The organism is Roseovarius sp. MBR-51 (assembly GCF_053628575.1).
Map to the genome: position 1 here is coordinate 57672 of NZ_JBRJGQ010000014.1, position 56077 is coordinate 113748.

The following is a 56077-nucleotide window of genomic DNA, read 5'->3' on the forward strand; positions in this document are numbered from 1 at the left end:
GCAGAGTGATCCGCAAAGGCGGGTTTATAAGGCAAAAAGGGGGGAAAGTGGCGCGGTTGACGGGGCTCGAACCCGCGACCCCCGGCGTGACAGGCCGGTACTCTAACCAACTGAGCTACAACCGCGCGTGGGAGGCTGCATAAGCGCCCCCCGCGCGCCCGTCAATCCCAAAATCGTCAATCCAGAGCTTGGCCAGAGCTTGGCCAGAGCTTGGCCAGAGCTTGGTCAGGTCGGCTCTCTCAGACCCAATCCCCCAAACCAATCCCCCCCAAACACAAAGGCCCCCGCGATAGCGGGGGCCTTTGATGTCTGCGGTGGCGCGGTTGACGGGGCTCGAACCCGCGACCCCCGGCGTGACAGGCCGGTACTCTAACCAACTGAGCTACAACCGCCCGCAGCACGCTTGGGGTCAGCCCCAAACGTTCCGCGCTTCTATGACGGGTCCGCCCCCCCGTCAAGCGCTGGCATGAGGAAATTTCAACTTTCCTGATGCCCGTTACGCCCGCCAAAACGTGATGCGAAACTCACCCGAAAGGTTTGATTTTCGCGGCCAGCCTTGCCACAGTCGCAGCACCCCTCGCGGAGAGATGTCCATGCGGCCCGTTCTGCTCTCGATCCTGTGCCTTCTGCTCGCCACCCCCGCCGGGGCCGCGCCCACGGGCACGTTTCGCCATGCCCATAACGTGGGCTTCGGCGCACAATCGAGCCTCGATCCCGCCTCCAAGGGCCGGGTGCTCCAGATCATCGAGAAAATCCAGAGCCGCCTCGTGCGCCCCGGTCGCGGCGGCAAGCCCGCGCCGGACCTCGCCACCTCCTGGACCCCTAACGCCGATGGCACGCTCTGGACCTTTCAGATCCGCGATGGTGTGCTCTTTCACGACGGTAGCCCGCTCGATGCGGGCGACGTGGTCTATTCGATCAAGCGCGTCATCGACCCCGATTACGGCAGCCCGGCCCGCGCGGCGGTCAAGATGATCACCCGCATCACCGCCACCGGACCGCTCAGCGTCGAAATGCAGCTCGACTCGCCCTTTGCCGACCTGCCGCTGCAATTGATGGACCCCCGCCTGCGCATCATCCCCCAAGACTCGGGCGACACCATCGACCAGAGCGGCATCGGCACCGGACCCTTCAAGGTCGAGAAATTCGACCCCGATGGCATCACCGTGCTCATCGCCAATGAGGACTATTGGGAAGGGCCGCCAAGGCTGGAACGGATCGAGGTCATCGGCGTGCCCGATGCGCAGGCCCGGCTTCAGGCCTTTCTCAGCGGGCAATTGGACATGGAACGCGGCATCGTCCCGCTCTTGCGTCGGGCGCTGGACAAATCGCTGCATTATCAATTACTGGAAATTCCCACCGGCAACTGGATGGGACTGGCCTTTCGTACCGATGTGCCGCCGTTTGACGATCCCCGCGTGCGTCAGGCGCTGCGCCTCACCGTGGACCGCGACGAGATGCTGCAACTGGCCCTCGATGGTGGCGGGGTGATTTCCTGCGACACGCCCGTGGCCCCCAATGACCAATACCGCGCCGAGATGGAGTGTCCCGCTGATCCAGAGCGCGCCCGCGCCCTTTTGACCGAGGCGGGATACCCGGATGGGCTCGACATTGATGTGCATGTCTCAGTGCTCGATCCCAGTTGGCCGGTGATCGGCGTTACCTTTCAGGAACAGGCGGCGCGGGCGGGGATCCGCGTCAACCTGATCAACGCCGCCGCCGATGGTTACTGGTCGAATGTCTGGATGAAAAAGGACGCCTTCAGCACCTCTTGGGGCGAGCGCCCCGCCGATCAGGCCCTGAATGAGGCATTTCACTCCTCTGCCAAATGGAACGAGACCCATTACACCAGCCCCGATTTCGACCGGCTGATCGAAACCGCCCGGGCCGAGCTTGATTTCGAGCGTCGGCGCGCGCTCTATATCGAGGCACAGGAATATCTGGCGATGAATTCGGGCACGCTCATTCCCTTTCACGTCACGCAACTGGTGGTGCTCTCCAACCGCGTGACCCATTTCGATCCGGTGCCCAACGATGCGCTGCGGTGGCACCTGGTGACGGTGGTGGACTGAGGGGGGATTTTCGCGGTCATCCGCAGCACTCACCTCCACGCGGAATCAAGGCGCGTAGCGCCGCCTGAGTCTCCCCTCAATACGTCCCCGCCACATATTTCGCGATGGCCCCACCGCGCGAATTCACATCGAGCTTCTGGTAAATCGCCTTAAGGTAATACTTGACCGTATTCTCCGAGAGCCCCAGCCGCGCCGAAATCTGGAAATTCGTCAGCCCATCCACCAAGAGCCCCAATATCTCATGCTCGCGCCGGGTCAGGGAATCGCCCTGCTCGCCCATCAACCGCTTGAGAATCTCCACTGGCAGGATGCTATGCCCCTCGACCAGATGGCCCAAAACGCGCGGCAGGCTGGTCAAAACCTGCCCCATCATGCAGACCGAATGCGCGCCCGCCTTCACCGCCGTGCGGATGAATGCGAACTCGGCCTCTTCGGCCACCACCACCACCATCACACGCGGATGATCGCGCCGCAGCATCTCCAGCACCCGGCCTAAATCAGCATCCGCGAGCCGCACCCCCAGAACAAGGATCACCCGCCCCGGCCGCTCGCCCAGCGCCTTGCGCAGGCTTGCAAGGTCCGTGGCGAACGGGCCCAGACGCACCTCCGCAATCTGCGCCACCAATGATCCCAACCCCTGACAGACAATCGCCTGCCGGTCGGCCACGATCACCTCGGGCACGTCCAATTTTGCGTCCTCCAAGGTCGCCTCTTCCATATCGCGCACGGGCTCCTCCTCCTGCCCCTTTATACAAGACCAAGGAACGTCCTGAAATCAAACGATTTTTTAGGATGCAACGGCATACCGCCAATCCACCACCGGGTAGGCTGCCCCTACCCACCGGGGCAATCAGCCCCTCGCATAGCCGCGCTTTTCCATGCGCGCGGGCATTACGCCATGTCCGCGCCCCCCGCATAAAGGGCCAAGCCTGAAGGAGGACAGACATGAACGGCAACCCGCATCTTTTTATTCCCGGACCCACCAATGTGCCTGACGAGGTGCGCCGCGCGATGAACATCCCGATGGAGGATATGCGCGCGCCAGACTTTGGCGATTTCATCCTGCCCCTCCTGTCGGACCTGAAAAAAGCGTTCCGCCTGACCCATGGCCGCGTCTTTGTCTATCCGACCTCCGGCACCGGCGCATGGGAGGCCGCGATTTCCAATACGCTCAACACCGGCGACCGCGTGCTCATGTCGCGTTTCGGTCAGTTTTCAATGCTTTGGGTCGATATGGCCGAGCGTTTGGGCCTCGACGTGGACCTCTGCGAGGTGGACTGGGGCAAGGGCGTGCCGGTTGAGGACTACGCCGCGAAACTCGCCGCCGACAAGGCGCACAAGATTAGGGCCGTCTTTGCCACCCATAACGAGACCGCGACCGGCGTCACCTCCAACATCGCCGCCATTCGTGCGGCCCTTGACGCGGCAAACCACCCCGCGCTCCTCTTCGTGGATGGTGTCAGCTCCATCGGCTCGATTGAATTCGAGATGGAGGATTGGGGCGTCGACCTCGCCGTCGCAGGCTCGCAAAAGGGCTTCATGCTGCCCGCCGGTCTGGGCCTCTTGGGCGTCAGCGACAAGGCGCTCGCCGCCCATGAGCGTGCCAAAATGCCGCGCTGCTACTTCAGCTTTGCCGACATGATCAAGCTGAATGACACCGGCTATTTCCCCTATACCCCGGCCACGCAACTCCTTCGTGGCCTCCGCTGCTCGCTCGACATGCTGCTCGCGGCTGGGATGGAGAGTGTGTGGGACCGTCACCACCGCCTCGCCACCGGCGTGCGCGCCGCGATTGCCGAATGGCAGGGCTGCCGCCTCGTGGCCCATGGCCCGGAATGGCACTCCGACACCGTGTCGGCCATCTACACGCCCGAGGGCGTCGATGCCCGCGACGTCATCGCCACCGCCTATCACAAATACCAGACCTCGCTCGGCTCGGGCCTCGCCAAACTCGCAGGCCGCGCCTTCCGCATCGGTCACTTGGGCTCGCTCAACCCGGTGATGCTCTGCGGTGCGATTTCCGCCGCCGAAATGGCGCTCTGCGATGCCGGGGCTGCGATTGAACCGGGCTGCGGTATCGCTGCCGCACAGGAACATTTCCGTGCCTCCACCCCCACCCGGCAGGTGCGCGTCGCATCCGCCCGCGCCGCCTGATCGGGGACTTACATGAGCTACACGCTTCACCCGCTGAAAAAGCAACGCCTGCAACGCTCGGAACTCGCCGTGCCCGGCTCCAGCCCGTCGATGATCGACAAGGCGGCGGATTCGGACGTCGATTACATCTTCTTTGACCTTGAGGATGCCGTCGCCCCCCCCGACAAAGTGCAGGCCCGCGCCAATATCATTCAGGCGCTCAATGACATCGACTGGAAAGCCAAGGGCAAGACCATCTCCATCCGCATCAACGGGCTCGATACCCATTACATGTATCGCGACGTGGTCGAGATTGTGGAACAGGCAGGTCAGCATCTTGACACCATCCTTGTCCCCAAGGTGGGCGTGCCCGCCGATCTCTACACCGTCGAAACCATGGTCAGCCAGATCGAGACGGCAATGGGCTTTACCCACCGCATCGGCCTTGAGGCGCTGATTGAAACCGCCCTTGGCATGGCCAACGTCGAGGCGATCGCCGCGGCCCCCGGACGGCTCGAAGCGCTGCATTTCGGCGTCGCGGATTACGCCGCTTCAAACCGCGCCCGCACCGTGGTGATCGGCGGCCTCAACCCCGATTACCCCGGCGACCAATGGCACTTCGCGCTCAGCCGCATGACCGTCGCCTGCCGCGCCTATGGCCTGCGCGCCATCGACGGCCCGTTCGGCGATTTCTCCGACCCCGACGGCTACACGCTCTCAGCAAAACGCGCCGCCACCTTGGGGATCGAGGGCAAATGGGCCATCCACCCCAGCCAGATCGCGCTCGCCAATGATGTCTTCTCGCCCCCCGAGTCCGAAGTCACCCGCGCCCGCCGCATCATCGAAGAACTGCGCAAGGCCGAAGCCCAAGGCAAAGGCGCCGCCAGCCTCGACGGCAAGATGATCGACGCGGCATCCGAGCGTATGGCCAACAACGTCATTAGCGTCGCCGACGCCATCGCCGCCAAAGGCTAAGAGGCCAACCCAATAAGGCCAACCAACACAGGGAGGACTACAAAAATGGATATCCACGAATTCCAGGCCAAGGAACTCTTGAAACGCTTTGGCGTGCAGGTGCCGCGCGGCGGCATCGCCTATAGCCCCGAACAGGCGGTCTACCGCGCCTCCGAGCTTTCCGGCGACCGTTGGGTGGTCAAGGCCCAGATCCACTCCGGCGCACGCGGCAAGGCAGGCGGCGTGCGCATCTGCAAGAACGAGACCGAGATTTCCGAGGCCGCGCAATGGATGCTGGGCCGTATGCTCGTGACCCATCAAACCGGACCCCAAGGCAAACTCGTGAGCCGCCTCTATATCGAAGAGGCCACCAGCATCGCGCAGGAAATCTATCTGGCCTTCGTGATGGACCGCAAGGAAGAGCGCGTCGTCGTCGTGGCCTCCGGTCAGGGCGGCATGGAGATCGAGGAAATTTCCGCGCAGGAACCCGAATCGATCATTCGCTCCGTGGTCGATCCGGCGGTGGGGATGCAGGCGTTTCAGGCGCGCGAAATCGCCTTTTCCTTGGGTCTTGACGCCGCCCTCATCCCGCAGGCGGTCAAGACCATCATCGGCTGTTACAAAATGATGGAGGAAACCGACGCCAATATGGTGGAAATCAACCCGCTCGTCGTCACCACCTCGGGCGAAATCATGGCGCTAGATGCCAAGGTCAGCTTTGACGATAACGCCCTCTTCCGCCGTCCCGAAATCTCGGAACTCCGCGACAAGAGCCAAGAAGACTCCCGCGAAACCTTCGCCTCTGACCGTGGCCTCAATTATATCGGTCTCACCGGTGAAATCGGGTGTATCGTCAACGGCGCGGGCCTCGCCATGGCCACGCTCGACATGATCAAGATGGCAGGCGGCGAACCGGCCAACTTTCTCGACGTGGGCGGCGGCGCCAGCCCCGAGCGCGTGCTCATGTCCTTTCGCGCCGTGCTCAACGACCGCAATGTCGAGGCGATTCTCGTCAATATCTTTGCAGGCATCAACCGCTGCGACTGGATCGCCGAGGGCGTCATCCGCGCGGTGCGCGAATTGAACCTCACCCTGCCCCTCGTCGTTCGCCTCTCAGGCACCAATGTCGAAGAGGGCCGCAAGCTGATCGCCGAAAGCGGCCTGCCGATCCTGACCGCCGAAACCCTCGCCGAAGCCGCCGATCTCGTGGTCCGCGCCTGGTCCGACACGAAAAACACCGTCAAGGGAGCCGCATGATGGCCATTATCATCGACAAGAACAGCCGCGTTCTCGTGACCGGCCTCACGGGCCGCATCGGCAGCTTTCATACGCAGGACATGATCAATCACGGCACCAACGTCGTGGGCGGCGTGACCCCCGGCAAGGGCGGCACCAAGCACAACGGCTTGCCCGTGTTCAACACCGTCAAAGGGGCCGTGGCCGAAACCGGCGCCGATCTCGTGATCTGTTTCGTCCCGCCCCCCTTTGCCGCCGACAGCATCATGGAGGCCGCAGATGCCGGCATCACCACTTGCGTCTGTATCGCCGACGGCATCCCCGCCAGCGACATGATCAAGGTCAAGCGCTACATGCGCCGCTACAAGGCGGAAAAGCGGATGCGCCTCATTGGCCCCAACTGCGCGGGCATCATCACCCCCGGTCAGGCCTTTGCCGGTCTGATGCCGCCGCATATCTACAAACCCGGTCGCGTGGGGATCATCGGGCGCTCAGGCACGCTTGGCTACGAGGCCGCCAGCCAGATGAAAGAGCGCGGAATCGGTGTATCCACCTCGGTGGGCATCGGAGGCGATCCGATCAACGGCTCCTCCTTCCGCGACATTCTGGAGTTGTTCGAGAATGACGAGGGTACCGACGCCGTGGTCATGGTCGGCGAAATCGGCGGCCCGCAAGAGGCCGAAGCCGCCGCCTATATCCGCGACCACATGACCAAGCCCGTGGCCGCCTATATCGCCGGTCTCTCCGCCCCCAAAGGGCGGCGTATGGGCCATGCCGGGGCCATCGTCTCGGCCTTCGGCGAATCGGCGCAAGAAAAGGTCGAGATCCTCTCCGAGGCGGGCGTCACCATCGTCCCGACCCCCTCCTCCTTTGGCGACGTGGTCGAGCGCATGGTCGCCTGAAACCCGTCCCTCCGGGGTCGCCTGTCCCTGCGGGCGGCCCCACCGGAATTTGCGTACAAAACGCGCGTACAAAATGAACATCCTGTACACGCTTGCCCTGTCTCGCACCCCACCCTAGGCTGCGCCGAACCCCAGCCAAAGGTGCCCTATGCGCGCAGCCCTCCTGACCCGCTACAATACCCCCACCGAAATCACCGAAGTGCCCGATCCCGAGTGTCCCCGCGACGGCGCGGTGATTGCCGTGCGCGCCTGTGGCGTCTGCCGCTCAGACCATCACGCGTGGAAAGGGGCCGATCCCGATGTCATCCTGCCGCATGTCATGGGGCATGAATTCGCGGGCGAAGTCCTTGAAATCGGGCCAGAATGTCGGGCCTTTGCAGTGGGCGACCGGGTCACGGCGCCCTTTATTCTTGGCTGCGGCACCTGCCCCGATTGCCGGGGCGGCGAGCCCACAATCTGCAATCACCAACAGGTCATCGGCTTTACCGGATGGGGCGCTTTCGCCGAACGCCTCGCCATCCCGCGCGCCGATTTCAACCTTGTGCATTTGCCCGACACCATGGGTTTTGCCGCCGCCGCGGGCATGGGCTGCCGCGTCACCACCGCCTTTCGCGCTGTAGTGGATCGTGCAAAAACTCAACCAGGTGAATGGCTTAGCGTCCATGGTTGCGGCGGTGTCGGCCTCTCGGCCATCATGATCGGCGCGGCAATCGGGGCCCGTGTTCTGGCCGTGGACGTCAACCCCGAGGCCTTGCGCATCGCAAAAACCCTCGGCGCAAACCTCACTCTTGATGCCAGCCAAACCCCGGATGTGGGTGCTGCGGTCCGCGACCTGACCGAGGGCGGCGCGCATGTGTCCCTCGACGCGCTCGGCATCACCGACACATTCCACAACTCATTGAAAAGCCTTCGAAAACTTGGGCGTCATGTGCAAATCGGCATGCCCCTTGGCCACCACGCGACCCCCGAATTGCCGCTGCTGGAGCTGGTCTATTCCCGCCAAATCACCCTCCACGGCACCCGTGGCATGGGGGCTGACCGCTTTGCCGCCCTCTTCGCCATGATCTCCGCCGGGCACCTTGACCCCGAACGCCTGATCACCAAACGCATCGGATTGTCAGGCCTGAATGACGCCCTTGCCGCTATGGACGGCTTTCAAGGCTACGGCGTCACCGTGGCGGACCAGCTAAGCGCCTGATTCGCCATAGTTTCGCCACAATTGCGCCCTAGCTGCGCCGTGAAACTTACCGATCCTGTAAGGATAACCAAAGGTCAGGCCGTTCAAGGCTTGCCACCCCATAATGGAGCAGTCCCATGCCACAGGCCACCCCCCCGAAGTCCGGGGCCAAATCCGCGCCCCCGCAATCCGCGCCCCGACCGCAACCTACGCCCATTACGGCACCGGTCTATCAGGATTACGCCAGCATCTGAGTAATGAAAAAGGCCGCATCCCAATGGGATACGGCCTTTTCCTAATCCATCACTTCAAGATCAGCCGACCAGTTCGAGACCCGAAAAGAAATAGGCAATCTCGACCGCCGCAGTCTCGGGCGCATCCGAACCGTGGACCGAATTCTCACCGACCGACTCGGCGAATTCCGCGCGGATCGTGCCGGCGGCTGCATCCGCAGGGTTGGTCGCGCCCATCACTTCGCGGTTCTTGGCGACAGCGCCTTCACCTTCCAGAACCTGCACCACAACCGGGCCGGATGCCATGAATTCGCACAGTTCGCCGTAGAACGGCCGTGCTTTGTGCACCGCGTAGAAAACACCCGCCTGCTCCGGCGTCAGTTGAATGCGCTTTTGCGCAACAATGCGCAGACCCGCATCTTCGAACTTGGCATTGATCTTGCCGGTCAGGTTGCGCTTGGTCGCGTCGGGTTTGATGATGCTCAGCGTGCGTTCAACAGCCATTTCAGCCTCTTTTCCGTAGGTTTCACCGGCCCGGCCCCTTGCCCGACCGCGTTTTGTCGCGGGTCCGATAGCATGCGCACCGCCCCTTGAAAAGCCGCGATTGACGGCGGCGCGCACATACGGCATGCGGGGGGCCATGTTGCACATTGATGATATCACCTATTCGGTCGCGGGCCGTACCCTGATCGACAGCGCCTCCGCCAGCATCCCCGACGGCCACAAGGTTGGCATCGTGGGCCGCAATGGCACGGGCAAGACCACCCTCTTTCGCCTGATCCGGGGCGAATTGGCGCTGGAGGGCGGGAGCATCAGCTTGCCCTCGCGCGCGCGCATCGGCGGCGTGGCCCAAGAGGTGCCGGGAAACGAGGTTTCCTTGCTGCAAACCGTGTTGAGCTATGACACGGAACGCACTGAACTCATGGAAGAATCCGAGCGCTCGACCGATGGCGCACGGATCGCAGAAATCCAGACGCGGTTGGCCGATATCGACGCGTGGTCAGCCGAGGCGCGTGCTGCCAGCATCCTCAAAGGCCTCGGATTCACCGACGAAGAACAGCTCATGCCCTGCTCCGCCTTTTCCGGCGGATGGCGGATGCGCGTGGCCTTGGCAGGGGTACTTTTTTCCCAACCCGACCTTTTGCTCCTTGATGAGCCGACCAACTATCTCGACCTCGAAGGCGCGCTGTGGCTGGAAACTTACCTCGCGCGTTACCCGCACACCGTGCTGATCATCAGCCATGATCGCGGGCTCTTGAACCGGGCCGTGGGCTCTATCCTGCACCTTGAGGATAAAAAACTCACGCTTTATCAAGGGGGTTACGAGACTTTCGCGGAAACCCGTGCCGCCCGGCTCGCTGCTGCCGCCTCTGAGGCGAAAAAGCAGGACGCCCGCCGCGCGCATCTCCAGAGCTTTGTCGACCGCTTCCGCGCCAAGGCGAGCAAGGCCGTGCAGGCGCAATCGCGCCTCAAGATGATCGCCAAACTCAAGCCGATCACGACACCGCAAGAGGCGGCGCTGAAGCGCTTTACCTTTCCCACGCCCGAAGAACTCTCGCCGCCCATCCTGCGGATCGAGAGCGGATCAGTGGGCTATGATGGCGTGCCGGTGCTGCGGCGTCTGAACCTGCGGATTGATCAGGATGACCGGATCGCGCTGCTGGGTCGAAATGGTGAAGGAAAATCCACACTTTCCAAGCTATTGGCGGGCAAACTTCAACCGATTGAAGGGCAGTTGCACAAATCCTCCAAACTGCGCGTGGGCTATTTCGCGCAGCATCAGGTCGAGGAATTGCACCTAGATGAAACCCCCATCGACCACATCCGCCGGATGCGTCCCACCGAAACGCCCTCCAAACTGAGGGCGCGTCTGGGGGGATTTGGCATTGGCGCGGAACAGGCGGAAACGCTGGTGGGCAAGCTCTCGGGCGGTCAAAAGGCGCGGCTGTCGCTGATGCTGGCCACGCTCGATGCGCCGCACATGCTGATTCTCGACGAACCGACCAATCACCTTGATATCGAGAGCCGCGAGGCGCTTGTTGAGGCGCTGACCGCCTACAGCGGCGCAATCATTCTGGTTAGCCATGACATGCATCTCCTGGGGCTGGTGGCGGATCGGCTGTGGCTCGTGCGGGGTGGCGAAGTGGCCCCCTACGAGGGCGATCTGGAGAGTTACCGCGCGATGCTGCTCAGCGGTTCGGACACGGAAAAACCAGCCGAAAAACCCAAGGAAATCAAGGTCAAAAGACCCTCGCGCGATGCGATTCTCAAACTGCGGCAGGATGTGAAACGCTGTGAGGAGCGGCTTGAGAAACTACATGGCATGGAAGGGAAGGTCGCCGAGAAACTGGCCGATCCGAAGATCTATGACGATGTCCACGGGCTGACCCAATGGCAAAAGAAATACGCCGAAATCAAGCAGGGTCTGTCTCTGGCAGAAACCCTCTGGATGGAAGCGTTGGAGCGGCTTGAGGCGGCTGAGAGCTGAGGCGCGCCGTACGTTTGTGCGGGCGAACCGTACGTTTCTGAACCCCATTGGCCCGCAATCTGGATTGGCCCGCAATCTGGGGTGAGGGCGGTTTTCTCTTGGCATTTGACCCTGAAAATGGTGCAAGGCCTCTATGGACAGCGCATTTCTGATCACCGCTTTTGTAACGCTCTTTGTGATCATTGATCCTATCGGGATGACGCCCCTCTTTGTGGCGCTGACCCAAGGCATGAACACGGCGCGACGTCGAGCGATCGCCATTCGCGCCTGTGTCACCTCCGCGCTGCTGCTCATTCTCTTTGCCGCGCTCGGTGAGGCGGTGCTGAGTTTTATCGGCATTTCCATGCCTGCGTTTCGGATCGCGGGTGGGTTGTTACTGTTTCTGACCGCGCTCGACATGCTCTTTGAGCGGCGTGGACAGCGTCGCAAAGGACAGGCAGATGCGGCAGAAGAAGAAGACGGTGACGATCCGTCAATCTTTCCCATAGCTATTCCCCTGATTGCCGGACCGGGGTCGATTGCCACGGTGATCCTCTTGGCAGGGCAAAAACCGGGGGCTGAAGGGTTGCTCTGGGTGATTGGCGTGATGTTGTCGGTGATCGCACTGGTCTTTGTCATGTTTCTGACCTCTGGCCTGCTGGAACGCGCGCTTGGCAAGGTCGGGATCAACGTGGTGACGCGCCTTTTGGGCATGCTGCTGGCGGCGCTCGCTGTGCAATTCGTTCTGGACGGGTTGCGCGGCTTTGGTCTGGCGGGATGAGCGCCTATATCTGAGCCATGGAACAGGTTGATTATACGCAGTTGACGTATCTCGTCATCCTTGGATCGGTGATCCTGATGTGGTTTGTGGTGCAAAACCGCGCATCTTTGGGCAAGTTGATCCAACAGGCGATGATCTGGGCGCTGATTTTCCTCGGGGCTCTGGCCGTGGTCGGGCTCTGGGATGATATCCGTCAGACTGTCCGGCCCATGCAGAGCGTGGTCTCGGAGGATCGGATCGAGCTGCCGCGCGCGCCGGATGGGCATTATTACCTGACCGCAGAGGTCGAGGGTGTGCCCGTGCGGTTCGTGGTTGATACGGGAGCGAGCCAGATCGTGTTGAACCAAAACGATGCAGAGCGGATCGGGATCGACACCGGAAAGCTGGCCTATATGGGGCGCGCCTTTACCGCCAATGGCGAGGTGCGAACGGCCCCGGTGCGGCTGAAAAGCTTGGCGGTGGGGCCGGTGCAACATTCAGATGTGCGCGCGGTGGTGAATGAGGGCGAGATGGGCCAGTCATTGCTGGGAATGGCGTATTTGCAGCGGTTCTCGAGCATCGAAATCACGGGTGGCTTGTTGGTGCTGACCCGGTAGTTTGGACCGGACTGCGATCTTGAAGGGCGCGCGCGGCGCCTGAGGCGGGGTGAGGGCAGGTTTTGGCCTGAAGGGGACATTTGCCCCAATCTCCAAAGCGCGGACTCAAGGCGCGGCACGCGCCGCCGCGCAGCGGTCATGCCGAAGGCATGCCTCCGGCATGACCCGTCCCGTCGCACCGTAGGTGCGCCACTTTAACTCGGCACGCCTCTGGCGTGACGGGCGGCCGCTTTTGCAACGGTGCAGTCTCTTGAAATCGCGGGAGTGTTTGGCAGATATAAAGTGCCAGACGACGAAGACGCAGCGCCCACCCGGCGGACGGGCACCGCGCGTCTCACCAGTTGGGGCCAATGTCCGCTTCAGGCCACTCGCCCCTCGCCTGCCTCAGCGAATGACAATCTCATCGCTGCGCAACAGTCCCAGAACCTCGCGTGCCTGCTGATCGAGCAGGTCGAGATCGAGATAGCTGTCCGACAGACGCCGGGTTAGGTTCTCCATCCGCGCCACCCGCGCGTCAAGCGCGTCGAGTTGGGCCTGCAACTCCACGCTCTGCGCGTCGATTTCGGCACGGCGGAACAGGCCATAATCCCCCTGTACGGCAGCAAACGTGAAATAGGCCCCCAGAAAGAAGGCGATCACGAAAAAGATCAACAGGCCCCAAGGGCGGCTGCGGGGTGTCATGCTCTGGTCTGCCTCATCATTCCGCCTCGTGCCGGGCGTTTCGCCTACAATGCCACAGGTGATTCGCTTTGTGAATCCCCTTTCGCCGTGGCCTTGCCCGCTCTAGCATACCCGCAAAAGGAGAGCACAATGCAGGACAGCCCGGCGCAGGATAGGCTTGAGACCCATCAGGTGACAAACCAGCCCGCCCCGCGTGGCGATCTCGATCTCTGGGCGGGCGATCCGGGCTTGCAAACCCATGCGACGGCGGCAGGGGCCGATCCAGAGGTGTTGGCCGCTTACGGGGCGCGCATCGGCACCGAGTCGCTGCTCGAGGCGGGGCGCGCCGCCAACCGCCATCCGCCCGAACTGTTGCTCTTTGATGCGGGCGGACGCAGGCGGGACGAGGTGCGGTTTCACCCGGCCTATCACGATTTGATGCGCGTTGGCATCGGCGCGGGCTATGCGGCGCTTGCGTGGGAGGGGGCGAGGGGCGGGCATGCCAGCCATGCCGCGATGGTCTATATGACCTCTCAGGTGGAACCGGGCGTTTGCTGTCCGATGACCATGACCTATGCCGTCGTGCCCGCGCTACGGGCTGACAAGGCGCTCTTTGCCGACTGGGTGCCCAAGCTCACAGCGCGCGCCTATGATCCGGCACCCAAGCCACTGGCGCGCAAGCCGGGTGCCACGATGGGGATGGCGATGACCGAAAAGCAGGGCGGATCGGACATCCGCGCTACTGCCACCACGGCCACGCCCGACGGCGATACCTATCGCCTTGTCGGGCATAAATGGTTCTGCTCTGCGCCAATGTCGGACGGGTTTCTCACACTTGCGCAGGCGCCCGAGGGGCTCACCTGCTTTCTGGTGCCACGCTGGCTGGAGGGGGGGCGCAATGGCATCCAGATCCAGCGCATAAAGGACAAGCTGGGCAACCGCGCCAATGCATCGGCTGAGATCGAGTATCACGGGGCCATCGCCTATCGGCTGGGCGATGAGGGCGCCGGGCTGCGGACTATTCTCGAGATGGTGCATCACACGCGGCTCGATACCGCCATGGCCCCGGCGGGGTTGATGCGGGCGGCGCTGGATCAGGCGCAGTATTGGGCCTGCCACCGCTCGGTTTTTCAGAAACGGCTCATTGATCAACCGCTGATGCGCGCCGTTCTGGCCGATCTGGCGCTGGATTGGGAGGGCACGCTGGCGCTTGGTCTGCATGTGGCGCGGGCGTTTGACGGGCGGGGGGCCGCGGACCGCGCCTTTGCCCGCCTTGGCGTGGCTCTGGCCAAATTTATGGGCAACAAGCTCTGCCCTGGTGTGGTCTATGAAGCGATGGAGGCCATGGGCGGCATGGGCTATGTCGAGGATACGCCCCTGCCGATGCTCTATCGCGAAGCGCCGCTCAATTCGATCTGGGAAGGGTCGGGCAATGTCATCTGCCTTGATATCCTGCGCACCCTGCGCAAAGAGCCGCTGGCCGGTGAGGCGTTGAGCGCGGAACTGGCCAGCGTCGCCGGGCAGGACCGCCGCTTTGACGCGGCCCTCAGGGCGCATATGCAGACCTTTCCCAAGCTGCCAGAAGAGGCACAGGCGCGCTGGTATGCCGAGAGCCTCGCAACGCTTCTCACCGCCTCGGTGCTGATGCGGCATGCGCCGGACGCGGTAGCAAGCGCCTATATCGCCACACGGCTCAGCGATCCGCGCGGACGCGTGGCCGGGGCGATTGGCACGCTCGACACCGCCCCGATTCTGGCGCGGTTGGGGGGCGGGGCATAATAAATTCACAACGTCGAATGTGTTTGATCCAGATCAAGGTCAACGCCTCTGCGCACGGCCTAGAGTCCCCTTATAAAATAAGGATTCCGAACTCATCTTTGTCTGAAAGAGGACATCATGCGCAATGTCATCATGGCCGCCACCCTTGGCCTTGCCACGCTGACCAGTCCCGCCATGGCCGAAGACGCCAAGCAGATGGTCACGATCCTGACCAGTGGAGAGCCGCAAACGCAGCTGATGGCCATGGTTCTGACCCTCCAGACGATTCAGGCCGGGGCAAGCTCCTATGTGCTGCTCTGCGGCCCCGCCGGTGATCTGGCCCTGAAGGACGCCCCCGCCAGTGCCACCGACCCGCAAGCGCCGATGGGAATGAGCCCACAGGGTCTGATGCAAAAGATCATGGACGCCGGGGCCACAGTCGAGGTGTGCGCCATCTACCTGCCCAACAAGGGCGTTGACAGATCCGACCTGCTCGACGGGATCACCGCCGCCAAACCGCCCGCGGTGGCCGTGCGCCTCTTGGCGGACGAAACGCGGATCATGTCCTTCTGAGGCAGAATCTGCGGGCCCGCCTCACATCCTCGCCCGGCGTAACAAGTATTCTGGTTGAAATCGGGACGAACATGCGAGGCGGTCCACATTTCAAAGAGTGGATTTGGACTGGACTATGCCTTGGCTGGCAAGCGATGCGCTGCGCGGCGGCACGTGCCGCGCTTTGGTCATCGGGTCAAATGTCAGCGACGGTCCAGACCTGACCCTGCTCACGCCTCGGCTTTCTTCTCCCAGCGGCCACCCGCCTCGGACCAATACTGAGCGGTGCAGCCGGCACCGGTCAGGGTCTTCCACTGGCTGCGCGCCGCCTGAACCGCCGCATCGTCATTGCCGTCAAAGAGGATGCAGACCCGGTCCAGCATTTGCACCTCTTCGGCGCTGACCTCTGCCGCATCAATCGCCATCAGGCAGACCGCGCCATTGGGCCGCGCGCTGTCAGTCGTCAGCAACACCGGCTGATCGGCATCCTGCGGCCCGCCGGATAGGCCATGCGGCAGAAAGCCGTCCTCGGGCCCCAGCCAAAGGCGTTCATCCAGCCAGACCATCCGTGCCCTGTCCCGGCCACGCACCACCACACGCCAGCCCACGCTCAAGGATTTATCCAAGAGCATCGGCAAGGTCGCCTCGAGCGGTTGGCGCGTCAGATGATAGAAATAGGCGGCGCCCATCACCTCTCCTCGAGCAGATCCGCCACCAGTCGGTTGAGCGCCAGAACACCCCAGCCGGTTGCACCCTTGGGGGCATAGGTGGTGTCGGCCTTGACGCTGGCGACGCCCGCGATGTCGAGATGCACCCAAGGCATGCCGTCCTGCACGAAACGATGCAGGAATTCCGCCGCCGTGATCGTACCCGCCGGCCGCCCGCCAGAGTTCTTGACGTCCGCGATCTGGCTCTTGATGATATCGGCATAGCCCTGCCCAAGAGGCAGACGCCACGCGCCCTCGCCCTCGGTTTTGGCCGCGCGCAGGAAGGCATTGCAAAGCCCATCGTCATTACTGAGCACGGCGGCATTTTCATGGCCCAAGGCCACGATGCAGGCACCGGTGAGGGTGGCCAGATCAATCATGCCACGCGGTTTGTAGGTTTCCTGTGCATACCACATCACATCGGCCAGAACGAGCCGCCCTTCGGCGTCGGTGTTGATGACCTCGATGGTGTCACCCTTCATTGAGGTGACGACATCGCCGGGACGGGTGGCACGGTCCGACGGCATGTTTTCCACGATGCCCACAAGGCCCACGACATTTGCCTTGGCCTTACGCAGCGCCAGCGTGCGCATGACGCCCGCGACGACGCCCGCGCCCCCCATGTCCATGGTCATCTCTTCCATGCCGGCCGCGGGCTTGAGGCTGATGCCGCCGGTATCAAACACCACACCTTTGCCGATCAGAGCCAGCGGCGCCTCGCCTTTGGGTCCGCCCAGCCATTCCATCACGGCCAGTTTCGACGGGCTGGCGCTGCCATGACCCACCGACAGGATTGCGCCCATGCCGAGCTTTTCCATGTCCTTTTCTTCGAGGATGGTGATCTTGAGCCCCAGATCCTGCATCGCGGCGATGCGATTGGCAAATTCCGTGGTGGTCAGGTGATTGGCTGGCTCGCTGACCAGATCGCGGGTAAAAAACACCCCCTCGGCAAGTGCCAGCACTGGAGCGGACTCGGTCCGGACCTCATCTGGTTTGCCGGTCATCAGGGTGATGGCACCCGGATCTGTCTTGTCCTTGGCGGTCTTGGAAGGTGTCTTGTGGGTTGTGAATTCGTAGGACCGTAGCAGCGCCCCCAAAATCACGTCCACCGGGCGGCGTAGCGCGGCGCCGAGAATGAGCAATGGTTTGTCGCCTTTGATCCGGCCCAGGCTGACGCCTGCGCGACGGCTCTCGGCGGGGCTGGCGCTGCGCGGCAGGATCACCACATCCACCGCCTCTGCGGCCATTCCGGCAGGCCAGTTGATCGTGATCACGTCGCCGGGTTTTTTATCGTTCAAGGCTGCCGCCTCGATCAGCCGGGCGAGCGCACCGCGCGTCATGCGGTTGATGCGCCGCGCGCCTGCGTCCAGCTTGCCTTCGGGTGGAATGATCACCGCAATGCGGCCCGGCACCGTGGCCAGTGCATCCAGATCGGTCTCGGCAAAGACAACAGGCAGGGGTCGGGTCATCGGGAACTCCTCATGGTTCAGCTTTTCCAAGACCTAGCGCGGCTTGCCGCCAATGACCAGTTAGCAGTTTTCCCCCGCAATCAATTCGGCTAGGTTGCCCGACAAGTCTGCTGCCATGGGGGATAAGAGTGACCAGATTCGACAGGTACATGCTGTCGCAATTCATGGTTCTGTTCGGTTTTTTTGCGCTCGTTCTGGTGTCGATCGTCTGGATCAACAAGGCGGTGCGCATGTTTGACCGGCTGATCGGGGATGGCCAGCCCGCATGGGTCTTTGTAGAGTTCACGGCACTGACCTTGCCGGGAGTGATTGGCGTTGTCCTGCCCATCGCGGCCTTTGCCGCGGCGGTCTATGTGGTGAACCGTCTCTCCTCTGAGAGCGAATTGACGGTGATGCAGGCCACGGGCTATTCGCCGCTGCGATTGACGCGCCCGGTTCTGGTCTTTGGCGTGATTGTTGCGGTGATGATGTCGCTGCTGGCGCATTACCTCATCCCCGGGAGCCTGAGCCAATTGCGTCTGCGCCAAGATGAGGTGTCGCGCAACATCTCGGCCAAGCTGTTGAGCGAAGGCGAATTCCTGCACCCTGCCCCCGGAATCACCTTCTATATTCGCGAGATCACTCAGACGGGCGAATTGCGCGATGTGTTCCTGTCCGACCGACGTGATCAAGAGGCCCCCGTCACCTATACCTCGTCGCGCGCCTATCTGGTACAAGAGGGCGGCGGCACACGTTTGGTTATGGTCTCCGGGCTGGCCCAGAATATCCGTGCCGATCAGAACCGGCTCTTTACGACCTATTTCGATGATTTTTCCTATGACATCAGCAGTCTTGTCAGTCGTGATGTGGTCAATCTCGATGAGGTGGCCTTTGCCAACACACTCGAGATGCTGCGTGATCCCGAAGCTGTGGCGACCCGCACCGGGACAACCTATGGCACGGTCATGTCACAGACCCATGGCCGGATCACGGCTGCGCTCTTGTGTGTCATCGCGGCGCTGGTGGGATTCTGCACCCTTCTGGTGGGGGCGCATAGCCGCTTTGGTGTCTGGCGTCAGGTGCTTTTGGCCTTTGGGCTTTTGGTGGGGATCAAGATTGTCGAGAGCATCGTGGTGGCCCCGGTTCTGCTGAATGGAGCGCTCTGGCCGCTGCTCTATGTGCCGGTTCTGCTGGGGCTGGTTCTTTCGGGGCTGCTATTGTCCATTGCCAGCCATCCGGGCGTCTGGCGACGGTTGACGGGGCGCGGTCGCCGCTCGGCAGAGGTGGCGTCATGATTCTGGAGCGCTATTTCGGCCGTCGCTTTTTCATGAGTTTTCTCGGGGTCACCGTCACGCTTGTGGTGATGTTGGGACTGATTGATCTGATGGATGAATTGGGGGACTTCCCCGAACTGGCATTCGGTCAGGTGTTGGGCATCGTGCTGCTGAAGCTGCCGGAAGCCTATTACGAGATCATTCCGCTGGTGATGATTCTTGCCTCGGTGGGGCTTTTCCTGCGGCTGGCGAGGACGTCGGAACTGGTGGTGCTGCGTGCCTCGGGCCGCTCGGCGCTTCAGGGGCTCCTGGCTCCGGCGGCGGTGGCGCTTGCCATTGGCCTTTTGGGGTTGGCGGTGGGTAATCCGCTCGTGGCGGCGACGTCAAAACGACATCACGATCTGGTCAACAGCTATTCCGGGCAGGCGTCGTCGGATCTGGCGATTGCCTCGGAGGGGTTGTGGTTGCGGCAGAGCGCGGCAGAGGGGCAGACGGTGATCTATGCGGCCCGCGCCAGTTCTGATCTGGGCACGCTCTATGCGCCCAGCTTTTACGACTTTGCGCCGGACGGCAAACCCCTGCGCCGCATCAGCGCCACGTCGGCGCAGCTTGAGGAAGGTGCGTGGGTGTTGACCGAGGCCAAGATCTGGGATCTTGCGCAAGGGGTTAATCCAGAAGCCTCGGCGCGCGAAGATGCACAGATGACGGTGCCCTCAGACCTGACACAAGATCGCATTCTCGACAGTTTTGGCAGCCCGGAATATGTCCCGATCTGGGAGTTGCCCAAGTTCATCGCCCAGCTTGAAGAGGCCGGATTTTCGGCCCGACGCTATGCGATCTGGTTTCAGAGTGAACTGGCCCAACCGGTGTTTCTGGTCGCGCTGGTGTTGATTTCGGCGGCCTTTACCATGCAGCACACGCGCGGGGCCAATGTGGGGCTCTCGGTGCTGACGGCGGTGCTCTTGGGCTTTGGCCTGCATTATATCCGCAATTTTGCGCAGATCCTTGGTGAGAACGGGCAGATTCCGATCCTGCTGGCGGCATGGGCGCCGCCGGTGGCCTCGCTCTTCATCGGTCTCGGAATCCTTTTGCATCTGGAGGACGGATGACCCGGTTTGCCCGTATTCTGCTGGGCCTGCTGTTGGCGATGGCAACGCCGGTTGGCGCGCAGGATAGCTCTGTTGATCCTGCTGTTTTGGTGGCGGATGATGTGCGCATCACCGAAGACAACCAATTGATCGCCTCTGGCAATGTCGAAGCGCTCTATCAGGGGCGTCGCCTCAAGGCGCGGGAAATCGTTTATGACCGCGCCACCGAACGACTCGTGATCACGGGACCACTCACGCTTACGGATGTCGATGGCAGCGTGGTCCTGGCCGATAGCGCTGAGTTGGACCGCGACCTGACCAACGGCATTCTGCGCGGGGCGCGGATCGTGATGCAGGATCAGTTGCAATTGGCGGCGGTTGAAATGCGCCGCACCGATGCCCGGTTCAACCAGCTCTACAAGACGGCAGTCACCTCTTGTCGGGTGTGCGAGACCGGACGCCCGCCGCTCTGGCAGATCCGGGCGCAGCGGGTGATCCATGACGAGGAGGCGCGGCAGCTCTATTTCGACAACGCTCAGTTCCGGATCCTGAACACGCCGGTGCTCTACCTGCCCCGCCTGCGTCTGCCCGATCCCACGCTAGACCGGGCGCATGGGTTTCTGACCCCGTCGCTGATCAATTCGACGCTTTTGGGCACAGGCATCCGGGTGCCCTATTTCATCCCGATCGGTGAGAGCCGCGACCTGACGCTGGCGCCGTTTTGGGCCACCAGTTCGAAGCGGCTGGAACTGCGCTATCGGCAAGCGTTTCGCAAGGGAGAGATCGAATTCAATGGCGCAGTTGCGAAAGATGACTTTAGCCCGGACGAAACACGGGGGTATCTCTTTGGCAGTGGTCGGTTCGATCTGCCGCGCGATTTCGTCCTTCGGTTCAATGTCGAACTGAGCAGCGATGATACGTTCCTGCTGGATCACGACTTTTCCGACAAGGACCGGCTGAAGAACGAGCTCTCGGTCGAACGCGCGCGCCGCGATGAATATATCCGAGGCGCAATCACCCATTTCAATTCGCTCCGCATCGGCGAAAGCAATTCCACCCTGCCGACCCTTGCGGGAAATGCGGAGTATGAGCGCCGCTTCTTTCCGGCGCGGCTGGGGGGTGAATTGCGGTTTGGCGCTGCGCTGCACAGCCATTATCGCGGCTCGGACTCGACGATTGCCACGCTCGACCGCTATGCCGATGGGCGCGACGTGACACGATTCAGCACCCGGCTGGACTGGTATCGCGGCTGGACCCTGCCCGCAGGCGTGCTGGCCAGCTTTCGAACTGGGTTGATCCTCGATCACTTCGAGATTTCTCAGGCCGGGACCACCTCTGCCCCGGATGCGACCGAACTCACGCCCAGTCTCGCGCTTGAATTGCGCTGGCCTCTATTGAAATCCACCCGGTATGCCGTAACCCATATCATCGAACCTGTCGTTCAACTGGCGTGGTCTGGTGGGTCCAACCCAAACATCCCGCTGGATGAGGCAACGCAGATCGACTTTGACAAAGGCAATCTGTTCAACCATTCCCGTTTCAATGCGCCCGACCGACGCGAGCGGGGATATAGCGCGGCTTACGGCGTGAGCTGGACGCGGATTGATCCGGCTGGCTGGCAAGGCAGCCTCGCTGTCGGACAGGTCCGGCGCGACGAGCGTTTGCTCGAACGCGATGGCATTACCCCCAGCTTTAGCAAGTCGTCGGGACTGCGCGACCGCACGTCGGATTTGCTGATTGCCGGTCAATTCCGCAATGCCACCGGATTGACCGTCACCGCGCGCGGCCTGTTTGACTCGATGTTCGACACCACCAAGGCCGAGGCCCGCGCCAGCTGGCAGAACGCTTACACCAATATCGGGGCGACTTATGTGTGGCTGTCGGCCGATCCCGCAGAGAACCGGCCCTCTACCGTATCGGAATGGGCGATTGATGGCAGCTACCGATTTGCCAAACAGTGGACCGGCCATGCCGAATGGCGGTTTGACGAGGCGGCCAGTCGCAGCGTGCGTGCCGGTGCCGGTCTGACTTATTCCAACGAATGCGTCGATATCACGCTTTCGGTCTCGCGCCGCTTTACCTCTTCGACTATCCTTGAACCTGAAACCAACATCGGCTTTACGGTAGGGTTTACGGGGTTCTCCTCCGCAACCCGTGACCCGAGCTTTACCCGGACATGCAGGAACTGACCAGAATGACACCGATCCTCCGCCGCACACTTGCCGCCCTGACCCTAGCCGCGATTGGCTTGACGGGGTTGCCCGGAGGGGTAAGTCCGGTGCAGGCGCAAAACCTGTTTGCACCCGCAATCCACGTCAACGATCAGGCGATCACCGGATATGAGCTGCAACAGCGCGCCCGGATGCTGACGCTGTTTCGCGCGCCGGGCGATCCACAGCGGTTGGCACGCGAGCAGTTGATCGAGGAACGCATCAAACTGGACGCCGCGCGGGCCGCAGGGCTGGTGGTTGAGGATGACATGGTCCGTACCGGCATGGAGGAATTCGCCGGACGGGCCAATATGACCGCAGATCAACTCATTTCATCGCTCGAAGAGGCTGGCGTGTCGCAGGAATCCTTTCGCGAATTTGTGCGTGCTGGGATCACATGGCGCGAACTCACGCGCGCGCAATTTGCCTCGCGCGTGTCGGTGAGTGAGGATGATCTGGAGCGTGCGACTCGCGCGCTGACAGGGGGGGCGGCGGTGCGTGTGCTTCTGTCAGAAATCATTTTGCCTGTCACCAGCCTTGGGGATGCCGAGGCCAAGCAGGCTCTGGCCACACAAATTGCCGAAGCGGACAGCGAAGGCGATTTCGCCGCCGCCGCGCGCCAGTATTCCGCAGCACCCTCGGCCGGACGCGGCGGGCGAATGGAATGGGTCGCGCTCTCGGACTTGCCGGCGGGCTTGCGCCCTATCGTGCTGGGTCTTGCCCCCGGCGAGGTGTCCGATCCGCTGCCCATCGACGGCGGGCTCGCCCTCTTTTACATGCGCGACATCGAGGAAACCTCTGTGGCTGCGCCGGACTATTCTGCCATTGAATATGCAGCCTATTACATTTCTGGCGGGCGCAGCGCCGAGGCCCTGCAACGCGCCGCACAGGTGCGCGCGGCGGTCGATACCTGTGACGATCTCTATGGTGTGGCCAAAGGCCAACCGCCTGAAGTGCTGGAACGCGGATCAAAGGCCCCCGAGGAAATCCCGCAGGATATCGCTGTGGCGCTGTCCCAGCTTGATCCCGGTGAAACCTCGGCCAGTGTGACCCGCTCCAACGGGCAAACGCTTGTGTTCCTGATGCTCTGTGGCCGCTCGCCCAAGTTGGATGGCGAGGCACCGTCGGTTGAGGATCTGTCGAATTTCATCCGCAACCAGCGGATCGAATCCTTTGCCAATGGGTATCTTGAACAATTGCGTGCCGAGGCGCGGATCGTCGAGCGGTGAGCACGCCAATTGCGCTCAGTTGTGGGGAGCCCGCGGGGATTGGGCCGGAAATTGCGGCTGCAGCCTGGGACCGTTTGAGGGGCGCTCTGCCGTTCTTTTTGATTGGCGACCCGGCGCATTTGCCCACTGGCACGCCCATTGCCTGCATCTCCGATCCCGCTGAGGCATCTGCTGCATCGGTCCTTGCCCTGCCGGTTTTGGTGCATGCGTTTGACGGGCCATTGACCCGAGGCGTGCCCAATCCCGCCCATGCGCAGGGCGTGATCGACGTGATCGCACGCGGTGTGGGGTTGGTGCAATCGGGCGCTGCGCTTGCGCTCTGCACCGCTCCTATCCACAAACAGGCGCTGCAGGACGGCGCGGGATTCGCCTTTCCCGGTCATACCGAGTTTCTGGCGCATCTGGCCGGGGTGGACCGCGTCGTGATGATGCTGGCCTCGGATCAATTGCGCGTCGTGCCCACCACCATCCACATTCCGCTCAAGGACGTGCCGCAGGCGCTGACGCCCGATCTACTGGCAGCGACGATCCGTATCACCCATGCCGCGTTGATCCGCGATTTTGGCCTGAGCGCGCCGCGTTTGGCCATCGCAGGCCTCAATCCGCATGCCGGCGAGGGCGGCAAGATGGGGCGCGAAGAGATTGACGTGATCGGGCCGGTGCTGACCCGCCTACGCGCCGAGGGGCTGGATCTGCGCGGCCCGGTGTCGGCGGATACGATGTTTCACGCCGCAGCCCGTGCGCAGTATGATGCCGCGATCTGCATGTATCACGATCAAGCTCTCATTCCGATCAAGACGCTGGATTTCGACCGGGGCGTCAATGTCACCCTTGGTCTGCCGTTCATCCGCACTTCGCCGGATCACGGCACGGCATTGGACATTGCAGGACAGGGCCGCGCCAACCCCACATCGCTGATCGAGGCGCTGAAACTGGCGCAAGTCATGGGCGAGGCACGCCGCGCATGAGCCCGCTCGAGAGCCTTCCGCCGCTGGCTCGGGTGATTGCTGCGCACGGTCTCTCTGCTCGCAAATCCCTGGGTCAGAATTTCCTGCTGGATCTGAACCTTACCTCTAAAATCGCCCGGCAGGCGGGGGATCTGACCACCTGCGACGTGCTGGAGATCGGCCCCGGTCCCGGTGGCCTGACACGCGGGCTCTTGATGGAGGGTGCGCGGCATGTGCTCGCCATCGAAAAGGACGCCCGCTGCCTACCGGCGCTGCACGAGATTGCCGAGGCCGCGCCGGGCCGCCTGACGGTGCTCAATGCCGATGCGCTCGATCTCGATCCGCTGGCGCATCTGACGCCACCCATTCGCGTGGTAGCGAACCTGCCCTATAACGTGGGCACCGAATTGCTGATCCGATGGCTCACGCCGCCTGACTGGCCCCCGTTCTGGCAATCGCTCACATTGATGTTTCAGCGTGAGGTGGCGGAGCGGATCGTAGCGCAGCCGGGGGGCAAAGCTTACGGGCGGCTGGCGCTCTTGGCCCAGTGGCGCGCCGTGCCGCGCATCGTGATGCACCTGCCGCCGGGGGCCTTTACCCCGCCGCCCAAAGTGTCGAGCGCGGTGGTGCATCTGACCGCCCTGACCGAGCCGCGTTTTCCGGCCGACCCCAAGATATTGGAGCGCGTGGTCGCCCGCGCCTTCAACCAACGCCGCAAGATGCTGCGCGCAGCGCTCAAGGGCGCGGCGCCCGATATCGAGGATCGGCTGTTGGCGGCAGGCATTCAGCCCACGGACAGGGCCGAGACCGTGAGTCTCGAGCAGTTTTGTGCGCTTGCACGGGTGATGCCGGGCGGGGCGGAGGCGTGAGGAAATGGCGTAAGACGGACGTTGGCCACATAGGGTAAGCCGCGCAAGATGAGCGGCGCAAGACCAAGAGCACAGGCTGCTTCCCCAACGTAAAATTCACACTCGCAACCGCGGCGCGATTGGTGTATGAAATAGTTTAATGCTAAACTATATTCGCCAACAAGGAGTCGCCACCTCATGGTTGCCCGGAAAAGCACAAAGAAACCAAACGTTTCAGCCGACGATCTCAAGCAATACTATCGCGACATGCTGCTCATCCGGCGATTCGAGGAAAAGGCGGGCCAGCTCTATGGCATGGGTCTGATCGGCGGGTTCTGTCACCTCTATATCGGGCAGGAAGCGGTGGTTGTCGGCCTTGAGGCCGCCGCCGAAGACGGCGACCGCCGCATCACCACCTACCGCGATCACGGGCATATGTTGGCCTGCGGCATGGACCCCAAGGGCGTCATGGCCGAGTTGACGGGGCGCGAGGGCGGTTACAGCCGGGGCAAGGGCGGCTCGATGCATATGTTCTCGACCGAAAAGCGGTTCTACGGCGGGCATGGCATCGTCGGGGCCAATGTGCCGCTCGGGGCCGGTCTGGCCTTTGCCGACAAATACCTTGGCAATGACCGGGTGACATTCACGTATTTCGGTGATGGTGCGGCCAATCAGGGGCAGGTCTATGAGACCTTCAACATGGCGGCACTCTGGAGCCTGCCGGTGATCTTCGTGATCGAGAACAACCAGTATGCGATGGGCACCTCGCAACAGCGCTCCACCTCGTCACCCGATATCTATCACCGGGGCGAGGCCTTTGGCATTCCCGGCGAGATGGTCGATGGCATGGATGTGCTGGCCGTCAAAGAGGCCGGTGACAAGGCCGTGGCACACTGCCGCTCGGGCGCCGGACCCTACATTTTGGAGATCAAGACCTATCGCTATCGCGGCCATTCGATGTCTGACCCCGCCAAGTATCGCACCCGCGAAGAGGTGCAGAAAATGCGCGATGAGAAAGACGCCATCGAGCATGTGCGCGATCTGCTGATTTCCGGCGGCCACGCCACGGAAGAGGATCTCAAGGCGATCGACAAGGACATCAAGGAAGTGGTGAACGCCAGTGCCGAGTTTGCCAAGGAAAGCCCGGAGCCTGCGATTGAAGAGCTCTGGACCGATATTATTGCCGATACGGCACCGCAGAACGCCTGAGGAGGAGAGACGACAATGGCAACCGAAATCCTGATGCCCGCGCTCTCTCCGACCATGGAGGAAGGCACGCTTGCGAAATGGCTCGTTAAAGAGGGGGACACGGTCAAGGCCGGTGACATCATGGCCGAGATCGAGACCGACAAGGCGACGATGGAATTTGAGGCGGTCGATGAGGGCACCATCGGCAAGATCCTGATTGCCGAGGGTACCGAAGGCGTGAAGGTCAATACGCCAATCGCCGTACTTCTCGAGGATGGCGAAAGCGCGGAGGACGCAGCAAGCGCCCCCGCAGCCAAAGCCTCGGAAGAAAAGCCCAAAGATGAGGCGAGATCCACCCCCGCCACAGCGAAAGCCCCCGAGGCCCCCAAACCCGACACCAGCCCGGATTGGCCTGAAGGCACCGAGATGCAGAGCATGACGGTGCGCGAGGCGCTCAATTCGGCCATGGCCGAGGAAATGCGCCGCGACGACACCGTGTTTATCATGGGCGAGGAGGTGGCCGAATATCAGGGCGCCTATAAGATCACCCAGAACCTGCTCGAAGAGTTTGGCGCCAAGCGCGTGATCGACACGCCAATCACCGAACACGGCTTTGCCGGGATCGGCGTGGGCGCGTCTTGGGGCGGGCTGCGGCCCATCGTGGAATTCATGACCTGGAATTTTGCCATGCAGGCGATTGACCAGATCATCAACTCCGCCGCCAAGACGCTCTATATGTCGGGCGGGCAGATGGGCAGTCCCATCGTCTTCCGGGGCACCAATGGTGCGGCGGCGCGCGTGGGCGCGCAGCACAGTCAGGATTACGCGGCATGGTATGCGCAGGTGCCCGGCCTGCGCGTGGTGCAGCCCTATTCGGCGGCAGATGCCAAGGGTCTGTTGAAAACAGCCATCCGCGATCCCAATCCGGTGGTGTTCCTCGAGAATGAAATCCTTTATGGCCGCTCGTTCGAGGTGCCCAAGATCGACGATTTCACCATTCCGTTCGGCAAGGCCAGGATCTGGCGCGAAGGCACCGATGTGACCATCGTCAGCTTTGGCATCGGCATGACCTATGCGTTGGAAGCCGCGGAAAAATTGGCCGAGGACGGCATCAGCGCCGAGGTGATCGACCTGCGCACGTTGCGCCCGATGGATACGGATACGGTCATCGCCTCGGTGATGAAAACCAACCGCTGCGTGACGGTGGAAGAAGGGTGGCCGGTTGCCTCGATCGGCAATCATATCTCGTCAGTGTTGATGCAGAAGGCCTTCGATTATCTCGACGCGCCGGTGATCAACTGCACGGGCAAGGATGTGCCGATGCCCTATGCCGCCAATCTGGAAAAGCTGGCGCTGACCTCGACCTCCGAGGTTATTGATGCCGTGCGCCAAGTGACCTATCGTTGAGGGAGAGACGCGATGCCAATTGAGATTCTGATGCCCGCCCTCTCACCCACCATGGAAGAGGGCACGCTGGCCAAATGGCTGGTCAAGGAGGGCGATACCGTGTCCGCAGGCGACCTCTTGGCTGAGATCGAGACCGATAAGGCCACGATGGAATTCGAAGCCGTAGAGGAGGGCGTCGTCGGCAAGTTGCTGGTGGCGGAAGGCACCGAGGGGGTCAAGGTCAACACCCCTATCGCGGTCATGCTGGAAGACGGCGAGAGCGCCAGCGATATCGGCAGCGCCCCGGCGAAGGCCAAGACATCCGAAGCGCCCAGCGAAAGAACACCCGAGGCGGCGCCACAGACGGCGGACGCGGCCAAGCCCGCGCCTGCCGCGCCCAAGTCCGGCGATGGCGCGCGCATCTTTGCCTCGCCGCTGGCACGGCGGATTGCGGCAGACAAGGGGATTGATCTCGCAGGGATCAAGGGCTCTGGCCCGCATGGGCGGATCGTGAAGGCGGATGTGGAGGGGGCCAAATCCTCGGCCGCGCCCGCCAAGGATGCCGCCAAACCCGCCGACAAGGCCCCTGCCCCGGCAACCATCGCGTCTGGTCCGTCCTCGGATGCGGTGATCGCCATGTATCAGGGCCGCGAGTATGAGGAGGTCAAGCTCGACGGGATGCGCAAGACCATCGCTGCGCGGCTGACCGAGGCCAAGCAGACCGTGCCGCATTTCTATCTGCGTCGCGAAATCCGTCTGGATGCGCTGATGAAATTCCGCGGTGAGTTGAATGCGCAGTTGGAGGCGCGCGGCGTCAAACTGTCGGTCAACGATTTCATCATCAAAGCCTGTGCGCTGGCGTTGCAAGCGGTGCCGGATGCCAATGCCGTCTGGGCCGGAGACAAGGTATTGCGGTTGAAGCCGTCGGATGTGGCCGTGGCTGTGGCGATTGAGGGTGGGCTGTTCACGCCGGTTCTGAAAGATGCCGAAATGAAATCGCTCTCGGCTCTGAGTGCGGAAATGAAGGATCTGGCCAAGCGCGCGCGCGACCGCAAGCTGGCCCCGCAGGAATATCAGGGCGGCACCTTTGCCATTTCGAACCTTGGTATGTTCGGGATCGAGAATTTCGATGCCGTGATCAACCCGCCGCATGGCGCGATCCTCGCCGTGGGCGCGGGCCTGAAAAAGCCGGTGGTGGGCAAGGATGGCGAACTTTCGGTGGCCACTGTCATGTCGGTGACGCTGTCGGTGGATCACCGGGTGATCGACGGCGCACTTGGCGCGGAATTGTTGGGCAAGATCGTCGAATACCTCGAAAATCCGCTGGTCATGCTGGCCTGAGATTTCTGCCCCGGCATTTGGGTCGGGGCGGGTTTATGGCCGTGAGCGAACGTTGGCCCCAAAAACCACGCGCGGAATCAAGCCCGAAGGGCGCCGCGCGATCGCTGGGCCGTCCCGCGGCCTAGCGATTTTGAGAGGGCGTGTAACGCTTGGGACGATTGTCAGCTCACGGCCATTCCCCACGTCAAAGCGGCGCGCGAAAGATCACAAATGCCCCGGCCGCGATCAGCGAGAACCCGAGCGCGTGGTTCCAAGTGATCGGTTCCTTGAGATAGAGCACAGAAAAACCTGCAAAGATCACCAGCGTGATCACCTCTTGCATGGTCTTGAGTTCCGCCGCCGAATAGACGCGGTGCCCAAGCCGATTGGCGGGCACCGCGAGCATGTATTCAATCAGGGCAATGCCCCAGCTTATCAGGATGACAAGCCAGAGGGCGACATGCGGAAACTTGAGGTGCCCATACCACGCGAAGGTCATGAAGATATTGGACAGGCTCAAGAGCACGACCGGTGCCAGCCACAGCCAAAGGCCGTGCATGCGCGTCAGTCGCTCGCATCGTCGTCAGTGCCGCGTACGCCCAAGAGTTGATCCATCTTGACCGAGGGCTGATCACAACCCGCCTCACCGACAATGCGCGCGGGCACGCCCGCCACGGTCTTGCACGGTGGCACCTCTTGCAGCACCACCGACCCTGCGGCGATGCGCGAGCAGTTGCCCACGCGGATATTGCCCAGAACCTTGGCCCCGGCCCCGATAAGAACGCCATTGCCGATCTTGGGGTGGCGGTCCTCTTCTTCTTTGCCTGTGCCGCCAAGGGTGACGGAATGCAGCATCGAGACATTGTCGCCCACCACCGCCGTTTCACCGATCACGATGGAATGTGCGTGGTCGATCATGATGCCCTTGCCGATCCGTGCGGCGGGGTGAATATCGACGCCGAACACCTCTGAGGCGCGCATCTGGAAAAAGCGCGCGAGATCGCGGCGGCCCGTGGTCCAGAGCCAATGCGCGATGCGATAGGCTTGGATGGCCTGAAACCCCTTGAAGAAGAGAAGCGGCAGGAGAAACCTGTCGCAGGCCGGATCACGGTCATTAACTGCGACGATGTCGGCGCGCGCGGCGAGGCCGATTTCCGGGTCGGAGGCCAGCGCCTTGTCGCAAATCTCGCGCAGGATCTGTTCGGGCATCTCGTTCGAGGTCAGCTTGAGCGAAATCCGATAGGCCAGCGCTGATTCGAAGGTCCCATGGTGCAGGACACTTGAATGGATCAGCCCGCCCAACAGCGGCTCATCGGCGATTGCAGCCTTGGCCTCTTGGGCGATCTGTCCCCAGACCGGATCAAGTTCGGCCAGCTTTCGTCTTGTATGCGCCATGGGGTATGCTCCTGTAGATCAAGGTGAGTATATCAGATAGGCAGAGCAGGTAAAATGCAAAGGGGTGAGGCGGGGGATCACCAAAATGAATGAGAGGCTGCCATTGGCCGAGGGCGCGCGCGTTCTGGTTCTGGGTGCCACCGGAACGATCGGCCGGGCGACCGTGGCGGCGCTCTTGGCCCGAGGGCATGCGGTGGTCTGTTACGTGCGACCCGGCGCTGAGGCGGCGGGATTGCCGGAACGGGTCACGTTGCGGCGAGGGACTATGACCGAGCTTGGGCAAGAGGGTATCCGGGGCGAGCGGTTTGAGGCGCTGGTCTCGTGCATGGCCTCGCGCAGCGGTTTGCCGGACGATGCCTGGGCAGTGGATCACGACGCGAATATCCTGGCGCTAGGGGCGGCGCAGGCAGCGGGGGTGGGGCATATGGTGCTCTTGTCAGCGATATGCGTGCAAAAGCCGATGCTGGCGTTTCAGGCGGCCAAGTTGGCCTTTGAGGCGCGGTTGATCGCCTCGGGTCTGCGCTATTCGATCGTGCGGCCCACGGCCTATTTCAAATCCCTGTCGGGACAGATTGCGCGGATTCAGGCGGGGCGGCCATTTTTAGTGTTCGGGGACGGACGGTTGACGGCGTGCAAGCCGATCAGTGACCGAGACCTGGGGGATTATCTGGCAGGGTGTCTGGAAGAGCCTCGGCGCTGGAACGAAGTCTTGCCGATTGGCGGTCCCGGCCCCGCAATCACCCCGCGCGATCAGGCGGAGTGGCTCTTTGAGAGACTCGGGCGTCCGACGAAGGTGCGGCAGGTGCCGGTGGGCATGATGGATGCCACCATCGCAGGCCTTTCGCTGGCGGGGCGCATTGCGCCGGGTCTGCGGGCCAAGGCGGAACTGGCGCGGATCGGGCGCTATTACGCGACCGAGTCGATGCTGGTGTGGAACCCGGCGACGGGGGTTTATGACGCCGAGGCCACGCCTGAAACCGGGCGGGACCGCCTCTTTGATTATTATGAAGAGGTGATATCCGGGCGCGCCCGTGTCGATCTGGGCGAGCACGCGGTATTCTAGGCGGCAGGGCTCTCGCCGCGTTGCAGGCGCACCGGAATTTCCCGCGCCAGTTTCAGCAAATGCGCCATATAGGGCTTGTCCGCGTCATCGTCGCGGATCGCGGCATAGAGCCGCTTGGTCTTGCCAGCGGCCGTGAGGGGGCGGGTCACGTAATCCGTGCTGGTCTTGACCTCGCGCACCACCCAATCGGGCAGCACGGCGACACCGCGATTGGAGGCGACCAGAAGCAGGATCACCGCCGTCAGTTCCACCTGTCGGATGCTCTTGGGTTCGACCTTGGCCGGGGTCAGCAATTCGGTAAAGACATCAAGGCGGGAGCGGTCCACGGGATAGGTGATCAGCACCTCATCGCGAAAATCTGCCGCCTCGACATAGGGTTTTTGCGCCAGCGGATGCTGGCTTGAGGCGACAAAGACCGGCTCGTAATCAAAGAGCGGCTTGAAGCTGATGCCCGGCAGGTCCTCGGGGTCGGAGGAGACCACAAGATCCACCTCTTCCTTTTGCAGCGCAGGAAGCGCGTCAAAGGCGAGGCCGGGGCGGATATCGACATCGACCTCGCCCCAGGTCTTGCGAAACCGCTCAAGCACCGGAAAGAGCCATTCAAAACAGGCGTGACATTCAATGGCGATGTGCAGGCGTCCAGCGCTGCCCTCGCGCAGCCCTTCGAATTCGGCCTCGAGCGCCTCGATCTCGGGCAGGATTTTCTCGGCCAGACGCAGCAGACGATGGCCCGCCGCCGAAAGGCGTAAAGGCTTGGATCGTCTGACAAAAAGTTCGACACCCGTCTGATCCTCCAGCCCCTTTATCTGGTGGCTCAGAGCCGATTGGGTGATGTGCAACAGGTCCGCAGCACGGGCCAGACCGCCCGCCTGATGAATGGCACGGATCGTTTTCAGGTGCCGGAACTCGATATGCATATATTAGTGAACCTCATTCAAACCATGAATTTAATGAAGTTGTCTCACATTGCTGCACCTGCAACAAGTGGGTCAACAGATTTCACTCCTGCACAGGATGCACCCCGATGAAAACGCCGCGTATCTCGTTCGAATTTTTCCCGCCCAAGACGCTGGAGGCTTCTTTTCGCCTTTGGGACACGATCCACACTCTGTCCCCGCTTGATCCGCGCTTTGTGTCGGTGACCTACGGCGCGGGCGGCACCACCCGCGAATTGACCCGCGAGGCGGTGGGCACGCTGCACAAGGCCACGGGCCTCAATGTGGCGGCACACCTGACCTGCGTCGATGCCAGCCGCGCCGAGACGCTGGAGATTGCCGAGCAATTCGCCGCTGCGGGCGTATCCGAGATTGTCGCCCTGCGCGGCGACCCGCCCAAGGGGTCGAACGGATTTGTCCCCCATCCTGAAGGTTTCGCCAATAGCTGCGAGCTGATTTCGGCACTGGCCGATACCGGCAAATTTACCATCCGCGTCGGCGCATACCCTGAAAAGCACCCCGAGGCGGTGGATCAAAAGGCCGATATCGACTGGCTCAAGCGCAAGATTGACGCGGGCGCGTCCGAGGCGATCACGCAGTTCTTCTTTGAGGCCGAGACCTTCTTTCGGTTCCGCGATGCGTGTGCGGCGGCGGGGATCAACGCGCCGATCATTCCGGGCATTCTACCGATTGAAAACTGGGTTGGCGCGCGCAAATTCGCGCTTTCCTGTGGCACGCAGGTGCCCGCATGGCTGGATGAGGCGTTTGACAAGGCGATCCGTGACAATCGTCACGATCTTTTGGCAACGGCGCTGGCAACAGAGCTGTGCAGCGACCTGCTCGATGGTGGGGTTGAAGACCTGCATTTCTACACGCTCAATCGCCCGGAACTGACCCGCGATGTCTGTCACGCGCTGGGTGTGACGCCCAAGGTCCGGCTGCGCGACGTCGCCTGACCGCTTGCCGATAGGCACGGCCCCGCCTACCCTGCACCCCGCAGGGACAGGAGGGGCCGAAATGCCATCACATCACGCAACATCGCTGGACGAATTGCCGGACATGACGGCGATTCTGGCGCGCTCCGGGCTCGACTTCATCGAGGACATGATTGCTTGCCGCCTGCCCGGCCCCCCGATTGGTGCGACACTTGGGTTTTGGCCGGTTGAGGCCGCGCGCGGTCGCGTGGTGTTTGAAGGGCGACCCCGGTTTGACGCCACCAACCCGATGCGCGGCGTTCATGGTGGCTGGTATGGCGCGATACTCGACAGTTGCATGGGCTGTGCCGTGATGACGGCGCTGGAGCGCGGAGAGACCTATACCACGCTGGAATACAAGGTGAATATCATCCGCGTCCTGACCTTGGACACGCCCGTTCACGCCGTCGGCACGCTCGAGCACAAGGGGCGCTCGACCGCCGTTGCGCGGGGCGAGTTGCGCGGTGTGGCGGATGGTCGGCTCTATGCCACGGGGTCAACCACCTGCATCGTCATGCGGCCAGAGGTGGGATCGTGACGATTGGGGGGAGAGAGTGCGCGTGGGCCTCAAGGGGACATTTGCCCCAATCTCCAAAGCGCGGACTCTAGGCGCGGCACGCGCCGCCGCGCAGCGGTCATGCCGAAGACATGCCTCCGGCATGACCCGCCCCGTCGCACCATAGGTGCGCCACTTTAACTCGGCACGCCTCTGGCGTGACGGGCGGGCGCTTTTGCAACGGTGCAGTCTCTTGAAATCGCGGGAGTGTTTGGCAGATATAAAGGGCCAGCCGACCAAGTCGCAGCGCCCACCCGGCGGACGGGCACCGCTCGTCTCACCAGTTGGGACCAACGTCAGCAATAGACCAATTCCCGCCCCCCGCTTCGTCACCCGATTTCAGGTCGCGAACACCGCCTCCATATTGGCAAATCCCTTGACCTCGACCGGATTGCCCGAAGGGTCGCGAAAGAACATGGTCCATTGCTCTCCCGGCTCTCCTTCAAAGCGAACCGAAGGCGGGATGACGAAAGCAACGCCCGCCGCCGTCAGCCGTTCGGCCACGCCACGCCATGTCTCAAGCGGCAGCACCACGCCGAAATGCGGCATTGGCACCATGTGGTCACCGACCTTGCCGGTGGCTTGGGTCGCAAAGGGCGTACCCAAGTGCAGGCTGAGTTGATGACCGAAGAAATCGAAATCCACCCAGGTCTGGGTTGAGCGCCCTTCGATGCCGCCCAAGAGCGCCCCGTAAAAACCCCGTGCTACATCGAGATCCGTGACATTGATTGCCAGATGAAAGGGATGTGCCATATCTTACTCCTCATGCCCGTTGCATGGCACCTAGCGATGCCGTAACCGGGTTTGCAAGATTTATGACGCGGGAGGACAGATAAATGACCTATGGCTTTGATACGTTGCAAGTTCACGCAGGCGCGCGCCCAGATCCGGCGACCGGAGCGCGGCAGGTGCCGATTTACCAGACCACGGCCTATGTGTTTCGTGATGCCGATCACGCCGCCGCGCTGTTTAACCTGCAAGAGGTGGGGTATATCTATTCGCGCCTGACCAACCCGACTGTTGCGGCGCTTCAGGAACGTGTCGCCACGCTTGAGGGTGGCGCAGGAGCGGTGTGCTGCTCCTCTGGCCACGCGGCGCAGATCATGGCGCTGTTTCCGCTGATGGGTCCGGGGCTGAATGTGGTTGTCTCGACCCGCCTTTATGGCGGCTCGATAACGCAGTTCAGCCAGACCATCAAACGCTTTGGCTGGTCGGCCAAGTTCGTTGATATCGACGACACCGATGCGATCACTGCCGCAATTGACGAAAATACACGCGCGATCTTTTGCGAATCCATCGCCAATCCGGGGGGGCATATCGCCGATCTTGATGCGCTTGCGGCGGTGGCCGACAAGGCGGGCCTGCCGCTTATTGTCGACAACACCTCGGCCACGCCCTATCTCTGCCGCCCGATCGAGCATGGCGCTACGCTGGTCGTGCATTCGATGACCAAGTTTCTCACCGGCAATGGCACGGTCACGGGCGGGGTTGTGGTCGATTCGGGAAATTTCGACTGGTCGGCGAGCGATAAGTTTCCTTCGCTCTCGGCACCGGAATCGGCCTATCACGGGCTCAAATTCCACGAGACCTTTGGCCCGTTGGCCTTTACCTTTCACGGCATTGCCATCGGTCTGCGCGATCTGGGCATGACGCTCAATCCGCAGGCGGCGCATTACACGCTGATGGGCATAGAAACGCTGTCCCTGCGCATGGCGCGGCATGTCGAGAACGCGGAAAAAGTCGCAAGCTGGCTGGAAGGCCATCCGGCTGTCGAGGCCGTGACCTACGCCGGTCTTAAATCCTCGCCCTGGCATGATCGGGTCGCGCAGATCTGTCCCAAGGGGGCAGGCGGTCTCTTTACCGTGGCGCTCAAAGGGGGCTATGACGCCTGTATGAAGCTGGTGGATAATCTCAATCTTTTCAGCCATGTCGCCAATCTGGGCGATACCCGCTCGCTCATCATCCATTCCGCCTCGACTACACATCGGCAGTTGACGCCTGAGCAACAGACCGCCGCCGGGGCCGCGCCCAATGTGGTGCGAATCTCGATCGGGATCGAGGATGCCAAGGACCTTATCGCCGATCTGGATCAGGCGCTGGCCAAGGCCTCTGCCTGACGCGGACTCGCGCCGTGGCCGGTCAGACTGTTGGCCTCGGCGCGAAGCTGCTGTAAAATGGTGCGGATGACACCAAGGACTCCCGCTGACGCAGGACGAGTGCTAGAGCGTTACATATGAAACCGAATTTCGCCCTTTCCCTCTCCTTCGAAGGCATCGGCCTTTTGCACCGCGCAGGCAGCGCGGGCTGGCATCTTGTGGGTGAGGTGGCGCTTGATGCAGAGGATCTGCCGGGGGAACTGGCATCGTTGCGCGCCAAGGCGACGCTGCTTGATCCTTCGGGGCTTGCGAGCAAGCTGATCATCCCGGATGAGCAGATCAAGTATCTCGACCTGCCCGCCGCGAGCGCGCCGGAGGGGAATTACGATCTGGCTGCCGCCGAAGCGCTGGAAGGGGCCACGCCCTATCACATCGACGATCTGGTCTATGACTGGAGCGTCGACAATGGACGCCTCTATATTGCCGCCATTGCCAGCGAGACCCTTGACGAAGCCGAGGCCTTTGCTGTTGAGCATCGCTTCAACCCGGTCAGCTTTGTCGCCCGTCCTCAGTCGGATCGCTTTGCCGGTGAGCCGTTCTTTGGGGCGGCGGCGCAGGCGCGGGGCGTGGACCGCGACGAGGCCCCGGTGCGCATCATCGGCAGCGCGCGCCTGCCCGAGGTGACACCGCCCGCAGAGACTGCCCCTGTGGTGGTGCCCTCGCCTGCGGCAGCGCAACCGCCCAAGATCGAGGCGGCACGCCTGCCGGATGAGGCCAAAGCCCCCGGTGCGACGCCAACGACTACCCTCCCGCCTGCACCGCCCAAGGCACCAGAAGAGGCCGCGGCCAAAGCTGCTTCGGCCCCAACGGCGCCCGCCGTCAAGTCTGCGGACTCGCCTGCGCTGTCCTTTTCCAGCATCCGCGCCGAGCGGGCCGCCCCCGTCGAGGGAGCGCCCAAGCTCGACGGCGCGGCGCGGTTTACGCCGCTGTCCGATACCGCCCCGACGCCGGAGTTGCCACGACCGGGGGCAGCTCCGCTCTTGACCGGGGGGGCCGACCCGACACTGACCGATATGGCGGCGGCCAGCCTTGCGCCCAAAGCTGCCAAAGAGGCCGGTCTGTCGGGCCTGCTGGCGCGCCGCGACAAAGGATCGACAGAGCCCGCCCACGGCACATCCTCCGGTGCCACGTCGGATGACGAAGCGCAACGCATGACCATCTTTGGCGCGCGCAGCCAGCCTGCGACACGCGGCAAGCCTCGGTTTCTGGGACTGATCCTGACAGCCGTCTTGCTGCTCTTTCTGGTAGGCGTCGCCGCGTGGTCCACGATCTTTAGCCAAGACGGAGTGTCCGGCCTGTTCGGTCGTTCTGAGCCTGAGATCGCCGTGACGCCGGCCTATGATCTGGAGCCGGATGTCGAAACGAAGAGCGATCCCGATCCCGCCTCGTTGACCGACGCCGACGTGGTCCTGACGCCGCCACCGGCGCAGGACGCACCGGTGCAGGACACTGGCGCAGATCCCACCGTGGCAGAGCCAGAGGTGGTGGCCGAAGCGCCAGAGACGCCGCAAGAGTTGACCCCCGAGCAGGCGTTGACACGCTATGCCGCAACCGGCATCTGGCAATTGGCCCCCGATGCTCCTGCGCAGGCAGAGACCACCGATGTTGGTGAATTCTACCTTACCTCAATTGACGAGGCGGTGAATTTTCAGGATGCGATCGCCTTGCCCTCCGCACCGGATGTAGAGGCGGATCAGCGCCCCGAAACCCCTGCCTCTCCGGCCCCGCCGGGTACGGAATTCACACTGGACGCGCGGGGGTTTGTGCAGGCCACGCCCGAGGGCGCGCTGACCCCGGACGGGGTGACGGTGCGCGCCGGTCCGCCGCCCCTGCGCCCGCCCGAAACCCCTACCCGCGCCCTTCCGGTTCCCGGACTGGAACAAAGCGCCGAATCGGCCGCCGAAGCGGCGCGACTGGGCGGCATCCGTCCCCGCACCCGGCCCGAAAACCTGATCGAACAGCAAGAGCGTGGCGCGCTGTCAGGCCTCACGCGCTCTGAATTGGCGGCGCTGCGCCCGCGCAATCGTCCGCAATCGGTGATCGAGGCCGCCGCTGCAGCCGCCGCACCACCGCCCGCCCCCGAGGTGCAACCCGCCACCGTCAGCTCTGCCTCGCTCGCGGCTGCGCTGATCGAGGCCAATCGCGGGGCTGTGGCCGGGACCGAGAGCCTGCCGCAGGCTGTTGGAGTTTCAATCAAGCCCAAGTTGCGGCCGCAGGATCTGGAACAGGCCGCTCGCGCGCCTGCGCGGGATCAGGCGACGCCGGGCGAGGATGAGGAGCCCGAGGTGCAGACCGCCGCCGCCGCGCGGGTGGCACCCAATATTCCCACATCCGCCTCTGTGGCGCGCTCTGCCACCGAGACCAACGCCATCAACCTGCGCAACGTCAACCTGATCGGCGTCTATGGAAGCCCGCAGAGCCGCCGCGCGCTGGTGCGCCTCTCGAACGGGCGCTACCAAAAGGTTCAGGTCGGCGACCGGCTCGATGGCGGGCAGGTGTCAGCGATTGGGGACACCGAATTGCGCTACAACAAGCGCGGGCGCGATGTAGTGCTGCGCATGCCCAAGGGGTAACGCCATGCTCCTGCGCCACGCGTCTCACCGCTGATGGAAGGGTTCCTCTTCCAAGCGACAATCTATCTCGGGGCGACCGTGATTGCCGTCCCGCTGGCCGCACGTCTGGGGTTCGGCTCGGTGCTGGGCTATCTGGCGGCGGGCATCCTGATTGGGCCGGTTCTTGGGCTGGTCGGGGGCCATGAGACCGCCGAATTGCAGCATGTCGCGGAATTCGGCGTGGTGATGATGCTCTTTCTCATCGGGCTGGAGTTGGAACCACGGGCGCTCTGGGACATGCGCCACCGGCTCTTGGGTCTGGGCGGGCTGCAAATCACCCTGACCACACTGGCGGTGATGCTGGCCTGCATGCATCTCTTGGGTCTGGGGTGGAGTGTTGCGCTGGCGATTGGCCTTGTCTTTGCGCTGTCCTCCACTGCCATCGTACTGCAAACCCTGTCGGAAAAGGGATTGATGCAGACGGGCGGTGGGCGCTCGGCCTTTTCGGTGCTGCTGACGCAGGATATCGCCGTCATCCCGATGCTGGCCTTCCTGCCGCTTCTGGCCTTGCCCAAATCGCCGAATGTGGTGATGGGCGAACTGCTGTCGCGCAGCACCGCGGAGGCTGGTCATGGTGACACGAGCGCACCGCATCAGGCCGCCCAGAGCTTTATCGCCTCGCTGCCGGGTTGGGGGGCGACTCTGGTCACTATTGCGGCAGTGGCAGCGATCGTCCTGACGGGCATTTATCTCACTCGGCCTGTGTTTCGCTTTATCCATGCCGCGCGCCTGCGCGAAATGTATACCGCCATCGCCCTGCTGATTGTGGTGGGCATTTCATTCCTGATGATGCTGGTCGGGTTATCGCCCGCGCTGGGGGCGTTCCTCGCAGGGGTAGTTCTGGCCAATAGCGAATTCCGCCACGAACTGGAGAGCGATCTGGCCCCGTTCAAGGGACTTTTGCTGGGGTTGTTTTTCATCACCGTGGGAGCGGGGATCAATTTCACCGTGCTCTTTGGCGCGCCGCTGGTAATACCCGGCCTTGCCCTTGCTTTGATCCTGACCAAGGGGGCGATCCTCTACATCCTCGGGCGCGTCTTTGCGCTGCGCGGGCGCGATCTGTGGCTCTTTACGCTGTCTCTGGCGCAGGCGGGCGAGTTTGGCTTTGTCCTCGTGGCGTTTTCGGTGCAGCAGCATGTGCTACCCACTGCGCTGAGCGAGGTGATCTTGCTGGTGATCGCCCTGACCATGCTGATTACACCGCTCTTGTTCATTCTCTCCGATGTCTTGTCACGGCGCATGCAGGACAGCACCGAGACCCCGGAGGCCGATACCATCGACACCACAGGGCCGGTGATCATAGCGGGCATCGGGCGGTTCGGACAGGTGGTTAACCGGTTGGTGCGGTCGAGCGGGTTTGAAACCGTCGTCCTCGACCATGACCTGCTCGCGATCCAGCGTATGCGCCGGTTTGGCGTCAAAGGCTTCTTTGGCGACCCGACCCGGCCAGACCTTTTGCATGCGGCTGGGCTGGCACGGGCGCGGGTGCTGGTCGCGGCGCTGGATGATCCAGAGGCCACGGTGCGGCTGGTGAGTTTTGCCCGGCGCGAATGCCCGGACCTGCATATCATCGCCCGCGCCTATGACCGCACGCATGTGTTCCGGCTCTATCAGGCGGGGGCCAATGACATCGTGCGCGAGATGTTCGACAGTTCCTTGCGCGCGGGGCGCTATGTGCTGGAAAACATGGGGCTGACGGAATTCGAGGCGGCGGAACTGGAAAAGACCTTTTACCACCATGACCGGCAATCGGTGCGGGAATTGGCAGCACTTTGGGACCCGGCGCGCCCGACGGTCGAGAACGATGCCTATATCAACCGCGCCCGCGAGCTTGAGGCGGAATTGCAGACCATGCTCTTGTCACAACTGGAAGAAACCGGCTCACCGAAGGAGTGAGGCCGAGCGCTCTCAGGTGCCGCTCTGCTGCTTGAACACGCCGGTCAGGCGCGGGCCGCCCCAGCGACGGCGGGCAAGACCACCCACACTCTCATGCAGGCGCTCAGAGCGGTCGCGCCCCACCACGCGGGGGCGGCGCAGCACGAGGATCTTGCCCCAGCCGGCCCATGTGCCCACCGAGGGCGCGTGGATATCCTGCGGAAAGCGCGCGCGCCAATCGGCGGGCAAGGGCAACGCGCAGCCCTCGAGCCGCTCGAGCATCCAGACCAGCGGGATATTGGCGAGCGGACGCGCGGCGTGGATGCCGCAGAGTTGCCCGCCCACATCCGAGTGACAGCCCCGGAACCAGACCTGTTCGACATGGCCGGCGAATTCCGGCGGGCAATCCCAGAGCACGGGCGTATAGGCATTGCGCGTCTCATCGAGGGCCAGCGCATGATACCCGTGCCGCGTGGTACGGCCCAGTTGGTGATTGTGAAAGCCATGGGCATCGGCGCGAAAGCGCCAGAGGATCGGGATACGCAGCCCCAGCGCCTTGACCGTATCCCAGACGCCGATCATCTCGACATGGGTATTCTCATGGCAATGGGCGCGGGCAAAGGCCTGTGCGGCGCGGCCCGAGGGCGTGCAGCGGTAATGGCGAAAGGCCTGATGCACGTTGCGTTCGGTCGCCTCTTCGGCGCGCAAGAGGCCGATGCGATCGATCACGCCTGCCAGCGAGCGCACCGCATAAGCGCCGCGCGAATAGCCCAAGAGGAAAATCCGGTCGCCGGGGCGGTAGCGATTGGCCAGATAACCATAGGCGCGGCGAATTTGCCGGTTGATGCCGCGCCCCATCACGATGTCGCCAGTGGCGCGCCAGTCGCGCCACTGAATCCCCGCCTCGTAATAGAGCGAGAGATTGGCCCCCGACACCTCACGCAGCAATTTGTAGGTGAGACCGGCGTTGGTCTCATACCCCGGTGACAGGCTCGACATGGTGCCGTCGAGGATGAGCACATGGTTGACCGGCCCACGCCGGTGACCAAAGGCCGGATGCGCCTCACTCGGCCCCGGCCGCAGCCAGTCTAGAACGCTCTTGGTCCAACCCCGCCATGACATGACGCACCGCCTTTGCCGCCCATGAACGCGCCCGAGAGATCAAGGGCGCGACCAGGTCTTGCCCTCAGCTTGCGCAGAAATCCGTTGCGATTCCATGAAAATCACCGTGAGTGCCGCGTTACAGTTGCGCAACGGTCACAATCTCGCGCAGCCCATAGCCGTTGAAATCGGTGCTGAGGCAGCGGGTATAGGCCCCCATGCCCGCAATCAGCAGGTAATCTCCCTCGGCCATATCCGACGGCAGCGGCAGAGGATCGGGCAGACGGTCAATGCTGTCACAGGTGGGGCCAAAGACCACGCGCGGCAGCGGCGCGCCTGTGCGCGGCGTGCCATCAGGGGCCAGAACGGTGAGGCGGTCCGGCGCGCCGATGTCCCTGATCTCAGTCAACCCGCCGTAGACGCCGTCATTTACAAAAATGGCACCGCTGTCGCGCAGCGCCTTGACGCGCACGGCCATACTAAAGGCCTCGGCCACCATGGCGCGGCCAGGTTCACATACGAGCGCCGGAGCATTGGGCCCAAAGACCCGCGCCACCTCGACCCCGATGTGATCAAAAATCGCGGTCAGATTTGGCGTGGTCCCGGTGCGATGCGATGCAAAGCCGCCACCCACATTGATCCGCGCCAGACGCACGCACGCCGCGCGCGCAACCTCGGCGACGACACTGATATAGGCCCCCCATGCCGCGGGGTCGGCGCATTGGGTGCCAGGATGGAAGGTCATCGACGGGGTAAAGCCGCGGTCTGAGACAGCGCGCAGCAACTCCGCCGCGCGCTCTGGTCCGACGCCGAACTTGGCCCCGAAATCATAGGCAGCACCGCGCACCGGCAGGGCAAGGCGCACGGTGACTTCGGCATCGGGTGCAATCCGTCCCGTCAGCTTGTCCAACTCGCGCACGCAGTCGATGGAATAGGATCGCACGCCCATTTGCGCCGCAACCTCGATCTCGGGGATGGACCGCACGGGATTGTTGTAATGCAACACAGCACCGGGGCAGACGTCGCGCACGGCGCGCATTTCCTCGGGGCTGGCTACGTCAAAGGCAGTGATGCCCGCCGCCACCAGATTGGCCAGCACCTCGGCCCCCGGATTGGCCTTGACCGCATAGGTCACAAGCCCCGGAAACCCTGCCTGAAAGGCTCGTGCGGTGGCTTGCAATTGGTCGGGCGAGAAATAGAGCAGCGCCGCATCGGGGGTCTGGCGCATCAGATGCGCGCGCGGATCGGACCAGGGGGCGGCGTTTTTCATCGGACATACCTCAATCTGCTGCGTCTTTTCTTTGAGTGTGCCGCGATTTGTCGTCGATTCATGGTGTCATTTCGTATATATTGACAGAATTGATCGTCATATTGCCGAGGTGACCATGCAAATAGACGAAACCGATCATGCCCTGATCGCACTCTTGCAGGAAAACGCCCGCCTGCCGGTGGCGACACTGGCGCGCAAATTGGGGTTGGCGCGCACCACCGTGCAGGCGCGGCTTGACCGGCTGGAAACCTCTGGTGTGATCACGGGCTATAGCCTGAGGCTGAGCGCCGAGACACGCCCTGCCCTACGCGCGACCGCCCTTGTCAGCATCGAGCCACGCTCTGGCCCAACCGTGCTGGCACGGCTGAAATCGCTGCCGCAGGTGCGGCGGGTGCATACCACTTCGGGGCGGTTCGACCTGATCGTGATGATCGAGGCGGAGACCACCGAAGCGCTGGACGAGACACTGGACCGCATCGGCGAGGCCAAGGGCGTGCGCAGTTCCGAGAGCCTGATTCACCTCTCGACCAAACTTGACCGGGGTCACTGAGTGCAGCAGTCTGGCCGCACCAACACAAGCGGAGTCGCGGACATGGACACGGTCAGTTTCAGACAAATGAAGGACGGCACCAAAGAGGACTACGAATTCCTCACCGCCCATGAGATCGACCATACCCGACACACGGCCAAGCGCCTGCTCAGCGCGCTGGTCGATCTGGATCAGAGCCTGTCAGGCTATCAGATCACCCGGCTGGGGCACTCTGTCCAGTCTGCCACACGGGCGTGGCGCGGGGGCGCGGATACCGATTGGGTGGTCGCAGCGCTGTTGCACGACATTGGCGACATCTATGCGCCCTACAATCACGACGAATACGCCGCGACGATCCTCAAGCCGTTCTTGCGCGAACAATGCACCTGGTGCGTAGCCACCCATGGCGATTTCCAGATGCTCTATTATGGCCAGCACCTTGACGGGTTTGATCAGCACAAACGCGAGCGTCACCGGGGCAATGCCTATTTCGACGATTGCGCCGAGTTTTGCGAACGCTGGGATCAGGCCAGCTTTGATCCCGATTACGACAACCTGCCGCTGGAATTTTTTGCCCCGCTGGTCGAAGAGGTGTTTGCGCGCAAACCCTACGACTCGGCGGTGATCCGCGCGGGCGTGCGCGTACCGCTGACCGATGCCGCCGTAGCGGCAAAGCGCCGGACCCGCAGCTAGCGCCGCCCCAAGAGCCCCATGCGCCAGAAGAGCGCCATCAAGGCCACACCCAACACCACCAGCCCGGCACAGACCAGCCAGAACGCGCGCGCGTCACCCGCGCCGGGCATGCCGCCCACGTTGATCCCCAAGAGCCCGGTGATCAGCCCCAGCGGCAGAAAGATCGCCGCCACCACGGACAAGAGCAGCATCTGGCGGTTCATCGATTCCGCACGGGCATCCATGATCTGATCATGCACCACCTGTGCGCGGTCGCGGATCGCGTCCAACTCCTCAGCCAGCCGCGTCACCCGCTCTGTGGCTTCGCGCAACCGGCTGCGGTCGTGGCTGCGAATCCACGGCATATCCTCGATCTCAAAGGTGCTGAGCGCATCGCGTTGCGGTGCCATGTGCCGTCGCAGCATGATCGCCACCCGCCGCACATCCGCCAGATCGCGCCGGTCGAGCACCGCCAGATTGCCGATTACCTGATCTTCGAGCAGATCCAGCTTTTCGTTCAACCCGGCGACCACGGGCTCTGCCCGGTCTGCCAGACGCAGCGCCAGACGCGCCACCAGTTCCGCCGCACCATCCGGCCCCTGATCGCGCGTGATGCCCTCCATGACATCGCTCACCGCCATCAGACGACGCAGTTGCACGCTGACCACCAGCCCCTCGGTGACCCACATCCGCAGGGACACCATATCCTCGACCTCGTCACCGGGGTTGAGATTGACACCGCGCAGGTTGATGAGCACGCCAGACTCATGCACGGTTGCGCGCGGCCGGGTTTCAGGCGCAAGCAGCGCGCGCAGCACCAGTGACTCCAGCCCCGAGGCCTCCAGCCACTCACGCGCACCGGGATGGGCGCAATTGACATGCACCCAGGTCAGCGATTGCCTATCCTGCCAGTCCGCCAGCGTCTCGCCTGTCGCATCGACCGGCGTGCCCTTGCCATCCCGGCTCAATCGCCATTGCCGGACTCCGTCCATCTGCCTCTTCCCCCTCATCGTGTTTTGCCGGACACTCTGCGCCACATTGCCCCCGCTTGTCACGCAGGCGAGCCAAGAAAATGCGCGCTTTGGCTTTTCCTCTGAGCCCACATTAGATAGAGCAGGGCGAAACCCCGTTTTTGCAGGATCAAGACGTCATGGCGATGGAAAAGACATTCGACGCGGCCGAGGCCGAGACGCGGCTCTATAAGGCGTGGGAGGACGCGGGCGCGTTCCGGGCCGGGGCCAATGCCGCTCCGGGTGCCGAGACCTTCAGCATCATGATTCCGCCGCCCAATGTGACGGGGTCCTTGCACATGGGCCATGCGTTCAACAACACGTTGCAGGATATTCTGATCCGCTGGCACCGGATGCGCGGGCATGACACGCTCTGGCAGCCGGGGCAGGATCACGCGGGTATCGCCACGCAGATGGTGGTCGAGCGCAAGCTGGCCGCCGAGGGCGCGCCCTCGCGCCGCGAGATGGGGCGTGAGGCGTTTCTCGAAAAGGTCTGGGAGTGGAAGACGCAATCCGGCGATACGATCATCAATCAGCTAAAGCGGCTGGGGGCGTCCTGCGACTGGTCGCGCAATGCCTTTACCATGTCGGGCGCGCCGGGGGCGCCTGCGGGGGAAGAGGGCAATTTCCATGACGCGGTGATCAAGGTCTTTGTCGATATGTATAACAAAGGTCTGATCTATCGCGGCAAGCGGCTGGTCAATTGGGACCCGCATTTCGAGACGGCGATTTCCGATCTCGAGGTCGAGAATATCGAGGTCGCGGGCCATATGTGGCATTTCAAATACCCGCTGGCCGGGGGCGAGACCTATGACTATGTCGAGAAGGACGCAGACGGCAACGTGACCCTGCGGGAGACGCGCGACTACATTTCCATCGCCACCACCCGGCCGGAAACCATGCTGGGCGATGGCGCTGTCGCCGTTCATCCATCAGATGAACGTTACGCACCAATTGTCGGAAAACTATGCGAAATCCCGGTGGGACCAAAGGAACATCGCCGCCTGATCCCGATCATCACCGACGACTACCCCGATCCCGATTTCGGTTCTGGCGCGGTCAAGATCACCGGCGCGCATGATTTCAACGATTATGGCGTGGCGAGCCGAAATGGCATCCCGATGTACCGCCTGATGGATACCCGTGCGCAGATGCGCAACGATGGCGCAGCCTACGCCGAAGCCGCCAAACGCGCGCAGGAAATTGCAGAAGGGGCGGAATTCACCATTGAAGAGGTGGACACGTTGAACCTCGTGCCCGACCACCTGCGCGGTCTGGATCGGTTCGAGGCGCGGGAGCAGGTCGTGGCCGAGATTACCGGGGAAGGGCTCGCGGTGATGGTCCCCGCCCCTGATACGTCATCCTCGGGCTCGACCCAAGGGCCTCGGGAGGCAGGAGATCCTCGGGTCACGCCCGAGGAGGACGGAGAGGGCGTGCCCTTCGTCGAGGCCAAACCGATCATGCAACCGTTTGGCGACCGCTCCAAGGTCGTCATCGAGCCGATGCTGACCGATCAATGGTTCGTCGACACCGCCAAGATCGTCGACCCCGCGCTGGATGCCGTACGCTCGGGCGAGGTGACGATCCTGCCCGAGAGCGACCGCAAGGTCTATTTCCACTGGCTGGAGAATATCGAGCCATGGTGCATCTCGCGGCAACTCTGGTGGGGGCATCAGATCCCGGTGTGGTATGGCTTTGACCTCAGCGCGCCGGATTTCCACGATGACGAGGGCGATGGCACGCTCGATCTGGTGGAAATGCTGCGCCTCTTGAACGAAGGGCATCTCAGCCCCTTGATGGAATGCGGTGCGGATTTCGGCACCGTCTCGGACGCCTATCACGACAGGCTCGCCAGCCTGCCGGTGCCTCTGGCCGCGATGCGGGTGGTCGAAGTCGCGAGCCGGGATGAGGCGCTGCATCAACTGGCCAGTGCTCTGGCAGAGTATACCGCCACGCAAGACCCCACGCATCTGATCTATCCGGTCTGGCGCGACCCCGACGTGCTCGACACATGGTTCTCGTCGGGTCTCTGGCCCATCGGCACACTGGGCTGGCCCGAGGACACGGCAGAACTCAAGCGCTATTTCCCCACCTCTGTTCTCATCACAGGCTTTGACATCATCTTTTTCTGGGTCGCCCGGATGATGATGATGCAATATGCCGTGGTCGGGCAAAAGCCGTTCAGCCATGTCTATGTCCACGCTCTCGTGCGCGATGAGAAGGGCAAGAAGATGTCCAAATCGCTTGGCAATGTGCTCGACCCGCTGGATCTGATTGCGGATTACGGCACCGATGCGGTGCGGTTCACATTGACCTCGATGGCCGCCATGGGGCGCGATCTGAAGCTGTCGAAAGAGCGCATCGCGGGCTATCGCAATTTCACCACCAAACTGTGGAATGCCGCCCGCTTTGCCGAGATGAACGGCGCGGTCGGCTCGACCGGCATGGTGCCCACCCCCACCGCCACGGTCAACAAATGGATCATCGGCGAGACCGCCAAGACCCGCGCGGCTGTCGATGAGGCGCTCGAAAACTTCCGCTTCAACGATGCGGCGGGCGCGCTCTACGCCTTTGTCTGGGGCACGGTCTGCGACTGGTATGTCGAGTTTTCCAAGCCGCTCCTGCTGGACGGGGACGCGGCGACCAAGGCGGAAACGCAGGCCACAATGGCCTGGGTCATCGACCAATGTCTGATCCTGCTGCATCCGATCATGCCCTTTGTGACTGAGGAACTCTGGGGCACGCTAGGTGCGCGCGCCAAGATGCTGGTGCATGGCGATTGGCCGACCTATGGCAGCGAACTGATCGACCCCGCTGCGGACCGCGAAATGAACTGGGTGATCGCCCTCATCGAACAAATCCGCTCCGCGCGCGCGCAGATGCATGTGCCTGCCGGTCTCTATGTGCCACTTCTGGTCACGGAGGTGAACGAGGCCGGGCGTGCAGCCTGGGCGCGCAACGAGGTGATGATCAAGCGGCTGGCCCGCATCGAGAGCCTGACGGACGTGGACCGTTTCCCCAAAGGCTGCGTCACAGTGGCGGTCGAGGGCGGCAGCTTTGGCCTGCCTCTGGCCGATATCATCGACGTGGCCGAAGAAAAGGCGCGGTTGGAAAAGACGCTGAGCAAGCTGGAAAAGGAACTGGGCGGGCTGCGCGGGCGGCTGAACAACCCCAATTTTGTGGCCTCGGCCCCCGAGGAAGTGGTGGTTGAGGCGCGCGAGAACCTCGCCCTGCGTGAGGACGAGGACAACAAATTGCGCGCGGCCTTGGCGCGGCTGGCAGAGTTGGACTAAGCCATGGCCCTGTGCGGGCCTGTCTGAACCAAGACGAAGCAGGACCTCTGCTTTTTCTTGGTGCAAATACTCAAAGAACCCGCCTGCGATCAGGCGCGCGTCCAGCGGTGCATCAGGTCACCGCCCAAACTGCATGTCTCGACCAAACGAAAGCGCGCCGCCTCGTCTAGGCGTGCCAGACCCAGCGCGCCGATCCCCGGCAGCCCTTCTGCCCCAATGGCAAAGCCTGCGGTGAAACCGATCAACTCATCCACCAGCCCGGCCGACAAGAGCGAGGCTGCCAGCGCCCCACCGCCTTCGCAGAACACCCGTGTGAGCCCCTCGGCCCCGAGCGCCTTCAGAACAGACGCCGGATCGACCTGCCCCAGCCTGACTTCGCAGGACACGAGCCGCGCGCCGATGCCGCGCCACGCGGCCACCAGCGCCGGGTCCACATTCGGCCCATGGCAGAGCCAGAGCGGCACGTCCCTAGCCGTGCGCGCGAGATTGGACAGGAGCGGCAAGTCGAGTCTGCGCGAGACCACAACACGCACCGGCTGACGCCGCGCGCCCATGTCGCGCACTGTTAGCATGGGATCATCGGCCCGCGCGGTCCCTGCTCCCACCATCACCGCGTCATGCCGCGCGCGCAGGGCATGCACCACGCGCCGCGCCTCTGGCCCGGTGATCCACTGGCTGTGACCGGTGGCGGTGGCAATACGCCCGTCGAAACTCGATGCCAGCTTGAGCGTGACCAAAGGTCGTCCGATCTCATTGCGCATCAGGAACCCGGCCAGATCGCGCCCCGCCACATCGGCAAGAACGCCGGTCCGGACCTCGATCCCCGCCGCGCGCAGCCGCTCAAAGCCGCGCCCCGCAACGCGCGGATCATTGTCGTCAAAGGGGGCGACCACCCGCGCGATACCCGCCGCAATCAGGGCGTCGGCGCAGGGCGGGGTCTTGCCGTGATGGGCGCACGGCTCCAACGAGACATAGGCCGTGGCCCCGCGCGCCAGATCTCCCGCCTGCGCCAAAGCCTGCGTTTCGGCATGGGGACGCCCTCCGGGCGCGGTCCACCCACGCCCGACGATATGCCTGCCCTGCACGATGACACAGCCCACGGCGGGGTTGGGCGCGCATTGCCCCATGCCCCGCCGCCCCAGCGACAGGGCCAGCGCCATAAAGCGGGCGTCGGCGCCGCTCACGCGTCCGGTTTGGGATTGAGGGCCGCGTCCTCGGGCCGCAATTCGCTGACAAAGCGGTCGAAATCATCCGCTTCCTGGAAATTCTTGTAGACGCTGGCAAACCGCACATAGGCGACTGTGTCGATCCGTGCCAAGCTCTCCATCACGATCTCGCCCACGGTTTTCGAGGGAATATCGGTCTCGCCCATGCTCTCCAGTCGCCGCACGATACCGGAAATCATCTGTTCAATGCGTTCAGGGTCAATGGGACGTTTCTGCAGCGCGATCCGGATCGAGCGTTCCAGTTTGTCACGGTCGAAATCCTCGCGACGGCCATTGGATTTCACCACCACCAGATCGCGCAGTTGCACGCGTTCATAGGTGGTAAATCGCCCGCCGCAACCGGGGCAGAACCTGCGCCTGCGGATCGAGACATGCTCTTCTGCGGGGCGCGAATCTTTGACCTGTGTATCTATATTTCCGCAAAACGGGCAGCGCATTGGCCGTCCCCCTTTTCTGTCCTTGCCTCTTGGGTCATGGGTCTGATGCCCAGTTATCCACAGCCACTATAGGACAGCCGCAAGGTTTTGGGTAGGGGGGATTTTAGCGCCCCAGATCATGGGGCCAAACCGGACCTAAAAGCTGTAATCGACCGTGCCGGCACGGCATTTGAGATGCGCGATCTCGCCTTTTCCGTCCTGCATCACCACCACGCCGCCAAAGCGGCTGTCGGGTTTGCTGTCATCGACAGCGTCGAATTTGTCAAAGCCTGCATAGACTTCGTAGATCACGGCATTGTTGCGCAGGCGCACCGCCTCCCAGATGGTGCGGCCGATGCCGGGCCACGGCACGATTTCCGCGCCATCACCGACAGGGCGTGTCAGCGCCAGGTCCGGCGCGCCGCCCTTGGGGCCAAAACTGTAGCTCACGTCCTTTTCGCTGCGGCAGACCTGCAACGCCTTACCGCCCCGCTCCATATCGCAGCTGAGAAACAGCGTCTGCCCCTCGGGACAGGCGGCGGCAGGCAGAGCGATGACGCTCACGAGGGCCGCAATCCATCCGCGCATCTGCCGCCCCCTGCCCTTGTGCCTGCTCAGGTTTCCGAGAGCGCGACCTTCATATCCGTGACCTGATAGATCACCTCGCCATCGGCCTCGACCCGGCCATTGGCGACACCCATGGTCAGGCGCCGCGTCTGCACCGCCTTGGTGAAATCCACATAATAGGTCAGCATCTTGCGGTCGGGTCGCACCATGCCGGTCAGCTTGACCTCGCCCACGCCCAGCGCATAGCCGCGCCCCTGCCAGCCGCGCCAGCCGAGGTTGAAGCCGGTCAGTTGCCACAGACCGTCAAGCCCAAGACAACCGGGCATGATCGGGTTGCCGGGAAAGTGACATTTGAAAAACCACAGGTCCGGTGTGATGTCGAATTCCGCCACCACATGACCCTTGCCATGCGCGCCGCCATCTCCGGAAATCTCGGTGATCCGATCCATCATCAGCATCGGCGGTTCGGGCAATTGGGCGTTGCCCGGGCCGAACAATTCGCCACGGGCGCATTTAAGCAGATCGTCACGATCGAAGCTGCTTGGATAATCGGCCATTCAGGCGGCCCCTTTCATTGCAAATACCGGTCGTCGCCCCCCTCTAGCATCCAGCAAAAGGCGCATGCAAGCCTGCGACATCACCGCACCCCCTTTTGCTGGTAAATGGATTTTATTTGAAACTGCCCCCCCCGAGGCCCTATATTGGTAGAAACATGGGATGAACGAGACAATGACAGCATATGCGACGATAACCACACCGGCAGGATCGGTTGCCGCCAAATGGCTCTCAGATGCAGGGCTGCGCCCCACCCGGCAGCGCGTGACCTTGGCCACGCTGCTGATCGGTGACGGCCAGCATCGTCATGTCACCGCCGAGAGCCTCTATGCCGATGCCCAAACCGGCGAGGACGCAGTGTCCTTGGCGACCGTCTACAACACTCTGCGCGCCTTTTGCGACGCCGGATTGCTGCAAGAGGTGACGGTAGACGGCTCCAAGAGCTATTTTGACACCAATACCGTCGACCACCCGCATTTTTACTGGGAAGACGAGAACCGTCTGAGCGATGCCCCGGCAAGCGAGTTGGAAATCACCCGCCTGCCCAAAGCCCCGGACGGGGCAGAGATCACCGCTGTCGATGTCGTGATCCGACTGCGCCGGACCAAGTGATACCTCGCAGCATGCGTGCTGTCAGTTACGCGGCCTTTGGTGCACCGCACGACGTTCTGAGACTTGACGATGTGCCGACGCCTGTGCCAAGCGCGGGCGAGGTTTTGGTGCGGCTGCGCCTGTCCGGGGTTAATCCGTCGGATGCCAAGGCGCGGGCCGGCACGCGTCCGGGCGTGATGAAACCTGCCTTTCCGCGAATCATACCCCACTCCGACGGGGCTGGTGTGATTGAGGCTGTGGGCCAAGGCGTGAACCCGGGTCGCATTGGTCAACGGGTGTGGATATGGAATGGCCAGTGGCAGCGCAGCCATGGCACCGCCGCCGACTATATCGCCCTGCCCGCCGCCCAAGCCGTGCCGCTGCCCGACGGTGTCTCGTTTGAGGTTGGCGCAACCTTGGGGATTCCCGGACTGACCGCTGCGCAGACCGTGTTTGGCGACGGTGATGTTGCGGGGCAAACGATCCTGATTTCAGGTGGTGCTGGCGCGGTGGGGCATAACGCCGTTCAATTGGCGCGGGCCGCCGGAGCACAGGTGATCGCCACCTGTTCCGCCCCCGCGATGGAGCGGGTGCGCGCCGCCGGGGCCGCGCATGTGTTCGACTATGCCGACCCTGATCTGGCGGCCCAAATTCTCGCAGCCACAGACGGGCGCGGCGTGACCCGCGCCATAGAGGTCGAGTTTGGCCAGAACGCCAGCCTTTTGGCCGAGGTCATGGCCCCCAATGGGACTATCGCTGCCTATGGTTCGGGCAAGGAGATGAAGCCGACCCTGCCCTTTGGGCCCTTTCTCTTCAAGGCGCTCAAGATCGACATCACGTTGATCTACATTCTACCCGACGCCGCGCGCGAGGCCGCCATCGCACGACTTAATGCAGCACTCGAGGCGGGCACGCTGCGCCCCGAGATCGCGGCGCATTACCCGCTTTCAGACTGCGCCGCAGCCCATGAGGCGGTGATGACGCCGGGGCGAGCGGGTGCCGTTGTGCTCGATATCGGGTGAGACGGGGCCGGGTTTTGGCCTGAAGGGGACATTTGCCGCAATCTCCAAAGCGCGGACTCAAAGCGCGGCACGCGCCGCCACGCAGCGGTCATGCCGAAGGCATGCCTCCGGCATGACCCGCCCCGTCGCACCGTCGGTGCGCCACTTTAACTCGGCACGCCTCTGGCGTGACGGGCACCGCGCGGCTCACCAGTTGGGGCCAATGTCAGCGACAGACCAACACCCCCGCACTCTTCCCGAACCGCACGCGCCGTGCAGAGCGCAATCGAACTCAGGCGATTGCGACCAGCTCGATGGCAAAGGTCAGATCCTTGCCCGCCAGCGGATGATTGGCATCGAGCACGACTTCTTGATCTGTCACGTCGACCACAGTCACCGGCAACACCTGACCCTGCGGTGTTTGCATTTGCAACTGTGTGCCCAGATCGAGCGGGATATCCGCTGGGATCTCGGTGCGCGGCACCGCCTGTTGGGCGCTTGGATCGGGCTGGCCATAGGCCATGTCGGCGGGCACTTCGACGGTTTTCTTATCACCAACGGTCATGCCGGTAATCGCGGCATCGAGGCCGGGAATGATCTGGCCAGAACCTACGGTGAATTCGAGCGGGTCACGTCCGGCGCTCGAATCGAAGGTTGCGCCATCGGCCAGCGTGCCGGTGTAGTGAATGCGGACAGTATCGCCCGGTTTGACCTGCGTCATTGGATCTCCAATCTGTTTGGGAAGGGGGATGAGTTTGCAAGGCCACGCAAGATCTGCGCGGGTGCTTGGTGCGACTGTCCTCTAATTTAGCGACGCCGGTCCCGATTTGCAAACCGACTCCTGAAATTGCGGCCCAGTCCCTCACAGCCTCGTGCGCGCGTGAGGTCTTTTCCCCCCTGCCGTTCCATGACAGTCTGCGCGCGATCACCAAGGGGGATACGATACCATGCCGATCACCACCTGCATTTTCGATGCCTATGGCACGCTGTTTGACGTGGCGGCCGCCGCGCGCAATGCCGCAACTGAGCCGGGGCGCGAGCGATTTGCCAACCACTGGCCCGCAATTGCCGAAAAATGGCGACTGAAGCAGTTGCAGTACACCTGGTTGCGCGCAGTCATGGGGCAACACACAGGATTCTGGCAGGTGACACAGGACGGGCTCGATTGGGCGCTGGAGGCCGAGGGCCTGCAAGACGATACCGCGCTGCGCGACCGTCTCTTGCAGCTTTATTGGGAGTTGGAGGCCTATGCAGAGGTGCCCGCCATGCTCAGCGCCCTGAAAACGGCGGGGATGAATACCGCGATCCTCTCGAACGGATCACCGGACATGTTGCAGGGGGCGGTGAAATCGGCCGGGATTGGCGATCTGCTCGACGATGTGCTGTCGGTCGAAAGCGTTGGCATCTTCAAGCCTGCGCGCGTGGTCTATGATCTGGTGGGGCAGCGGTTCGGCTGCGCGCCCGACGAGGTGCTTTTTGTGTCGTCGAATGGCTGGGATGCCTGTGCGGCGTCGGGCTATGGGTTCACAACCGCCTGGGTCAACCGCGCGGGCGATCCGGTGGACCGGCTGCCCGCCACACCGCGCCACCAGTTGCGCGACCTGACGGGTATTCCCGATCTGGCGCGCGGCTGATGGGGCGCTTTACCGCCTCGGACGGCGTGACACTCCATTACACCGATCAGGGCACCGGCGCGCCGATCCTCTGCTTGGCCGGGCTCACGCGCAACAGCGCCGATTTCAGCTTTGTCTTGCCCCATCTGGCGGGGTATCGCGTGATCTGCATGGATTATCGCGGGCGCGGGCAATCCGAACATGCGCCCGATTTCATGTCCTACAACATCCTGCGCGAAGGGCAGGACTCGATAGAACTGATGGACCATCTGGGACTGGACCGTGTCACCCTGATCGGCACCTCGCGCGGCGGGTTGATTGCCATGGCGCTGGCCTATGGGCACCCTGCGCGCCTGAACGGTGTCGTGCTCAATGACATTGGGCCAGAGGTGGCCCCCATCGGGATCGAGCGGATCATGGATTACGTGGGGCGCGAGCCGGCGCAGCCCGATCTGGACAGTTGCGCCGCCGCTCTCGCCCATGTCCATGCCAAGGGTTTTCCCGGTGTGCCGCTGGCACGCTGGCGGCAACAGGCCGACCGCATGTTCTACGAGAAGCCGGGCGGCGGCCTCGGCCTGCGCTATGACGCGCGGCTCCGCGATGCGCTGGTGGGGCAAGCGGGGGCTGGCGAGGCGGTGGACCTCTGGCAATTGTTCGACGCGCTCAAGGATATTCCCACCGCCGCGATCCGGGGGGCGAATTCCGACCTCCTGAGCCTTGAAACCTTGGCCAAAATGCAAGAGCGTCACCCGGACCTCATCACCGCCACCGTGCCCGACCGGGGCCATGTGCCCTTTCTCGACGAACCGCAATCCCTCGGCGCCATTCGCGCACTTCTGGACCAGATAAAATGACCGACATCACGATGATCCGCGCCGCCGCCACCCGTCTGGCGGGCCATGCAAGGCGCACGCCGCTCTTGTCCTCGCCCTTTCTCGACGAGATCGCGGGGCGTCGGGTTTTCGTCAAGCCGGAATGCCTGCAACACACCGGCAGCTTCAAATATCGCGGCGCGCGCTCGGCCGTGTCGGCGCTGGATGAGGGTACCCGCGCGCGGGGCGTGATCGCCTTTTCCAGCGGCAACCATGCGCAGGGCGTGGCACTGGCGGCGCGGCAATTCGGGGTGCCAAGCGTGATCATAATGCCCTCGGATGCGCCGCGTATGAAGATCGACAACACCCGCGCGCTGGGGGCCGACGTGGTGCTCTATGACCGCGCAACCGAGGATCGCGACGCCATCGGCGCGGCGCTGAGTTCTGAGCGCGGTCTGACGCTGATCAAACCCTATGACGAGCCGCAGGTGATCGCCGGCCAAGGCACCATCGGGCTTGAGATTGCCGAGGATGCGGCGGCCATGGGCATCACCCGTGCCGATGTGCTGGTCTGTTGCGGCGGGGGCGGGTTGACCTCGGGCATAGCACTTGCGCTTGAGGCGGACGCGCCGGACCTGCGCGCGCGGCCCTGTGAGCCGGAGGAGTTCGACGACGTCGCCCGTTCGCTG

52 protein-coding genes and 2 tRNA genes (2 of these 54 only partly in view) are annotated in these 56077 nt (G+C 62.9%); 35 read left to right on the forward strand and 19 right to left on the reverse strand.

Annotated elements, in window-relative coordinates:
- On the forward strand, positions 1 to 9 hold the 3' portion of the coding sequence (locus tag ACSSVY_RS17880) for an LLM class flavin-dependent oxidoreductase (protein WP_454271012.1). Its footprint begins 1050 nt before the window's first position; 9 of the gene's 1059 nt are visible here — the last part of the coding sequence; its start codon lies off the left edge, out of view; the stop codon is at positions 7 to 9.
- Between the two features lie 39 nt (positions 10 to 48).
- Here the strand turns inward: ACSSVY_RS17880 and ACSSVY_RS17885 are convergent.
- Together ACSSVY_RS17885 and ACSSVY_RS17890 are read right to left on the reverse strand one after the other, a co-directional pair.
- A tRNA-Asp gene (locus tag ACSSVY_RS17885) sits at positions 49 to 125 on the reverse strand.
- A 190-nt stretch (positions 126 to 315) separates the two neighbouring features.
- Positions 316 to 392 (reverse strand) — tRNA-Asp (locus tag ACSSVY_RS17890).
- Positions 393 to 593: 201 nt separating this feature from the next.
- On the opposite strand from ACSSVY_RS17890, the gene ACSSVY_RS17895 reads away from it, so the two are divergent.
- Entirely contained in the window at positions 594 to 2072 is a 1479-nt protein-coding gene (locus ACSSVY_RS17895) for an ABC transporter substrate-binding protein (RefSeq protein ID WP_454271014.1), read from the forward strand.
- A gap of 76 nt (positions 2073 to 2148) precedes the next feature.
- On the opposite strand, the gene ACSSVY_RS17900 is transcribed toward ACSSVY_RS17895, so the two are convergent.
- Positions 2149 to 2790, reverse strand: coding sequence for a helix-turn-helix transcriptional regulator (locus tag ACSSVY_RS17900; protein ID WP_454271092.1), 642 nt, complete (start codon positions 2788 to 2790; stop codon positions 2149 to 2151).
- Between the two features lie 227 nt (positions 2791 to 3017).
- On the opposite strand from ACSSVY_RS17900, the gene ACSSVY_RS17905 reads away from it, so the two are divergent.
- The 5 genes from ACSSVY_RS17905 (at position 3018) to ACSSVY_RS17925 (ending at position 8495) form a co-directional block, all read left to right on the forward strand.
- Positions 3018 to 4226 carry a pyridoxal-phosphate-dependent aminotransferase family protein gene (locus ACSSVY_RS17905; protein WP_454271016.1) on the forward strand — a complete coding sequence of 403 codons (1209 nt, stop codon included), beginning with the start codon at positions 3018 to 3020 and terminating at the stop codon, positions 4224 to 4226.
- A 12-nt stretch (positions 4227 to 4238) separates the two neighbouring features.
- Positions 4239 to 5180, forward strand: a complete 942-nt coding sequence (locus ACSSVY_RS17910; RefSeq protein ID WP_454271018.1) for an HpcH/HpaI aldolase/citrate lyase family protein — start codon at positions 4239 to 4241, stop codon at positions 5178 to 5180.
- A 45-nt stretch (positions 5181 to 5225) separates the two neighbouring features.
- Entirely contained in the window at positions 5226 to 6416 is a 1191-nt protein-coding gene (locus tag ACSSVY_RS17915; protein ID WP_454271020.1) for a malate--CoA ligase subunit beta, read from the forward strand.
- Positions 6416 to 7297 carry a succinate--CoA ligase subunit alpha gene (gene sucD / locus ACSSVY_RS17920; RefSeq protein ID WP_198134887.1) on the forward strand — a complete coding sequence of 294 codons (882 nt, stop codon included), beginning with the start codon at positions 6416 to 6418 and terminating at the stop codon, positions 7295 to 7297. Before ACSSVY_RS17915 ends, sucD begins: the two co-directional genes overlap by 1 nt.
- 148 nt (positions 7298 to 7445) lie before the next feature.
- On the forward strand, positions 7446 to 8495 hold the full coding sequence (locus ACSSVY_RS17925; RefSeq protein ID WP_454271022.1) for a zinc-dependent alcohol dehydrogenase family protein: 1050 nt from the start codon (positions 7446 to 7448) through the stop codon (positions 8493 to 8495).
- A gap of 293 nt (positions 8496 to 8788) precedes the next feature.
- On the opposite strand, the gene ndk is transcribed toward ACSSVY_RS17925, so the two are convergent.
- Positions 8789 to 9211: a nucleoside-diphosphate kinase gene (gene ndk, locus ACSSVY_RS17930; protein ID WP_296629487.1), complete on the reverse strand. Its 423-nt coding sequence runs from the start codon at positions 9209 to 9211 to the stop codon at positions 8789 to 8791.
- A 136-nt stretch (positions 9212 to 9347) separates the two neighbouring features.
- Between ndk and ACSSVY_RS17935 the strand changes: the two genes are divergently transcribed.
- The 3 genes from ACSSVY_RS17935 (at position 9348) to ACSSVY_RS17945 (ending at position 12551) form a co-directional block, all read left to right on the forward strand.
- Positions 9348 to 11195, forward strand: coding sequence for an ABC-F family ATP-binding cassette domain-containing protein (locus ACSSVY_RS17935; protein WP_454271094.1), 1848 nt, complete (start codon positions 9348 to 9350; stop codon positions 11193 to 11195).
- Positions 11196 to 11328: 133 nt separating this feature from the next.
- Complete coding sequence (locus ACSSVY_RS17940; RefSeq protein ID WP_454271024.1) at positions 11329 to 11955, forward strand: MarC family protein; 627 nt, start codon at positions 11329 to 11331, stop codon at positions 11953 to 11955.
- Between the two features lie 17 nt (positions 11956 to 11972).
- Positions 11973 to 12551: a retropepsin-like aspartic protease family protein gene (locus tag ACSSVY_RS17945; RefSeq protein WP_454271026.1), complete on the forward strand. Its 579-nt coding sequence runs from the start codon at positions 11973 to 11975 to the stop codon at positions 12549 to 12551.
- A 384-nt stretch (positions 12552 to 12935) separates the two neighbouring features.
- On the opposite strand, the gene ACSSVY_RS17950 is transcribed toward ACSSVY_RS17945, so the two are convergent.
- Positions 12936 to 13232 (reverse strand): FtsB family cell division protein, encoded by a 297-nt coding sequence (locus ACSSVY_RS17950; RefSeq protein WP_009817958.1) that lies wholly within the window; start codon positions 13230 to 13232, stop codon positions 12936 to 12938.
- 129 nt (positions 13233 to 13361) lie between these two features.
- Here ACSSVY_RS17950 and ACSSVY_RS17955 point away from each other — a divergent pair, with 129 nt between their 5' ends.
- Together ACSSVY_RS17955 and ACSSVY_RS17960 are read left to right on the forward strand one after the other, a co-directional pair.
- A complete protein-coding gene (locus ACSSVY_RS17955; RefSeq protein WP_454271028.1) occupies positions 13362 to 14990 on the forward strand; it encodes an acyl-CoA dehydrogenase family protein in 1629 nt (542 codons plus the stop codon).
- A gap of 117 nt (positions 14991 to 15107) precedes the next feature.
- Positions 15108 to 15542, forward strand: a complete 435-nt coding sequence (locus ACSSVY_RS17960; RefSeq protein ID WP_454271030.1) for a hypothetical protein — start codon at positions 15108 to 15110, stop codon at positions 15540 to 15542.
- A gap of 209 nt (positions 15543 to 15751) precedes the next feature.
- Here the strand turns inward: ACSSVY_RS17960 and ACSSVY_RS17965 are convergent, their stop codons facing one another.
- Positions 15752 to 16210 (reverse strand): DNA polymerase III subunit chi, encoded by a 459-nt coding sequence (locus ACSSVY_RS17965; protein ID WP_454271031.1) that lies wholly within the window; start codon positions 16208 to 16210, stop codon positions 15752 to 15754.
- Positions 16210 to 17697: a leucyl aminopeptidase gene (locus ACSSVY_RS17970; protein ID WP_454271033.1), complete on the reverse strand. Its 1488-nt coding sequence runs from the start codon at positions 17695 to 17697 to the stop codon at positions 16210 to 16212. Before ACSSVY_RS17970 ends, ACSSVY_RS17965 begins: the two co-directional genes overlap by 1 nt.
- Positions 17698 to 17846: 149 nt before the next feature.
- Here ACSSVY_RS17970 and lptF point away from each other — a divergent pair, with 149 nt between their 5' ends.
- The 9 genes from lptF (at position 17847) to ACSSVY_RS18015 (ending at position 29187) form a co-directional block, all read left to right on the forward strand.
- A complete protein-coding gene (gene lptF, locus ACSSVY_RS17975) occupies positions 17847 to 18971 on the forward strand; it encodes an LPS export ABC transporter permease LptF (RefSeq protein ID WP_454271095.1) in 1125 nt (374 codons plus the stop codon).
- On the forward strand, positions 18968 to 20059 hold the full coding sequence (lptG, locus tag ACSSVY_RS17980; RefSeq protein WP_454271034.1) for an LPS export ABC transporter permease LptG: 1092 nt from the start codon (positions 18968 to 18970) through the stop codon (positions 20057 to 20059). The genes lptF and lptG overlap by 4 nt, the downstream gene beginning before the upstream one ends.
- Positions 20056 to 22227, forward strand: coding sequence for an LPS-assembly protein LptD (locus tag ACSSVY_RS17985; RefSeq protein ID WP_454271036.1), 2172 nt, complete (start codon positions 20056 to 20058; stop codon positions 22225 to 22227). Before lptG ends, ACSSVY_RS17985 begins: the two co-directional genes overlap by 4 nt.
- Positions 22228 to 22232: 5 nt before the next feature.
- Complete coding sequence (locus ACSSVY_RS17990; protein WP_454271038.1) at positions 22233 to 23477, forward strand: peptidylprolyl isomerase; 1245 nt, start codon at positions 22233 to 22235, stop codon at positions 23475 to 23477.
- A complete protein-coding gene (gene pdxA, locus ACSSVY_RS17995; RefSeq protein ID WP_454271040.1) occupies positions 23474 to 24445 on the forward strand; it encodes a 4-hydroxythreonine-4-phosphate dehydrogenase PdxA in 972 nt (323 codons plus the stop codon). Before ACSSVY_RS17990 ends, pdxA begins: the two co-directional genes overlap by 4 nt.
- The gene (gene rsmA, locus ACSSVY_RS18000; RefSeq protein WP_454271042.1) at positions 24442 to 25293 is read left to right on the forward strand and encodes a 16S rRNA (adenine(1518)-N(6)/adenine(1519)-N(6))-dimethyltransferase RsmA; all 852 of its coding nucleotides are present in this window, start codon (positions 24442 to 24444) and stop codon (positions 25291 to 25293) included. Before pdxA ends, rsmA begins: the two co-directional genes overlap by 4 nt.
- Before the next feature lie 177 nt (positions 25294 to 25470).
- A complete protein-coding gene (gene pdhA / locus ACSSVY_RS18005; RefSeq protein ID WP_009817947.1) occupies positions 25471 to 26481 on the forward strand; it encodes a pyruvate dehydrogenase (acetyl-transferring) E1 component subunit alpha in 1011 nt (336 codons plus the stop codon).
- A 15-nt stretch (positions 26482 to 26496) separates the two neighbouring features.
- The gene (locus ACSSVY_RS18010) at positions 26497 to 27867 is read left to right on the forward strand and encodes a pyruvate dehydrogenase complex E1 component subunit beta (RefSeq protein WP_454271043.1); all 1371 of its coding nucleotides are present in this window, start codon (positions 26497 to 26499) and stop codon (positions 27865 to 27867) included.
- Positions 27868 to 27879: 12 nt separating this feature from the next.
- The gene (locus ACSSVY_RS18015; protein ID WP_454271045.1) at positions 27880 to 29187 is read left to right on the forward strand and encodes a pyruvate dehydrogenase complex dihydrolipoamide acetyltransferase; all 1308 of its coding nucleotides are present in this window, start codon (positions 27880 to 27882) and stop codon (positions 29185 to 29187) included.
- A gap of 184 nt (positions 29188 to 29371) precedes the next feature.
- Here ACSSVY_RS18015 and ACSSVY_RS18020 read toward each other — a convergent pair whose 3' ends face one another.
- Entirely contained in the window at positions 29372 to 29725 is a 354-nt protein-coding gene (locus ACSSVY_RS18020) for a DMT family protein (RefSeq protein WP_008280572.1), read from the reverse strand.
- Between the two features lie 5 nt (positions 29726 to 29730).
- Positions 29731 to 30561: a serine O-acetyltransferase gene (gene cysE, locus ACSSVY_RS18025; RefSeq protein WP_009817943.1), complete on the reverse strand. Its 831-nt coding sequence runs from the start codon at positions 30559 to 30561 to the stop codon at positions 29731 to 29733.
- Positions 30562 to 30646: 85 nt separating this feature from the next.
- Between cysE and ACSSVY_RS18030 the strand changes: the two genes are divergently transcribed.
- Complete coding sequence (locus tag ACSSVY_RS18030) at positions 30647 to 31624, forward strand: NAD(P)H-binding protein (protein ID WP_454271046.1); 978 nt, start codon at positions 30647 to 30649, stop codon at positions 31622 to 31624.
- Here the strand turns inward: ACSSVY_RS18030 and ACSSVY_RS18035 are convergent.
- Positions 31621 to 32541: a LysR family transcriptional regulator gene (locus ACSSVY_RS18035; RefSeq protein WP_454271048.1), complete on the reverse strand. Its 921-nt coding sequence runs from the start codon at positions 32539 to 32541 to the stop codon at positions 31621 to 31623. The two genes, ACSSVY_RS18030 and ACSSVY_RS18035, sit on opposite strands and share 4 nt — an antisense overlap.
- 107 nt (positions 32542 to 32648) lie before the next feature.
- Here ACSSVY_RS18035 and metF point away from each other — a divergent pair, with 107 nt between their 5' ends.
- Together metF and ACSSVY_RS18045 are read left to right on the forward strand one after the other, a co-directional pair.
- Complete coding sequence (gene metF, locus ACSSVY_RS18040) at positions 32649 to 33515, forward strand: methylenetetrahydrofolate reductase [NAD(P)H] (protein ID WP_454271049.1); 867 nt, start codon at positions 32649 to 32651, stop codon at positions 33513 to 33515.
- Between the two features lie 61 nt (positions 33516 to 33576).
- Positions 33577 to 34071 carry a PaaI family thioesterase gene (locus ACSSVY_RS18045; protein WP_454271051.1) on the forward strand — a complete coding sequence of 165 codons (495 nt, stop codon included), beginning with the start codon at positions 33577 to 33579 and terminating at the stop codon, positions 34069 to 34071.
- 357 nt (positions 34072 to 34428) lie between these two features.
- Here ACSSVY_RS18045 and ACSSVY_RS18050 read toward each other — a convergent pair whose 3' ends face one another.
- Complete coding sequence (locus ACSSVY_RS18050) at positions 34429 to 34842, reverse strand: VOC family protein (protein WP_454271053.1); 414 nt, start codon at positions 34840 to 34842, stop codon at positions 34429 to 34431.
- A gap of 83 nt (positions 34843 to 34925) precedes the next feature.
- Between ACSSVY_RS18050 and ACSSVY_RS18055 the strand changes: the two genes are divergently transcribed.
- From ACSSVY_RS18055 to ACSSVY_RS18065, 3 genes are all read left to right on the forward strand, one after another.
- Positions 34926 to 36206: an O-acetylhomoserine aminocarboxypropyltransferase/cysteine synthase family protein gene (locus tag ACSSVY_RS18055; RefSeq protein WP_454271055.1), complete on the forward strand. Its 1281-nt coding sequence runs from the start codon at positions 34926 to 34928 to the stop codon at positions 36204 to 36206.
- A gap of 116 nt (positions 36207 to 36322) precedes the next feature.
- The gene (locus ACSSVY_RS18060) at positions 36323 to 38818 is read left to right on the forward strand and encodes a hypothetical protein (RefSeq protein ID WP_454271056.1); all 2496 of its coding nucleotides are present in this window, start codon (positions 36323 to 36325) and stop codon (positions 38816 to 38818) included.
- A gap of 33 nt (positions 38819 to 38851) precedes the next feature.
- Entirely contained in the window at positions 38852 to 40753 is a 1902-nt protein-coding gene (locus ACSSVY_RS18065) for a cation:proton antiporter domain-containing protein (protein ID WP_454271057.1), read from the forward strand.
- A 12-nt stretch (positions 40754 to 40765) separates the two neighbouring features.
- Here ACSSVY_RS18065 and ACSSVY_RS18070 read toward each other — a convergent pair whose 3' ends face one another.
- Together ACSSVY_RS18070 and ACSSVY_RS18075 are read right to left on the reverse strand one after the other, a co-directional pair.
- The gene (locus ACSSVY_RS18070; RefSeq protein WP_454271059.1) at positions 40766 to 41854 is read right to left on the reverse strand and encodes a DUF2235 domain-containing protein; all 1089 of its coding nucleotides are present in this window, start codon (positions 41852 to 41854) and stop codon (positions 40766 to 40768) included.
- A gap of 118 nt (positions 41855 to 41972) precedes the next feature.
- Positions 41973 to 43103: a type III PLP-dependent enzyme gene (locus tag ACSSVY_RS18075; RefSeq protein ID WP_454271061.1), complete on the reverse strand. Its 1131-nt coding sequence runs from the start codon at positions 43101 to 43103 to the stop codon at positions 41973 to 41975.
- 115 nt (positions 43104 to 43218) lie between these two features.
- On the opposite strand from ACSSVY_RS18075, the gene ACSSVY_RS18080 reads away from it, so the two are divergent.
- Together ACSSVY_RS18080 and ACSSVY_RS18085 are read left to right on the forward strand one after the other, a co-directional pair.
- The gene (locus tag ACSSVY_RS18080; protein ID WP_009817932.1) at positions 43219 to 43653 is read left to right on the forward strand and encodes an Lrp/AsnC family transcriptional regulator; all 435 of its coding nucleotides are present in this window, start codon (positions 43219 to 43221) and stop codon (positions 43651 to 43653) included.
- A 42-nt stretch (positions 43654 to 43695) separates the two neighbouring features.
- Positions 43696 to 44325, forward strand: coding sequence for an HD domain-containing protein (locus ACSSVY_RS18085; RefSeq protein ID WP_454271064.1), 630 nt, complete (start codon positions 43696 to 43698; stop codon positions 44323 to 44325).
- On the opposite strand, the gene ACSSVY_RS18090 is transcribed toward ACSSVY_RS18085, so the two are convergent.
- On the reverse strand, positions 44322 to 45296 hold the full coding sequence (locus tag ACSSVY_RS18090; RefSeq protein WP_454271066.1) for a zinc transporter ZntB: 975 nt from the start codon (positions 45294 to 45296) through the stop codon (positions 44322 to 44324). The genes ACSSVY_RS18085 and ACSSVY_RS18090 overlap by 4 nt on opposite strands.
- A gap of 158 nt (positions 45297 to 45454) precedes the next feature.
- Here ACSSVY_RS18090 and ACSSVY_RS18095 point away from each other — a divergent pair, with 158 nt between their 5' ends.
- Positions 45455 to 48607 (forward strand): valine--tRNA ligase, encoded by a 3153-nt coding sequence (locus tag ACSSVY_RS18095; RefSeq protein ID WP_454271068.1) that lies wholly within the window; start codon positions 45455 to 45457, stop codon positions 48605 to 48607.
- A gap of 89 nt (positions 48608 to 48696) precedes the next feature.
- Here the strand turns inward: ACSSVY_RS18095 and ribD are convergent, their stop codons facing one another.
- The 4 genes from ribD to fabA all read right to left on the reverse strand — a co-directional run bounded on the left by ribD (position 48697) and on the right by fabA (position 51373).
- Positions 48697 to 49791, reverse strand: a complete 1095-nt coding sequence (gene ribD / locus ACSSVY_RS18100; RefSeq protein ID WP_454271070.1) for a bifunctional diaminohydroxyphosphoribosylaminopyrimidine deaminase/5-amino-6-(5-phosphoribosylamino)uracil reductase RibD — start codon at positions 49789 to 49791, stop codon at positions 48697 to 48699.
- The gene (nrdR, locus tag ACSSVY_RS18105; protein ID WP_009817927.1) at positions 49788 to 50270 is read right to left on the reverse strand and encodes a transcriptional regulator NrdR; all 483 of its coding nucleotides are present in this window, start codon (positions 50268 to 50270) and stop codon (positions 49788 to 49790) included. The genes ribD and nrdR overlap by 4 nt, the downstream gene beginning before the upstream one ends.
- Before the next feature lie 135 nt (positions 50271 to 50405).
- A complete protein-coding gene (locus tag ACSSVY_RS18110; protein ID WP_454271073.1) occupies positions 50406 to 50837 on the reverse strand; it encodes a hypothetical protein in 432 nt (143 codons plus the stop codon).
- A 26-nt stretch (positions 50838 to 50863) separates the two neighbouring features.
- Positions 50864 to 51373: a bifunctional 3-hydroxydecanoyl-ACP dehydratase/trans-2-decenoyl-ACP isomerase gene (fabA, locus tag ACSSVY_RS18115; RefSeq protein ID WP_009817925.1), complete on the reverse strand. Its 510-nt coding sequence runs from the start codon at positions 51371 to 51373 to the stop codon at positions 50864 to 50866.
- Between the two features lie 172 nt (positions 51374 to 51545).
- On the opposite strand from fabA, the gene irrA reads away from it, so the two are divergent.
- Together irrA and ACSSVY_RS18125 are read left to right on the forward strand one after the other, a co-directional pair.
- Positions 51546 to 51983 carry an iron response transcriptional regulator IrrA gene (irrA, locus tag ACSSVY_RS18120; RefSeq protein WP_454271075.1) on the forward strand — a complete coding sequence of 146 codons (438 nt, stop codon included), beginning with the start codon at positions 51546 to 51548 and terminating at the stop codon, positions 51981 to 51983.
- 11 nt (positions 51984 to 51994) lie between these two features.
- Positions 51995 to 52984 (forward strand): NADPH:quinone reductase, encoded by a 990-nt coding sequence (locus ACSSVY_RS18125; protein ID WP_454271077.1) that lies wholly within the window; start codon positions 51995 to 51997, stop codon positions 52982 to 52984.
- 271 nt (positions 52985 to 53255) lie between these two features.
- Here the strand turns inward: ACSSVY_RS18125 and ACSSVY_RS18130 are convergent, their stop codons facing one another.
- Positions 53256 to 53684, reverse strand: coding sequence for an FKBP-type peptidyl-prolyl cis-trans isomerase (locus tag ACSSVY_RS18130; RefSeq protein ID WP_454271078.1), 429 nt, complete (start codon positions 53682 to 53684; stop codon positions 53256 to 53258).
- A 226-nt stretch (positions 53685 to 53910) separates the two neighbouring features.
- Here ACSSVY_RS18130 and ACSSVY_RS18135 point away from each other — a divergent pair, with 226 nt between their 5' ends.
- The 3 genes in view from ACSSVY_RS18135 to ACSSVY_RS18145 are tightly spaced (each overlapping or abutting the next) and all read left to right on the forward strand, a layout consistent with a single transcriptional unit that may run on beyond the window.
- Positions 53911 to 54597, forward strand: a complete 687-nt coding sequence (locus tag ACSSVY_RS18135; RefSeq protein WP_454271080.1) for a haloacid dehalogenase type II — start codon at positions 53911 to 53913, stop codon at positions 54595 to 54597.
- Positions 54597 to 55430: an alpha/beta fold hydrolase gene (locus tag ACSSVY_RS18140; RefSeq protein ID WP_454271082.1), complete on the forward strand. Its 834-nt coding sequence runs from the start codon at positions 54597 to 54599 to the stop codon at positions 55428 to 55430. Before ACSSVY_RS18135 ends, ACSSVY_RS18140 begins: the two co-directional genes overlap by 1 nt.
- Positions 55427 to 56077, forward strand: the 5' portion of a protein-coding gene (locus ACSSVY_RS18145) for a threonine ammonia-lyase (protein ID WP_454271084.1). The gene runs 327 nt beyond the window's last position; the window shows 651 of its 978 coding nt (coding positions 1–651); it begins with the start codon at positions 55427 to 55429; the stop codon falls past the right edge of the window. The genes ACSSVY_RS18140 and ACSSVY_RS18145 overlap by 4 nt, the downstream gene beginning before the upstream one ends.

Coding starts and splice junctions, on each gene's coding strand:
- ACSSVY_RS18125 (WP_454271077.1), top strand. CDS start 51,995: ATGCGTGCTGTCAGTTACGCGGCCTTTGGTGCACCGCACGACGTTCTG.
- ACSSVY_RS18020 (WP_008280572.1), bottom strand. CDS start 29,725: ATGCACGGCCTTTGGCTGTGGCTGGCACCGGTCGTGCTCTTGAGCCTG.
- ACSSVY_RS17925 (WP_454271022.1), top strand. CDS start 7,446: ATGCGCGCAGCCCTCCTGACCCGCTACAATACCCCCACCGAAATCACC.
- ACSSVY_RS18090 (WP_454271066.1), bottom strand. CDS start 45,296: ATGGACGGAGTCCGGCAATGGCGATTGAGCCGGGATGGCAAGGGCACG.
- ACSSVY_RS18030 (WP_454271046.1), top strand. CDS start 30,647: ATGAATGAGAGGCTGCCATTGGCCGAGGGCGCGCGCGTTCTGGTTCTG.
- ACSSVY_RS18055 (WP_454271055.1), top strand. CDS start 34,926: ATGACCTATGGCTTTGATACGTTGCAAGTTCACGCAGGCGCGCGCCCA.
- ACSSVY_RS17985 (WP_454271036.1), top strand. CDS start 20,056: ATGACCCGGTTTGCCCGTATTCTGCTGGGCCTGCTGTTGGCGATGGCA.
- ACSSVY_RS17900 (WP_454271092.1), bottom strand. CDS start 2,790: ATGGAAGAGGCGACCTTGGAGGACGCAAAATTGGACGTGCCCGAGGTG.
- irrA (WP_454271075.1), top strand. CDS start 51,546: ATGACAGCATATGCGACGATAACCACACCGGCAGGATCGGTTGCCGCC.
- ndk (WP_296629487.1), bottom strand. CDS start 9,211: ATGGCTGTTGAACGCACGCTGAGCATCATCAAACCCGACGCGACCAAG.
- ACSSVY_RS18015 (WP_454271045.1), top strand. CDS start 27,880: ATGCCAATTGAGATTCTGATGCCCGCCCTCTCACCCACCATGGAAGAG.
- ACSSVY_RS17915 (WP_454271020.1), top strand. CDS start 5,226: ATGGATATCCACGAATTCCAGGCCAAGGAACTCTTGAAACGCTTTGGC.
- ACSSVY_RS18095 (WP_454271068.1), top strand. CDS start 45,455: ATGGCGATGGAAAAGACATTCGACGCGGCCGAGGCCGAGACGCGGCTC.
- ACSSVY_RS18085 (WP_454271064.1), top strand. CDS start 43,696: ATGGACACGGTCAGTTTCAGACAAATGAAGGACGGCACCAAAGAGGAC.
- ACSSVY_RS18080 (WP_009817932.1), top strand. CDS start 43,219: ATGCAAATAGACGAAACCGATCATGCCCTGATCGCACTCTTGCAGGAA.
- ACSSVY_RS18035 (WP_454271048.1), bottom strand. CDS start 32,541: ATGCATATCGAGTTCCGGCACCTGAAAACGATCCGTGCCATTCATCAG.
- ACSSVY_RS18045 (WP_454271051.1), top strand. CDS start 33,577: ATGCCATCACATCACGCAACATCGCTGGACGAATTGCCGGACATGACG.
- ACSSVY_RS17945 (WP_454271026.1), top strand. CDS start 11,973: ATGGAACAGGTTGATTATACGCAGTTGACGTATCTCGTCATCCTTGGA.
- ACSSVY_RS18010 (WP_454271043.1), top strand. CDS start 26,497: ATGGCAACCGAAATCCTGATGCCCGCGCTCTCTCCGACCATGGAGGAA.
- ACSSVY_RS17970 (WP_454271033.1), bottom strand. CDS start 17,697: ATGACCCGACCCCTGCCTGTTGTCTTTGCCGAGACCGATCTGGATGCA.
- ACSSVY_RS17965 (WP_454271031.1), bottom strand. CDS start 16,210: ATGGGCGCCGCCTATTTCTATCATCTGACGCGCCAACCGCTCGAGGCG.
- ACSSVY_RS18130 (WP_454271078.1), bottom strand. CDS start 53,684: ATGACGCAGGTCAAACCGGGCGATACTGTCCGCATTCACTACACCGGC.
- pdhA (WP_009817947.1), top strand. CDS start 25,471: ATGGTTGCCCGGAAAAGCACAAAGAAACCAAACGTTTCAGCCGACGAT.
- lptG (WP_454271034.1), top strand. CDS start 18,968: ATGATTCTGGAGCGCTATTTCGGCCGTCGCTTTTTCATGAGTTTTCTC.
- ACSSVY_RS18065 (WP_454271057.1), top strand. CDS start 38,852: ATGGAAGGGTTCCTCTTCCAAGCGACAATCTATCTCGGGGCGACCGTG.
- ACSSVY_RS18075 (WP_454271061.1), bottom strand. CDS start 43,103: ATGAAAAACGCCGCCCCCTGGTCCGATCCGCGCGCGCATCTGATGCGC.
- ACSSVY_RS18050 (WP_454271053.1), bottom strand. CDS start 34,842: ATGGCACATCCCTTTCATCTGGCAATCAATGTCACGGATCTCGATGTA.
- ACSSVY_RS17955 (WP_454271028.1), top strand. CDS start 13,362: ATGCAGGACAGCCCGGCGCAGGATAGGCTTGAGACCCATCAGGTGACA.
- sucD (WP_198134887.1), top strand. CDS start 6,416: ATGGCCATTATCATCGACAAGAACAGCCGCGTTCTCGTGACCGGCCTC.
- ACSSVY_RS18110 (WP_454271073.1), bottom strand. CDS start 50,837: ATGCGCGGATGGATTGCGGCCCTCGTGAGCGTCATCGCTCTGCCTGCC.
- ACSSVY_RS17940 (WP_454271024.1), top strand. CDS start 11,329: ATGGACAGCGCATTTCTGATCACCGCTTTTGTAACGCTCTTTGTGATC.
- ACSSVY_RS17950 (WP_009817958.1), bottom strand. CDS start 13,232: ATGACACCCCGCAGCCGCCCTTGGGGCCTGTTGATCTTTTTCGTGATC.
- ACSSVY_RS17895 (WP_454271014.1), top strand. CDS start 594: ATGCGGCCCGTTCTGCTCTCGATCCTGTGCCTTCTGCTCGCCACCCCC.
- ACSSVY_RS17905 (WP_454271016.1), top strand. CDS start 3,018: ATGAACGGCAACCCGCATCTTTTTATTCCCGGACCCACCAATGTGCCT.
- ACSSVY_RS18060 (WP_454271056.1), top strand. CDS start 36,323: ATGAAACCGAATTTCGCCCTTTCCCTCTCCTTCGAAGGCATCGGCCTT.
- ACSSVY_RS18140 (WP_454271082.1), top strand. CDS start 54,597: ATGGGGCGCTTTACCGCCTCGGACGGCGTGACACTCCATTACACCGAT.
- ACSSVY_RS17990 (WP_454271038.1), top strand. CDS start 22,233: ATGACACCGATCCTCCGCCGCACACTTGCCGCCCTGACCCTAGCCGCG.
- metF (WP_454271049.1), top strand. CDS start 32,649: ATGAAAACGCCGCGTATCTCGTTCGAATTTTTCCCGCCCAAGACGCTG.
- ACSSVY_RS17960 (WP_454271030.1), top strand. CDS start 15,108: ATGCGCAATGTCATCATGGCCGCCACCCTTGGCCTTGCCACGCTGACC.
- cysE (WP_009817943.1), bottom strand. CDS start 30,561: ATGGCGCATACAAGACGAAAGCTGGCCGAACTTGATCCGGTCTGGGGA.
- ACSSVY_RS18135 (WP_454271080.1), top strand. CDS start 53,911: ATGCCGATCACCACCTGCATTTTCGATGCCTATGGCACGCTGTTTGAC.
- lptF (WP_454271095.1), top strand. CDS start 17,847: ATGCTGTCGCAATTCATGGTTCTGTTCGGTTTTTTTGCGCTCGTTCTG.
- rsmA (WP_454271042.1), top strand. CDS start 24,442: ATGAGCCCGCTCGAGAGCCTTCCGCCGCTGGCTCGGGTGATTGCTGCG.
- ACSSVY_RS18070 (WP_454271059.1), bottom strand. CDS start 41,854: ATGTCATGGCGGGGTTGGACCAAGAGCGTTCTAGACTGGCTGCGGCCG.
- ACSSVY_RS17935 (WP_454271094.1), top strand. CDS start 9,348: ATGTTGCACATTGATGATATCACCTATTCGGTCGCGGGCCGTACCCTG.
- fabA (WP_009817925.1), bottom strand. CDS start 51,373: ATGGCCGATTATCCAAGCAGCTTCGATCGTGACGATCTGCTTAAATGC.
- ACSSVY_RS17910 (WP_454271018.1), top strand. CDS start 4,239: ATGAGCTACACGCTTCACCCGCTGAAAAAGCAACGCCTGCAACGCTCG.
- nrdR (WP_009817927.1), bottom strand. CDS start 50,270: ATGCGCTGCCCGTTTTGCGGAAATATAGATACACAGGTCAAAGATTCG.